The following is a 57,671-nucleotide window of genomic DNA, read 5'->3' on the forward strand; positions in this document are numbered from 1 at the left end:
GTTCAAAAAAATATAGGCAAAATTAAAGGTTTTAAGGCAAAAACAGAAGAACGACAAGTTTTACTCGAAACTCTAGGTTATTGTAGTATTTTGGAAACCCCAAAATATAAAGGATTATTAAAGGAATACATTAATCTAGCAGTTGCTCCAAGAAAAACACATAGTTCTGATTGGAATTATCCAGTAGATTTTTGGTTAGGTAAAGACGGGATCAATAAAGAGGCTTTTAAGTTTTGGTTTGGAAACTATAAACAATTGGAACGCTTTTGGAAATAATTCTACAATATAATCCTGAATTACGAAAGTTCGTTATAGGTAAGGGTATCTTAATTGGTTTTAAGGGTATAGATGTTAAAAGAAAATAAAGTATTAGACTGGCGATATCGTTAAACTAACGGGCAGGGAGTTTTGATCAATACCAAATTGTGAAAACATGACATACAGACGCAATTTAGTAGAATTGTTAAAGGGTGATGAAAAACGGATGCAAAACTCTTGGATTAGATAAAGTACACATTACATACAAGGAAGATACGCGTTCAACCTATGGAGTGGTTGAAAAATTGATTTTGAAGAGCAGTTCAGTTGAAATATTTCTTGATTCCAATACATCGAAGGAGCTTCAAGTTGCAAACCATCTAATTCTGGAGTTTCCCATAAATTCAAAGAATGTCTATGGTATAAAAGTAAGCGTCAAATAGCCCCCACCTTGTCTTTCAGGTGAGGGCTATTTGACGCTTACACATAAACCCAATTTTGAGCATACTCACCTTTTGAAAACCCATACATTATATTTAATTTTTCATTATTACAATTTCTGCAATGTGTATTATTGTCTGATAATTTTGTATAACCATCATACACATCTATCTTTATTCTTTCATGACAGTTAATGTACTGAAGACAAACAGATTCATCATCATTTACAAATGCAAAAAACAATTCTGTTGTACATTTGTCGCATGTATTATAGGTAGTTGAAGATACTTCAATATAATGTGATTTTGAATAATCTTTAAGGAACTTTTCCATAACATTGTGCATCTTAATTCTCCCTGAGTATATAAATTTACTTCGTTTTCTAATTATCTTTCAAAAATTTTAGTTTCAATTAAAATTTCCGCATTCTTGAAGAAATCATTCCAAGGAGCTAAAGGAAAAAGTTCATCATGTTCCATATCAATGGCACACACTTTTTTTTCTTTGGGCATCCAAACAAATCTGACACTACCATAACTTGCAACCTCAACCGAAAGTAATACGATATTTTTCCTTTTCCACTTGGTCACCACTGTATCAGTTAGTGAAAAAAATCTGATATATGCGATTGGACAATCCTCTGAGAAAGTCATTAGTAATGCACTATTTCTTAGAAAATCTAACAATTCGCGAGGACATTCTAGACGACGAAGCTCACTTATTTTGTTTTGTTCATCGTGCCATTCCTGAGGTTCCAAAGACTTAATTCTCGCAGCAACTTCTGTTAATTCGTTTTCCACAGCTATAGTATAGGCACGATCACCATCATCACCAATCATCATTACATTTGCATTCTGATCAAGAAGCCACATAGCTGCTTGTGCATGTTTGTGGCGGATGGCAACCATAAGTGGCGTTATTGGCACTAAAAAAATGGCATCTGGACAGTTATAATTTATATCAACACCCATAGAATATATCTTTGTTAATAGTTCCATATTAATATCTTTGCCCAAAAACAGTTGACGAAAAAAACTCCCACCATACTTTGATACAGTAACACCATTTTCTTCGAGTAAATCAATCATACTGTAGTTTTCACCGTAGTGCATATAGCTGAAAATTTCACCAGGCTGTTTTTTACTTAGATTGCAAAGTCCACCGTTGTCAATAATTTTTTGTGTGAATTCCATATCAGTGAACTGTACAGCAGTAAAAATTGCCGGGTCATATTGATCATTTAATATTGCACCCTTTTCTATTAACCAGTTAACCATTTGCATGTTTTTAATCCTAAGTGCGATTTGTAACAATGTAAAGTTAAAACTGCTAATTGCAATTCTTTTATTAACATTAAACCTGCGCTTTTCTATCCTATATTGAAGGTCATCAAAATCACTGTTTAAAACTGAAATCACTTCGGGTGGCAGTGTTTCAAAACTTCCTAAACCATTTATTTTATACATTTTATCCTCCACATGATAAATTCAAATTATATAATTTCTTCACTATTATACACCAATGGTAATAATGTAAGCTTCAAATAGCCCCCACCTTGTCTTTCAGGTGAGGGCTATCATCATAAGATTGAATTTATGAATTAAATAAGCGGCGTTCTAAATTGCTTCCACACAGCTTTACAGCTAGGTTTTCGATTTCTTCGGTCTTGTTGTCAGAAGCATAAACTTCCATATATTCGATACCGTTGCTGGACGAAAACATTGCTGCAATACTGTCCATATCGCGGATTCGACGACACATTTTTACTGCTCCCGGCGATTGCCCCATATTGGGTGTCTCCGTCAATCCAAAATCATAACAATGTGGCAGTAAAGGCGGAAAATTATATTCATAAGGCAGGATAATCACGATGGAACCTCGTCTGTATCCGGAAGCATTCCACAAATGTTCGTATCCGATTACACATTCCTGATCTAAATTGACCTGATATTTGCCTTTGTCCCAAAAGAGAAATTTGAATTGAGATAAATCCATCGCGGGTGGTGTCATATGGCCGAATGCGCCCTCGAGTGGTTCGGCGGTTCCTTTAAAGACGAACGCTTGCTTTGCAGCAGCCAGCATAGGTTTGATAATTTCATTATGTGCTTTGAATTTATATATATCTATATCTTGAAACATCCTCTCCCGGTCACTTAAAATTGTAAAAACAAGGGGACAATATTTTGTATTCATAAAATTACTTTTCCATCCTTTTTCAACGCTGTGCGCTTTTTCGGCTAAATATGCAAATCAATAATAACACATACGATTACTCAAAGTATGCATCAAATAGTCCCATCTTGTCTTTCAGGTGAGGGCTCATATAAGCTGAGAATTAAGATTTAAACACACTTTTTGGAGTCTTCAGGGCCTGAGCTTATAAGTAAAAGATTAAAAGAAATAATGGAGGTATATACCAAAAGCTCTCAGTTTTTCGAGGTAGAGTTGTATTGTGGAGAGGAAAAAATAGAAGGTTTCTACGCACTTAATTTGTTATATAAGATAAATTGTGTTGATATGCAAAATAGTGAATATAGACTGATGAATTTTGATTCTAATAACCCAGAGTATATGTTTTACTATATGAAATTGAAAGAAGATATTTTTAAGGATATTGATTATGATATTGTTCGCTGTAAAGAAATGCATCAAACCATTGTCATAAGTGAGAGAGTGAAGAAGTTTCTATTTGACGCGAATTTAAAAGGATTGCAATTTAGTGATAGTATTGACATAACACCACAGGATAGATCTGTTTATGGAAAAATTTAGTTAGGTTGGAGTACGTGTAAAATTTCATATCGAATATTGATGCTATTTTAGAACATTCGATATCTGAGATTGCTAACTTAATTGCTAAGCGTTTTTATGGATATTCGCCGACGACTATGGACTAAACTTACGGAGAACGATGCTTGTTTATATCAAAAACGAACATATCTTAGACGCCCCAACCACCCTCAAAATTGCTTAGCGTACGTTCTACGCGTTTTTGCTGTGTTTACCCCTTCAAAAGTCATTGTTTGAGATAGGGCTTCAAAAAAAATGAAATAAGAGGCATTTATGGGGATTTCAATTAAACGAAAACGCAAAATAATTACTTGTGACAACCCAGGATTGTACGACATAAATCAAAACGTACATGAACAAATTGTTACACCACAATTGGTAGAAGACATTCTATTATTTTGTCTATCAGAAAGTAACGGCGACAACTAGGGAGTGCTTACCGCCCACCCTAGTTGTCCTAGTGATCGGGTGGCTACTCTAGACCACAATAAGCATCTATTTCCATCAAGTAATTCGAAAATCAGATGAACAACCCTAATTGAACATATACATAACCTGATTGATTACAATCCGATCATCTACATGATCGATATACATGAAAAGCTAACTACATCAATATACGAGAAAGATGAATGGAATCCATCGTTCTTTGTCTTTTTTCCTCAGGCATACACTCTACTAAAATGTCCTGTTTACCTGAATCCATCCATTTTTTTCGCATGATTTCTATGCGTTTCTTGTTAAAATCAATATATTGAAAATCCAACTGTTTCAGTCTAGGCATGTCTAATAAAAAATCAAACACTTCCGCTTTGATCTTCGTATTTATTTCCTTCAACTCTAAAATTTCCAGATTTGATGCCCCTTTTAAGACATCTATCTCCATCAGCGATTTCATGTAATCTAGTTTTAATTGTTTCAAGTTATGCATAGCAGCAAAATCGCATAGCTTCTCCACTCTGGATAAAGACAAACTCAAAAACTCCAAATGCTCAAATCTACTCAAGAAGGAAACATCCTCTAGTTTTGCAATCGATGATAGCTCTAACATCTTCAAGGTTGGGACGTTGAGTACATCCAGATCACAATTCACGTTACAGTTATCGATAAGGAGATATTGTATGGGGGTTTCTTTGATAAAGTTTAATTGTTCAATCGTGCACTTAAGGATTAAACTACTAAGATTTTTACAGATTCCTATAGGAGATAAATCATCAAATTTTCCAATTAATTCTAAGTGCTGAAGTTTCTGAAAACTACTAATAAAATCGATTGAAAGTGCTTGGTCAGAATCAATTTTCAAAAATTCCACGTTTTTTAGCTTCTGTAGATGATGTAAATCTTGCTTTTGTTCCATACTTAGATGCAAGGCAGTGACGTTTTTCAATCCAGCTAGGATCTCTAGCATTTCATCTGAATAAACGCCTTTATTTCTGTTACTCGATATGTGCAAAATAAGGTCAGGACGGTGGAATAGAACCATTTCATCTAATTTTACTAAATCCTCCAATTTATCTGAATCAAAGGAAAAACTGATCGTAGCTCGTCGCCTTAGTTTTTCAACTGCTGTTTTCATTTTTTTAGGTGTCCAAGGTACACCATGCATAGCATGGATCCACACTTCACTCATAAGATTACCCCTCGCTTCATTTCTCATATTATTTCAATAGATTTGAACTACATAGATCATATGGGTTATTCTATTATATGGGAATCATTCATTTAATTATAGATAGGGGAGAGGAATCTAAGATGGATAAGGAACTAATGGAACAGCTCACGCTTTGGCATAACAAGAGCCAGCATGGGAAAATCATTAACAAAATTATGGAAATACCCGAGACAGACAGGGACTATGACTTAGTTTGCCTTTTGGCAAGAGCATTGAATAATCAAGAAAAATATAATGAAGCTATCCAATATTTTTTATCTGTTCAAGAGCAAGGCGAGCACGACCCACTTTGGCATTTCCGAATAGGATATGCTTATTATTACCTTGATCAGTATAAGGAAGCGATCTTTGCTTTTGAACAAGCAGTAGCACTTGACCCTGAAGATTCACATGCGAAGATGTTTTTAGAAATGAGCCGCAACGCCGGTGCTAGAGCAGGAAATGAAACCATCCCTACCGTGAACGTTGAAAAAGAGATGCGGATCGAGAATGACCCCCGTTTCTTAGAAGTTGAAGAAAAAGTAAACCCATTTGGGCTAGTTGCGCATCATGATGGAAGCATATCAATGACTTTAGAAGTTGGCAACTATAAGCATGAAATTTTTCAAATACGAGCCGAAGAAGGATTTGAAGGCAATGGCTATGATTGGGGTTCATTAGCAGCCGTGTTTCTTGCAGAAAAAATGCCTCACTTAGTTGATATCGTAAAATTCGACCCGGAAGGCAGTATGTTCGCTGCTTATTCAGACAATAAAGATGCCATACTTAGTTTTGCAATTGCCTTTAAGGAAGCATGTGAAGATGACTTATTAATTAGAGACCTATTTTCACGAGCCATATTAGATTGATTGAGGTGAAGTAATGAAGAAATACAAGATCGATCGTTTTACCCGCGTTAATGAACCGATTCTGACTCCCATTACGAAATTCGGCGGACAGCCAGTATGGCTAACAGAACCGCAATGGCCGCTTAGCAGTGGGTGGGACAAGCGTCCTATGATGTTTATCGGTCAGATTGAGCTAGATCAGCAATTATTCCCCACTACTGACGTTCCTATTCCTCAGATGGCCTATCTCTTTGTTACGCATTCGCAAAATATAGAGGAAGGCTTCTTTGATCCTGATATTTTCGATGCCGATGGTGGTGAAAATGCGATCATTATCCAGCCCGGAGGTCATCTCCTGATAGACACAGCCCCATTGGATAACGGACCAACGCTGTGGGATAACAATGGTGAATCTTATGAAGGCGTCCCACAATTGCAGGAAGCCCAAGACCCTGCCTTTGTCGATTCCGAAGCCTACCTTTTTCTCACTGAGGATGAGCAGAAAGCATATAACGCTGAAGTTGACGTTGATAAAATCGGTGGCGTGCCCTATTTTTTCCAAGGCGATGGTTGGCCTGATGACAGCAACTGGGGTTTGTTACTACAATTGCATGCCAATTTCAAGCCTTTTCACTTGCAAGTAGGAGCTTCGCCGACGATTTTTGCGTTTGTTAATGATGATCTTACGACTGGAAAGATAGTCATTCAAGATTGTTAGTTTGGAGCAAGAGCTTGCTGGGAATGGCCAATCTTTTATAACCGATCCAAAGGAGGATGTTAGATGCCGCAATTAATTTTTAGAGGAGTCCCAGCCGAGGCCGTACGTGCAATTAGCATACCGCTTGTAGAGGAGGTGGCCGCAATATGCCAATGCGGAACAGATAATTTCACCTTAGAGTGCCTGCACGTCACCGCTATTTTCGACGGGAAATATACCGATTCGTACGCTTTCATTGAAGTATGGTGGTTTGAACGGGGGGACGAAGTGCGCGACAAGATGGCCGAAGCAATCGATAGGCATGTCCGGTCGCTCGGTATACCCGAACTGGAAATTTCCTTCCAGCTTAGACGCGAGGACAATTATTATATGAACGGTCGCCGTTATGATTCCTAATACAAGGAGGAATTTGTCGTGGGAATTAATGAAAAAGTTATCGAGAATATGGATTATTTTTGTAGAGTAAAATTGATTGAGATTATTAATAACATTTCACAGGAAGATTACGATGATATTCTTGATAATAGAGACCATGATGAGTTTTCAAATAAGTGGATGGAAGTTTATGATCAAGTAAGTTCAATTGTAAAAAATAATTCGATTAATCCGGAGTACGTACAAATCATTAAAAGGTTAAGGGAAAGAACTTTTAAAGCAATATTTGAGCACACACAGTCATCCGACCTTGCAGCATATTTGTCAGATGATATTTCATTATTATTAGAAGCAATCGCATGTAATTATAATCATAGTTGGTTAAATGGATTATGGAAGAAATATAGTGAGGGTGAAATTCCACAAGGAAATATATTATTAGTTGAGGGTAGACTAGACGAGTTCATCTAATTTATTCATGAACCCATTATACGTATGCCTGCTATATTCAATAGTAGGTTCTTCGTTATGACCACCATACCTTAAACAATCCTATGAAGAAATCTCTCAGCAAATGAAAATATGGAAATATACCGATAAGAAATAGAAGCCTTACAGTAACATATAACTTTCCGGAGGTGATGATCGTATGGGAACATGGAGTGCTGAGGTTTTCGGTAATGACACCTCATGTGAGATCAAGGAATACTTCTATGAAAATTACAATCGGGGTTCTGAAATTACTCAAATTGTAAGCGAGTTACAAGAGAGATTTACTTATAGCTTAAATCATACAGATGACAGAAACAATGTATTATTTGCGTTGTCCTACTGCCTTTGGGAAACGAAATCCCTAGAGAGTTCGCTGTTAGAGCAAGTCGCTCAGATCATTGAGAGTGGGAGTGACTTAACTGTCTGTGAACAGCTTGGAGCCAATGAACAGTTTATTACCAAACGAAAAAAGTATTTACATACATTAATCACCAAAATTAGCATACCCAAAAGTATAGCAAAAAAGAGGGTCAAGCCACCTACGCAAGTTGAAAGTGATTATCACAATGGCAGCTGCCTTACTTTTCAATATCCCAGTGGCTTATACGGCGGAATTATCATTATCGACTGTGCCTTTTATCGTAACCGTGGTTCGATGCGAATTGCATTCACTGATATTGAGCAGCAGTCTGAACCCGATTATAACGATTTTCTAGCCTCTTGTCTGACCAACTTCAGCTGGGAGGGAGTATCTGGAGAGGCAAACAAGTATGCCGCTTTTGAAGGTAATACTGCCCGAGTTACTACTTATCCGTTGAGCTATGGTCATGCTAATGAGCGAGGTTCTTATTTTGAGTATAACGATATGTTCTTCACAATTGTGGGCGAGCTCCCTAAATACACCCAATGCCTACTAGCTACAGTTAGTATGGGAGTCGATTACAATCTTGCTTACCCTGAGTTCGCCATCTCTATGGAAAAGACATTGCTTCATTGCAAGCAAAATGAAGGTCTATACAGTGAAAAAGTTTCTGAGGAAACGATTACTAAGTTAAATAACTTACTAGCCCGCAATAAGTAGCCAATGATATGGATTGCGCAAATGAGTGGATATACGGACCAACTCCGCGATTTTTGAAACGTACAAAGCGTGCTACACGTATTGGAGAAAGAATGTGACGGACTAAAAAAGGTGGATTTCATAAAGCGATGAAAGCATTCTGGGAAAGAAACGCGTCTAAACGAGCACAAAACAAAATCAGAAAACTAGCCGATGGTTTAAGCTTGGATTTTAAAGCATTGAATATTCTTTTTAATTCGATTTGGGATTATGATGATGAATTATTTGGCTGGGTTGCTTCCAGTGGCGGTGACAAAAAAATTCCAGAAGCCGAATTCGAATATGGTAGAGCAAAAGGATTATTAAGGCAGAATGAGGAAATATCCGCGCAAAAACTTTTCGAAAGGATCGAGGCCCTCATAAACGGACTGGATAAGGAACAAGTGAGTAACGCTTTTATAAAAGGGATCGCAACGCAGAATCCTGTCTATATCTCAGTCATGGGGAGCTATTCCTATTATTTATCCATCGATGACAATTCTGTCGATACTTATTTGGGCTATGAAGAAAAGAACAAACATTCGAACCCGAGCCAAGTAGTCATTAACTATAATGAAAGAGTTTTCGACAGGTTGTTCCGTTCAGGCATTATGTCTCATCAAAACCCGGTGTACGCTTATGTTGACTTACTAGACTTCTCCAATATGGATAGGATATCTATTTCTGAAACCGAAACCGCCATTCTAGCGAATACGCTGAAAGTGATTCAAAATGCACCTGCCGAAACGCAACCTTCGGAATTGGAAAAAGTAACAAAGTCGTTTTTAATGGGAACTAAGGCGTATAGACAAATTGTATTGCGCATTCTAGGCATCAGTGACATTTTGAATCCAAGCGTTAACAAACGAATTCGTGAAACCTATGAATTGGATCAAGAGCTGCCAAGTCACTTTTATAAGAAAGAAATGGGTTATCCGTTGGCTTGGTGGGAAGGTAAATATGGCTTGGATGATGAAGCCGTAACATTCTGGTTTAGCGATCTTGATCTTAGATAGACTGCCTCTCGGTGGTTGATATGTGATAATAGGAGGTGGAAAAATGACGCTCACTGGTTGGGTTATTAATACGCAGTCATTTATAGATGATGATTATGGGTATGTAAATATAGCGACAACATGGAAAGGTAAGGATATGCCATCCAAACCTAAACAAAATGAACCCATTGAAGTTATGTGGTCCAACGAAAGCTTATATGGTGTCATTGGTTCAAAAGTTGGAGATTTCATAGAAACGCATGGAGTAAACGCATCTCTACAAGAAGGAATATTCACGCATCGTTCCATTGCGGAGCAACTGGTCAAAACTTTTTCAGGTCTTAAAATAAATGAGATACGATGGAGAGAGAATCCGTTAGAACATACATTAAATAACGGTAAACCCCGTATGAAGAGAGCAAAATGGTTGCCAGAAAAAGAAGTTGACATTGTTTATATGTATTCTGACACGTATGTTGATGTTTGTAACCCTCAACTTGTTCATACCGATTTCTTTACAGCAATAAGAGCGAATGAAGACTATGAACACAACTGGTTGATGTGTACAAAGCAAACAAAGGAAAAACTTGAAGCTATGAAATTCAAAAACATTCGTATAGTTGAAAGTACAATTCATGGATAATGTTCCACGATCTGAAATACTAAATAAACATCCCGTATGAGGAGGAGCGCAGTAATGACAGATTATAATCAGACTGTTGTCGATGCATTGCCGCCCAAAGGGAATAGCAGAGAGAAAGCTATTTCGGAGCTCGGAGTTAACGAGGCACCTGAGCTGTTGCATCTAGCTAGTACAGAGCGTGGGAAGAGTAAGCTGGCCGCCCAGAGGACACTGGCTAAGATTGATTATGAACCGGCAACAGCTTACTGGAAAAAGTTATTAAATTCGCCTCAAAGAAGCGAAAAGATATTAAACCAAACATGCTCAAATACAGTTTCGGATCTGGTTGCTGATCGATTGCTAGCTTTTTTGCAAAAGTTTCTGAAGAAGGAGCCTGGCAGTACGATCAGCTGGGATGAGCATGAAACACTGATTGCCTTACTCGGGATGATGCCTGGAAAAGCGAGTGAGAAGATGTGCGAGGTTTATGAACTTGCAGCAGACCAAATCCAGAAAGTTTCATCATATAAGCGCGACATAAAGTTAGCCTATAGAGATACTTCTACCTTTCATATAAGTGAAACGTTAAGAGATATGACCTTAGAGCAAGCCTTCCCTATGATTTTGGTAGGCTCTGTTTTGATGGATGGAGATATTAGGCTGCAAGCGCTGGCTTCTAAGCTATATGAACAATATGGAGGAGACTGGCTGTCTCCTGTTTTCGCTTCTTCACTTCTAACCAAACCTGCTGGCGATGTTTTCGAGGAGTTTTCAAAGTATTACAAAGATCCGGTGACGCGACGTTTTATTTTGAACGTGCTAGGTACGGTGAAGTTTGACACTAGGCAAAAGAGGCATACGTTTATGTTTGGCTGGGGTTATATTCTTAGGAATGATACATATTTTTCACTTACCCCACTGTTGTTTGAGGATTTGGATATGCGCTGGATAGATCTTTTGGCGACTGATCCGGAGGAAAAAAAGCTAAGTGGACTTATTAAAACGAGCTTATATGTTGGACGAGTAACTGGAGAATTTGATGATGTACTCGGTGATCTGCTTCCACTAAATAATGAAATTTGCTGCCAAAAGGTTCAATCTTATTTTCTGAAAAGAGCGATTCTCGATGATGGAATTGGCGCGACATATGTTGGGATTTTGTATCGGATAGGTTATGAGGACGTTGAATCGATTCTTATGAAAAAATGGTCTCAAAAGGAAAATGGAACAACTATTTGGAATGTGTCCAGTGATTTGCTGTCATTTACCCGTTGGCCAGCCCAGAAGAGAGTTGCACTTTTTGAGCAGATTGGACAATTGGTTCAAGAGAAGAAATTAGAAATAGGCAGTTGGAAGCCGGACACGGCCGAGGAGCTGAAGAACAAGCTACTCATTTAGCAGAAAAGTTATCATTGCCGTAAGTACACAAGAGTAGAGGTGAGTATGATGAAAATGAAAATGTCGAATCAGTGCGAAAAATGCGGAGAATCTATTGGTTTTAAAGGAATCTGTTATCGCTGTCGAATTAAGAACCAGCGAGAAGCCTACCAAGCTATGAATAGCGAAGAAGTAGAGAAAATGATCGAATCGATCATCTCGAATATTGAAACGATCGGGGAGTGGGATCAAGTCTATCAAGACTTCAACGGCTTGCTTGGCTATCACGACATCAACACTGCACGAATTGCACAAGCAGCGTTCGACAAGGGGATCTTCTTTCCCGCTAAGCTCTATCGGGACGCTTCACCCGAGGTACGGGATCAGCTGCTCGCCCGACTTTTTGACCCTGCTTGTGAAGTAGCAGGTCATTTGCTGCTCTGCCTCGCCCTGCAAGACGATGAAGTCATTAAGGAGGCATTCCTGAGGCTGGAGAAAAACCCACTACCTTGGCGCAACAAGCTGTATGTGAACCCGTCTGTATATGCCCATCATGGCGGTTGGCATTTCGACGAGCAGGGGAATTGCAACTCATTGTACTTCAATCGATGCTACACAATGCTACCAGGAGATGGCGTCGATCAGGCAGCAAAGGCTGGTCAATTATTGGAGCAGCACTGTTCGCATTGCGGTTGCCAGTTGATCGATGTCCTGCGTCTGGACGGTCTTGATGAGCGATTTTCTTTTCTGGCAGTTGACGGCGTGCTCGCCATTCCCATCTGTCCGAATTGCATCATATACACGGAAGAGACGTTCGTGCGCTATGGCGAAAATGGCCGTAGTGTGATCATTCCTTATGAGTCGTCCTTCGAAACGAAAAATTATTGTTCTGAGGCGGATCTTCTGGAGATGAGCAGGAATCAGCTCACTCTTAGTGACGAGCCTGTACCGAAGTATTACGCTAGTGGTGGTGATGAGGTCATCACGATCGGTGGCTGGCCAGATTGGGTGCAGGACGCGCAATTCGCGACATGCCCAGACTGCAGTCAAACCATGAAATTTCTAGCAGCACTTCCATGGAACGTATTGCTGGATGGCTCTGAAGGTACGTTGTATATCGAGATTTGTACGGATTGCCGCACACTATGCCTGTTCCATCAACAGACATAAGGAGATTTTGGGATGATCTTTTTGAGAATTCGATAGGGCAAAATGCTAGACGATAACATCGCCGAGGTGAGCATGATGAAGCAAGCAGATCAGCAAGATTGGGAATTTCTATTGCACGGAAGTGTTGAGGATGTTGACGCATTTATGCAAAGGCATCCAGGTATGTTCAGTGGAAATGACCGGTTGGACTTCTTGCAGGCAGCAAGGGAAGAGGAAGTGTCTTCGGTACGTGCTAATCTATTCTCCTGGGTGTACGGGGTGACTGTGGATTGGCGAGAAGAAGATAGTGAAATCGTCCGATTATTTGGTGAATGTTTACCTGGAGAAGTGATCGTGGAAGAGATTGATGAAGGACTGGCCCTGTCATATGCAGGTGAGAACTATTCGATTCCACTGATGTTTTCACCTAACGATCGTTACATTACGATTCGAGGTATTGCGGATATCATTCAAAACCAGTTTGAGATTCGATTGTTTCGAGATTCCTATTTCTCGGATACTCATGTATTTGTGCTCTTGTCGTGTGTTCAATGGCAGGAACTTGAGAGCAGCCATACTGTTGAGGTAGAGAAGATCTTTCAAAAGATTACACCGGATCTCAATTTTCCTTGAAAGAAAAAACACAAGGAGTGTACCAATATGAGAGAAAGATGGAGAAAGCAAGCTATTATAGAATTACTTAGTAAATATCATGGCGAGGAAGATGAGCAAGTAGCGGCGTTGCTGCATCAGCATGCAGAAGTGGCGATGAAGCTGGAGTTGGCCGGTGAAGAAGATTACAGTCAGACAGGCAACAGCCGGGTAGCAGGTCGTCCGGATCTCCCGCCGTCTATCGCTTGGCCTTGTACGGAGGATGGAGAATGGTATACGTTCCTGGCTCAAATCAATCTGGGAGAGTTGCCCTTTACATCTGTAGATGATTTGCCTAGCACAGGCATTCTGTATTTTTTTCTAGGAGCAGACGAGCCAGCCTACAATGTGGATCATCGCGTCATATACTATGAGGGTGACCTGCAACAGTTGACATTGGCCGATCCTCCAGTAGATAAGGAAGAGGTATATGGGGATGAGCGGGAGTTTGTTGCTCATCGGGCCACGTTTGCCCCGCATCTGTCCCTTGCAGATTTGGGGGAAGAGACAGAGGAGTTAATGGGTAAATATGAGGAGCTGTATTCGGAGGTATGTGATCAGAGCGATGCGCTTTGGGGAGGTTTGCAGTCCTGGTCTGGCAATACATCTCTGCATGCCTATCTATGCAGGAATGGGATGGATGCTTTGCTCCATAATACCCATAGAACCGAGGAGGAACTGCGCGAGAAGGCAAGAGAAGCGTTGGCTGGCGGACAGAATGAATTTGCCGAACATATTGAAAACGTGCGAATTCCACTCTTGCAAGTGTTTAAGGCACGAGAATCGGAGCATCGTGAAGCGGCTCGGAACTGGCGATTGTTGTTCTCACTCTCCTCACTTGATGCTGTGGGTATGTGTTGGTGGGATGCTGGCTTTCTTGAATTTCTAATCGACCGCAACGATTTGCGCTTGAGAAGGTTTGACAATACCTATGTGAATTTGGCAACTAGTTGATTAAAGAAAAAAGATTAAAACAATCGAACACAGAAAAGCGGAAACGAAATGAAATTGGATGCCAATTTTAACTAGCTTGAATGGAGGTGTAGGGGTGAAAGATAAAGACCTTGATTTTAAGCAATTATGGAATGAGAGGAAAGAAGATTTTAAAGGACCGATTTTTGCAGAAGAAGAGAAGTTGCAATATGAGAAGAATCTTCAGTATAAATTACCACAATCCTATATATCGCTGTTACAGAACACACAAAATGGAGGTCTTTTGAAAAGGAACTGTTTTCCTATTTATGATGAGCATCAAAATGTTAAACATCTTTTCATTTGCTCCTATATCAGTTCCATTTGTGAATTGGAAAGTGAAAAAGAACGAAAAGCTTATCCTGGACTTGTCAATTTACCGGATATCGGAATTTATTTTGGTGAAAATCTAGATGCAGCACGTACAGAACGATTTGTATTTGATTACTCACAATGTACTGCAAAAGATGAGCCACGGGTCACTTTTGTAAAACACATCTATCCAGTCGGGTATGAAAAAATAGTGTTAGCTAATAGTTTCAAGGAATTTTTGGATAAGTTAATCCGAACACCAACATCTAATCCTTTTGATTATGATGAAATCAAAAAACAAATAAAATCCGCTACTCGAACAACCTTTACTAGTATGGTTAAGCTTTATGAACAAGAAGAAATTATTGCTTTTGGGCTGTATTTGGATTCTAACGCAACTATGGTATGTCCTGCAATGAACACAAAAGATTTTTTGAAACAGGTTGTTGAGAAAGATCCCAAGGAACATGAATTTTACAAGTATGAAACAACAGAATGGAAATATGAAGGAGAACATCCAGAGCAGTTTAATGTTGTGTGCGAGACGATGGTGAAGCATGTAACTCTTCTTAGCAGCATCAGTAAAGTTAGTCAGTTTAGAAACAAGATGGTTGAGATTTGCATTCAAGTGTTGGAAGAGCTAAATACTGAACTTTTCTTTTCACAAATTTGCGAACGAGATATTCTCCTTATGATAAATATATCAAATGGAGAGCTGTCTGGACAAAAAAAGAAACAGATTATTAGTCGACTACGATAAGGCTATCGGCTTGCTATTATTCGTGTAGGATTAGGGGAATGGAGGAGTTATGAAAGATACCAATAAATCAGTGTTTCAAATTCGCAGCATACAAGAAATTTTGGAGCCCTTTGCCAATGTGCACGTACCGCTGGATATTATCCGACTTGTGGATGTGTTGCAAATGCTGGCAGGTCAAGAGATTGCGGCTGAAATGGTGTTTGAGGATGATAAAGGTGACAATCTGTATTGTGAAGATGAGCATTTGAAAAACAACTATGTACAGATTGCAGCTAACGGCCAAGGTGATGCGTGGCTGATGAACAGAATGGATGGGAATCTTTCTTTTTTTGACCATAACCTGACTCAGCCGAAAGTGACAGCGTTATTCATCGATTTTTGGCAGTTTTTACAGTTAGCTGACTTGATTCATCAATACGAAGAGTGGATCGATCAGATAAAAGATTTTGAAGAAAGCGACTTGTCCGAACAGTTGAGATCATGTCTCAGGATGTTGCATCCGGATTTGCCTGAGAATTATCCTTTTGCTTTTGTTTGAAAACGATCAGTGTTTGGGAGCAAGGTTTATGAATATAGATCGTGAACGCCGATATTGGGCGCTTACAAGGAGAAGTGGGGCCAATGACCGATTTTGCAGCGATCCGGAACTTGTTTCACATCACGGAATCTTGTGGTTTCGACGTGAAGGAATTACAACCTTGGATCAGTCGATATGGACGTATACCCGAAGTCTTAAAGGATTATTATGTGGAATTGGGCGCACATCCGCAATTGAATGGTTCCCAGGATTTTTTGATTAAGCCGAAAGATTTACATCAATATAAGAATGACGATTACTTGATCTTCTATTTAGAAAATCAAGGTGCTTGTGTTTGGGGCATACGCTGGGATGATGTGGCAGCGTCCAATCCCCCTGTTTATGAAAACTACGGGAACGAGGAGTGGTATCAGACAAGCGAGTCTCTTACAGAGTTCTTACATGCCATGGCCTATTTTCAAGCAGTGATTTCGATGGAGTTCAGCAATGAGGAATACTGGAAAATCGATGAACACGTTGTGGAAAGGATTAAGCTGTTGTTACCATCCAAACAAGCGGATTCGGGCTTGTATACGGGCGTGCAGTTTTTCGGTCAAGCGGGTGAGGTGATCGCGGTCATGAACAACCATGACGGATATTTACTGATGTTCTCAGCGGAAGATGAACAGCGATTTGACGAGTTGCATGCTACCTTGCAGCGGTTAGTGGATGGTGAAGGAATAGGGAATCAGAATGAATTTGACTGAATGTAGAGATCCAAATTTATCATAATCTATCAAAACATATTGTTTAGGGGGAGTTTAAATGAAACAAGCATTCACCTTTCATGACGATAAATCCAGTAAATTTTGGTGGATTGATTATAGTGACTGTGACTTTGTTGTGAATTATGGAAAGACAGGCGCTGCCGGAAAATATGAAATCAAACAATTTGACTCTGAAGAAGAATGTACCAAACAAGCTGAAAAACTAATGAAGCAAAAATTAAAGAAAGGTTATCAGGCTGATAGTCATTTTGATTTTATCAACCATTTATACTTTGATGATGAGGAAATAGGGCTTCATATCCTGACATCCCACCCTAATTTTGTTAAACATTTTACAGACGATTTTTATTATGACTGCGGCGAAGAAGAAGCACCTTTCGGTAGTGATGAAGGCTCGGATACATTAGCGGAATTAACGGAAAATCTGCGAAATAAAGGTCAATTGAATTTTGCTGAGTTTCCTAAATTTATTATTGAAAAGGTATGGGAAATGAAATATATTCCCGTAAACAGCTTGTTGGAAGATGAAGTGAAAAGATTAGTAGAGACTGACGAGATGAACATGCTCCAAAGTGATATGGTCACTTATGCTGTCGCTTTTGGTCAGATAAAAATAACTGGGGTTATTGATCCGGGGCTAAAGCAGAGTGCTATTGATTCCTTGAAAAGAATACAGCAAACGGCAAAAATTTTGAACTGGGGAACGGATTCAGAAATAGGCAATAAAATGATTGAAGATTTAAGTTCATTTGGACAACAATTTTATACTAGAGTTGGAGGTTTTATAATTATGGGAAATAAAAGTGTGTATCATAATATCGTTTCAAACGCTGAACTAATAGGTATTCTTTTACAATACTATGATTTTGAAATTGTTGAAGCTCATTCAAATACAAGTGATTATTTTTTTGTAGTCGATGACAAAGCAACGATCATAGCACAAAATGCTTCTGGTGGTGTGTTCGCTTTGTGCGGTGATGGTGATGAAGAAGATTTACCAGTTATCTTTATTAGTTCCGAAGGACAGGCAGGGAAAGTTGGGAGAAACATCGAGGAATTTCTTGGTATCATGATTTCTTGTCCTTATTGGGTAGACTTATTGAATTTTTCAGGAAATGGACAATTATCTGAGATGCTAAAAGCTCAACCATTTTTAGAAGATGACATTTTAGAGGATTTCCCTGAAATGGAGTCTGTAAAAAATAAAGTTTTTTCAATGTTATCCATGCTAGGAATTTCAAACCCAGTGGAATCATTATATGAATCAATGAATTCCAAGCCATATGTACATGTTTCGTATCCCGAAGGTGAGAAATTTGATTCATTATTTAATACGTTTGTCGTATCTGATAATCCTTTATGGAAAAACAAAAAACTACATATATAACATAGGTCGGAGGATTGAGAATGGTACATCAATGCCAAGAATGCGGAATATCTATTGGTTTTAATGGAATCTGTTATCGCTGTCGAAATAAGAATCAGCGGGAAGCCTATCAGGCTATGAATAGTGAAGAAGTAGAGAAAATGGTCGAATCGATCATCTCGAATATTGAAACGACCGGGAGTTGGGATCAAGTTTCTCTAGATTTTAATGGGTTGCTCGGTTATCACGATATCAACACTGCACGTATTGCACAAGCAGCGTTCGACAAGGGTATCTTCTATCCAGCTGCAATCTATCGAGACGCTTCACCCGAGGTACGGGATCAGCTGCTCGCGCTTCTTTTGGATCCTGTTTGTGAAGAAGCCAATCATTTGCAGCTCTGCCTTGCATTGCAAGGCGATGGAGTCGTTCTGGAACAATTTCTGAGGCTGGAGAAAAACCCGTTGCCATGGCGTAGCGAGCTGTATGTGAACCCATCTGTCTATGCTCATCATAGCGGATGGAGTTTCGATGATCAGGGGAATCGCAGCTCACTATACTTCGAACAATGCTATACGATGCTACCGGGAGATGGCGTTGATCAGGCAGTAAAGGCTGGTCAATTATTGGAGCAGCACTGTCCGCATTGCGGTTGCCGGTTGATCGATATCCTGCGTCTCGACGGGCTTGATGAGCGATTTTCTTTTCTGGCAGTCGACGGCGTGCTCGCCATTCCCATCTGTCCGAATTGCATCACATTCACGGAAGAGACGTTTTTACGCTATGGGGAAGATGGTCGGAGTGAAATCTTGTTAGGTGAGCCACCTTTCGAAACGGAAAATTATTGTACGGAGGCGGATCTTCTGGAGATGAGCCAGAATCAGCTCACACTTAGTACCGAGGCTGTACCGAAGTATTACGCTAGCGGTGGTGATGAGGTTATCACAATCGGAGGCTGGCCGGATTGGGTGCAGGATGTTCAATTTGGAACATGCCCGGACTGCAGTCAAACCATGAAATTTCTCGCAGCACTTCCATGGGACGTCTTAATGGATGGCTCTGAAGGTACGTTGTATATCGAGATTTGTACAGATTGTCGGACGCTGTACCTGTTCCATCAACAGACTTAAGGAGGCTTTGGGATGAGTCAGAATCGTATATGTGTGAAATCGGAAGGTGTGAAATGGTGGACAATAAATTACTAGACAATCTGGAGCTGTTGACAGCTGCCTATGCGCGGACAGACCGAACACCGGAGTCAGAAGAGGACATTCTTGCTTTTGAGGAAAAATACTATTGTCGGCTACCTTCAAGCTATCGTTGGCTCCTCCTCCATTTTGGCTCCTGCCATTTTCTCGATCCATGGATCGATTCGATCCGTGAATTGGATTGGTCTTATCCCACTTTTGTGGAAGATTACAAGGAGTATGAGCGAGAGTATAAACTTGCGCCCCGCAGCCTTTTTCCCATTGGTGGTGTAGGTGACGGCAGTACTGTTGTTGAGGATTTAGAGACAGGTCAAGTGTTTATATTGCTCCATGACTGTATGGAGGATGATCCTTTTGAGAAAGTGGCAGATCGATTCGACGAGATGATCTTGGAACAAATCCACATCGTGAATACTTTTGATAAGTGAAGTTATTTTTTTATATACGAAAAGGAGATAATTTTGGGCTACTATATTTTTAGAAATAAAAAAATGCCGTGGGGGGATTATGGCAACACCCTACTTGTCGGCTACGCGTTCCCTAGTGAAGACAATGCAAACGAAATCCTTATTGAACGAGCAGGACCTTTTGTTCCCCCCGTTTATACGTGGGCTAGTCTATTATTGGTTTCTGATTCTTTTAAGAAAAAGCTTGAAAAATCCGACTTAAGTGGCTTTCGCTTTCAAGAGACGATTTTCAAGAAAATTGTCCATATCGATTGGATGAAGTGGGATCAGGAAGCCGCAGAACCAAAGATTTATCCGAGCGGTGGAGAACCTGAAAATTATATAGCAAAAAGAAAGCACAATACAGAAGTTGCGGAGAAAATGGAAGCTATTTGGTGTCTGCAACTCGATAATGAAACCTTAATTGGCAGAAAACAACGAAACGTTTCAAGTCGAGATGAGCTGTTTATTATCGAAAACACTTGGACAGGCAGTGATATTTTTACGAGCAGAGGAAAAGGTCACATTTATTTTACTGAAAAAGCGAAACAATGGTTTAATGAACAGGCAGATGGGTTTGTCAATTTTGAATCCTTTAACTCAAAAATAGCGACACAAGCAGAAATAGATGCGGCGAACGATTATCTGAAACCTGTACAAACAAAGATCGATCCTTATGCACACTTTACTGAGAAGGATTGGAAGGTATATCAGAAGTACATTGAGCACGCAAAAAAATGGATGGCCAAATCCAAGACGGACAAGACAGAGAAATCGATCAAAACCAGTCTAACAAAGGCTATCGAAAATTTTAAAAATGCCGAAAAAATTAGACCTCTTGGTAAAAAGGAACAGCAGTTATTTAACCAAATAACTAAGTGACAATGCATAAAAGAAAGGGGAGAAGAACATGTACATAAGCAAATGGTGGGGAGATTTAATTGGCGGTTCCGATGATTCGCTGGCATTAATAGACTATTTGGAACAATTGGATTTAACGAATGTGACGCTCGATCAGATATTAAAAGATTTGGGTTTCGATGCCCTGCTTTCCGAGGGAGACTTGAAAAACGGTGGAAATTTAGGATTTGATAGGAGAAGTTCTAACGGCATGTTTCGGGTAGAAATTGATATGGCCTGCAGTGCCCTAATCGATCTTTCAGCCATTGTGTTGGAGTGTCTTAAATCAGGCTATGTCGATTTGCATGATTTGGATGCGAATAGGCAGCCATGCAAACTTTATATGGATGCCTCTGAAGAAAAAAGAAACCTACTTCGGGATGAATTGAACAAGTTTTCCCTAAATCCGCTATCCTACGATTTAGCTAAGTTCGTTCCGACAGATGATATGATGGAGCTTGCGGAAAAGGCAAAAATGATTGCAGAGGAGCTCTTAGTTGTATGAAGTAGGTTTCAGTATACAGTCTACCAATAAGTGAGGGGTTAAAATGACTCTAGAAAAAAGAATAACCGGAATGTGGTCAGTTGATGATTTATATGCGCCAGGTGCCATGGAAGACATGTTAGTTGTTTTCCTGCCAAGTGGAGAGGGCTGGTTATACTTTGCCCACCCATGTGAAAATATTGTTGAAAAATTTATTTGGAATATTGATCCATTTGATTTGCTGCATATCAGAGGAACTACTTCAACCCTTTATTATGATGTAGATGAGGATCACGAGTTAGCAAAAGATAGTTATTTCGACAAAAATTCTGATTTGATAATTCTTGATGTTAAAGTGGAAGTTTCCGTTGAGTTTACCCCTCGAGGCGAGAATGAGGTTATTTCATTTTCTAAACCGTTGTGGGATTCAGACGATAAATTTGCACTAGTACATAGAGACTTTGATCGAATTATTCCGCCTATATTTGACCGGTAAGTATATATTTAAAATGATCATTGAACGAACAGAGAACTATAGTTCAATAAAACAGCGATAGTCTGAGATTTTATTTTCTCGAACATGACTGTCGCTGGTTCTCATTATAGACGCAGTCTGCATGGTATGGACCTATGTCTGTACTTGTCGTAATGACTAGATATGGTTTAGAAGAAAGGATGATAGAAATGCCAGATGATAATCAAGCTCGTCCTCTTACTGGTTCTCTCAGAGAAGCTGGTCGATATCACATCGACATGACAGGTCCACGCAGTCACACTCTTGTCATAGAGCCCGGTGTGGGCAGTCTCACCATTGGACCACCGCAATTGGGGAAGAAGGCAGACCTTCACGTTGCGTCTGATGCGATCATAGATTGGACCGTATTCGATGCCTTTGCCACTCCAGCGGGCTCGCCCTGGCCGCGAAATTTGCGCTATACAGGCAGTGATGCAGGCTTTTTTGACTGGGCGCAGGAACGTCCCATTGAAGAGATGACATGGACTCCGATCTTGTTTGCGGACACGGTGGCAGACGCTAGACAGTCCAATTTACAAGTCTTGCATATCAAGTTGGACCAGTCAGGGGGGCATTTGAGCCTGAAGCTTCCTAAGCCGCAATTTCACTTGAGCGTGTCCGGCGATCTATCACGCTTCTCGGCCACTGGTGATATACCATCTTCTCTGACACTAGCGCCGCGGACTAGCCAACGCAAGAATAATCCTTCTTTCTTGCTGCCCGAACTAGGTGAATTGCAACAAGTGACGAGCCTGACACTACGGAACGCACCGCTAGGACAGCCCATCTCGATTGAGTGTCTGAATCGGTATCCAAACCTTAACTCACTGAGTCTGTGGGGGAACTTCTGCGACTTGGACTTGCTGGCAAGTCAAGCCCGGTTAACGAATCTGGAGCTGCGCTTCATGCCTGATCTGGGGGATTTGCCGAACTTGAACGCATGGCCGTTGCTTGACAGATTTATCGCCTACAATGTGGAAGAGATCGTGGGCAAGCGCCTAAAGCAGCAAATAAAAACACTTGCTAAAACACGCACGTTGACCGGAAACGTATGGGAAATGAACCATGCTTCAGTGAGCCAATTACGAAAGCCTGAATGGTGGGTGACCGAATTTGGCCGACCGTTCTCGTCCTGGCCTAAACGTCTGGCCAAGCTGGCTAACGAAGCTTACAATATTGCACAGGCAACCTTGGCCCAGGCCCGTAGCTTTGCCGATGCTGAAGCAGCCATAACTGCTTTCACCGTGCGCTTCAATACCCTCAAAGGTATCGAAACCACCGAACGAGAAGACCTTGGTGAAGCGGTATGGCAACTCAGCCAGTCTGATCACCTGATTGGGCAGCCTATAACAGAGGAGATGGCTTTAAACTGGTTCGATGCAGTTCGCGATTACTGAATGGAATGAAGAAATGAGCGAGCACTAGGAAATCGGCAAATTCTGAGTAATTTCCGAGCAATTTTACGAGAACATTTGGATAATGGGTTTATTTTTCAGCACAAAGGTGTCCAACCAGTAGGAGGAAGTATGAATAATAAATGTAGTGAATTCATTAGTTGGACTAAAGAACATGGATGGGAACTAACAGATAAATCTCAATATGAATTAAATTTAAATGAACGTATAGCAGCAAGGTATAAAGAAATTCCCGAGGGTTATCTAGAATTTTTAAAAAGGGTTAAAACATGCGTAACGCCTAGTGAGAAAACATGGTTTGTATGTGAGGATGAGTATAATGATAACTCGGATACTGCATTCAAATGGAATGAATTTGAATTGTTAAGCTTAGAAGCAGCAGAGAGCGATGAGAAATGGAAATCAGAAATCACTTCATGGTGGGATAACTATCTACCCATAGTGATGTCAGTTGATGATGGATATTCTTTCTATGCCATTGATTTAACGAATGATAGAGGTGCTATTGTACAAGGATATGAACCTGAATTCGAAGAGGTAGAAAAAATAGCAAATAGTCTTGAAGATTTTTTTCAATTAATCATGTCTAACACAATAGAGATGCCTTGATACGTAAGGGTTTATCTAAAAAGATGGCATATCCATATTTCAAATATTTTGTTTATTAAGAATAGGGGGGGAAGTATGTTGACAATAAAGATGTTGAATCATTGCCAAGAATGAGGAAAATCTATTGGTTTTAAAGGAATCTGTTATCGTTGTCGAATCAATTACCTGCGAGAAGCCTACCAAGCTATGAGTAGTGAAGAAGTGGAGGATATGGTCGAATCGATCATATCGAATATTGAAACGATCGGAGAGTGGGATCAAGTCTATCAAGACTTCAATGGGTTGCTCGGCTATCACGATATCAACACTGCTCGAATCGCACAAGCGGCGTTCGACAAGGGTATCTTCTATCCAGCCACACTCTATCGAGATGCTTCACCCGAGGTGAGGGATCAGCTGCTCGCTCGTCTTTTTGACCCTGCTTGTGAAGAAGCAGGTCATTTGTTGCTCTGCCTCGCCCAGCAAGGCGATGAAGTTATTCAAGAGGCATTCCTGAGGCTGGAGAGAAACCCACTGTCTTGGCGAAGCAAGCTGTATGTGAACCCGTCCGTATATGCCCATCATGGCGGTGGGCATTTCGACGAGCAGGGGAATTGTAGCTCATTGTACTTCAAGCGATGCTTCACGATGCTTCCGGGAGTTGGCGTCGATCAGGCTGCGAAGGCTGGTCAATTATTGGAGCAGCACTGTCCGCATTGCGGTTGCCAGTTGATTGATGTTCTGCGTCTGGACGGGCTTGATGATCGATTTTCTTTTCTGGCTGTCGAAGGCGTGCTCGCCATTCCCATCTGTCCGAATTGCATCACATTCACTGAAGAGACTTTTATACGCTATGGGGTAGATGGTCGGAGTGAAATCGTGTTTGGTGAGCCGCCTTTCGATACGGAAAACTATTGTACTGAGACTGATCTTCTGGAGATGAGCCAGAATCAGCTCACACTTAGTACCGAGGCTGTACCGAAGTATTACGCTAGCGGTGGTGATGAGGTCATCACGATCGGTGGCTGGCCAGAATGGGTGCAGGACGCGCATTTCGCGACATGCCCGGACTGCAGTCAAACCATGAAATTTCTCGCAGCGATTCCATGGAACGTATTGATGGATGGCTCTGAAGGTACGTTGTACATCGAGATTTGTACGGATTGCCGCACGCTATGCCTGTTCCATCAACAGACATAAGAAGACTTCGGGATGAACCTTTTGAGGATTTGATAGGGCAAAATGCTAGACGAGAAAATCGACGAGGTGAGTGTAATGAAACAAGCTGAACAGCAAGATTGGGAATTTCTATTGCACGGAAGTGTTGAGGATGTTGACGCATTTTTGCAAAGGCATCCGGGTGTGTTCAGTGGCAATGACCGGATGGACTTCTTGCAGGCAGCAAGGGAAGAGGGAGTGTCGTCTGTACGTGCTAATCTATTTTCCTGGGTGTACGGGGTGACTGTGGATTGGCGAGAAGAAGATAGTGAAATCGTCCGATTATTTGGTGAATTTTTACCTGGAGAAGTGATCGTGGAAGAAGTAGATGAAGGACTGACCCTGTCATATGCAGGTGAGAAATATTCGATTCCACTGACGTTTTCACCTAACGATCGTTACATTACGATTCGAGGTATTGCGGATATCATTCAAAAGAAGTTTGAGATTCGGTTGTTTCGAGAATCCTATTGGTCGGATACCCACGTGTTTGTGCTGTTGTCGTGTGTTCAATGGCAGGAACTTGAGAGCAGCCATACTGTCGAGGTAGAGAAGATTTTTCAAAAGATTACACCGGAACTCGATTTCCCTTGAGTGGGAGATTCAACAAATTTGCCAATCTAGCTTGAATGGAGGTGTAGGAGTGAAAGATATAGACCTTGATTTTAAGAGATTATGGAATGAAAGGAAAGAAGATTTTAGAAGTCCGATTTTTACGGAAGAAGAAAAGTTGCAATATGAGAAGAAACTTCAGTATAAACTACCACAATCCTATATATCGCTGTTACAGAATACACAAAATGGAGGTCTCTTGAAAAGGAACTGTTTTCCTATTTATGATGAGAATCAAAATGTTAAACATCTTTTCATTTGCTCCTATATCAGTTCCATTTGTGAATTGGAGAGTGAAAAAGAACGAAAAGAGTATCCTGGACTTGTCAATTTGCCGGATATCGGAATCTATTTTGGTGAAAATCTAGATGCAGTACGTTCAGAACGTTTTGTATTTGATTACTCACAATGTACTGCAAAAGATGAGCCACGGGTCACTTTTGTAAAACACATATATCAAGTCGGGTATGAAAAAACAGTGTTAGCTAATAGTTTTAAGGAATTCTTGGATAAGTTAATCCGAACACCAACATCTAAGCCTTTTGATTATGATGAAATAAAAAAACAAATAAAATCCGCTACTCGAACAACTTTTTCTAGTATGGTTAATCTTTATAAACAAGAAGAAATTATTGCTTTTGGGCTGTATTTGGATTCTAACGCAACTTTGGTATGTCCTGCAATGAACACAAAAGATTTTTTGAAACAGGCTGTTGAGAAAGATCCCAAGGAACAGGAATTTTACAAGTATGAAACAACAGAATGGAAATTTGAAGGTGCACATTCAGAGCATTTTAATGTTGTGTGCGAGACGATGTCGAAGCATGTAACCCTTCTAAGCAGCAACAGTAAAGTTAGTCAGTTTAGAAACAAGATGGTTGAGATTTGCATTCAAGTGTTGGAAGAGCTAAAATCTGATCTTTTCTTTACACGAATTTGCGAGCGAGATATTCTCCTAATGATAAATATATCAAATGGAGAGCTGTCCGAACAAAAAAAGAAACAGATTATTAAACGACTACGATGAGGCTACCGGCCAAGTTGATGCGTGACTGATGAAAAGAATGGATGGGAACCTTTATTTTTTTGACTATAACCTGACTCAGCCGAAAGTGACTTGCCCGGACAGTTGAAATCATGTCTCAGGATGTTGCATCCGGATTTGCCTGAGCATTATCCTTTTGCTTTTGTTTGATAACGATCAGCGTCTGGGAGAAAGGTTTTTGTGTATAGATCAAGAACGCCGATATCGGGCGCTTACAAGGAGAAGTGGAGCTTCAGTAATGCAAAAAAATTTTTTCAGGTGGTGAAAGAATTGTCTTTAGGATCATTACATTACAATTATCTTTTTATTGGCAAGAAATTTTGTGATCTGACTGTGCTGAATGATAATGTGTTACCTCTAATTGTGGATGCAGTAAGTCCGTTACTGGCTTATACTAATATAAAAAAATGCCGGATATCCACTTACCAGAATGTTAATCAAAAGGAAATCAAACTTGGTAGACCACGTTGGGACAATGAATCCCTTTTACCAATCTGCCAAAATTACAAGCAATATCCTGAAAATGAAAGTTTCCATTTTCATTGTTTATCTGCTGAGTTCCCAAGTATTAAATCGGCTTATAAACTGAATGAAACTGTCGATATATATCTTTATTTTGAAAATGATCTTTTTTGGGGAAAGGTTAAATCAGATGGTGACTGTGGTTTGTTCATTTCATTGCGAGAAGATATATTTGAAGCTGCAAGCGAAACTCTTGTCATACAAGTGTTAAAAATACTTTATGAAATATTTGATAATGCAAAAGTGCTTTTTTACAAGCGCAGGTGGTGGAGTAATTCCAAAAATGAAGAAAGTGCGTTACAAGATGTAGCAGCATGGCGTGCTATAGGGTTGTTAACCGCAGAAAATTACAACAAGTGGACAGAGATAGACCTGGAAAATATCTAGTTTCACTATCTGGGGTCCAACCAACATTTTAACGGTTTTATACGTTTAGCAAAATCGTTTAATTTAAATGTCCGCTAATAGAGTATGAGATGAGGGTATGATCACGGGACTGGAGGAGGTATGTGGATACCGATAAGCCAGTGTTTCATATTCGCAGCGTACAAGAAATTCTGGCACCCTTTGCCAATATGCAAGTATCGTTGTCTCGCCATATGCGAAATAAACTGTCCACAGTGCCGCTGGATATTATCCGGCTTGTGGATGTACTGCAGATGCTGGCAGGTCAAGAGCTTGCTGCTGAAAGAGTGTTTGAGGATGATAAAGGCGACAATCTGTATCGCGAAGATGAGCATTTGAAAAACAACTATGTACAGATTGCCGCTAACGGACAAGGTGATGCGTTGCTGATGAACAGGATGGATGGGATCTTTTCTTTTTTTGACCATAACCTGACTCAGCCGAAAGTGACAGCGCTATTCATCGATTTTTGGCAGTTTTTGCAGTTAGCTGACTTGATTCATCAATACGAAGAGTGGGTCGATCAGATAAAGATTTTTGAAGAAATCGACTTGCCCAGACAGTTGGAATCATGTCTCAGGATGTTGCATCCGGATTTGCCTGAGCATTATCCTTTTGCTTTTGTTTGATAACGATCAGCGTCTGGGAGAAAGGTTTTTGTGTATAGATCATGAACGCCAATATGGGGTGCTTACAAGGAGAAGTGGAGACAATGACCGATTTTACAGCGATCCGCAACTTGTTTCACATCACGGAATCCTGTGGTTTCGACGTGAAGGAATTGCAACCGTGGATCAGTCGAAATGGGAGTATACCCGAAGTTTTGAAGGATTATTATCTGGAATTGGGTGCACATCCGCAATTGAATGGTTCCCAGGATTTCTTGATTAAGCCGAAAGATTTTCATCAATATGAGAATGACGACTACTTGACCTTCTATTTGGAAAATCAAGGTGCTTGCGTTTGGGGCATACGCCGGGAGGATGTGGCAGTGTCCAATCCCCCTGTGTATGAGAACTACGGGAGGGAGGAGTGGTATCAGACAAGCGAGTCTCTTACGGAGTTCTTACATGCCATGGCCTATTTTCAAGCAGTGATTTCGATGGAGTTCAGCAATGAGGAATACTGGCAAATCGATGAACAGGTTGTGGAAGGGATTAAGATGATGTTTTCATCCAAGCAAGCGGATTCGGGCTTGTATACGGGCGTGCAGTTTTATGGTCAAGCGGGCGAGGTGATTGTGGTCATGAACAACCGTGACGAATATCTGCTGATTTTCTCAGCGGAAGATGAACAGCGATTTGACGCGTTGCATGCGACCTTGCTGCGGTTGGTGGATGGTAGAGGAAGAGGGGAATCAAGATGAAAGAACTGCACCATGCCATGGAGAGTTTTTTGTTGAAGCAGGAGCAATATCAGGAGAAATTTGGAAGAGTTTTATCAAAGTTATGAACTTTTTGATAATTAAACGTTAAAGATGTTTCTTCCTTATCTTGCGCATCGTGAGAATCTACATTTTGAATCTTGAGTAGCGAATAACGGATACCTGGACGGAATTGCGTAAGAAATGACAATAGGGAGTTCTGGGTATGATGGTTTCATTCCGTAGGTAGGGCGATTGGAACTCAGACTTTACGACCCCTTTTATAATCAAGAACAATAAATCTGAGAGCAGGTGGATAGCATGCTGGATTTGGCCAGTCATGTATGGGGCCAACTGGATGGTCCTTACGGCTCTGCCGAGAATGTACCGCAGTTGATCAAGCAGTTGCAGAAGCAGTATGAAGAAGCTGTAAAAGATGAATTGTATTATGAGCAGTTGTTTCATCAAAACACCATTTATTCAAGCACATTGGCCGCAGTCCCTTACCTGGCTGAGATCGCTCGTCGATCGCAGAGTCTGGAGGTCAAGCTGGATATTTACGTAACTTGTGGTCTGTTCGAAGCCAATCGGAGTGAAAGTAGCGGAGCCGGCTTTGAGCTGCCGGGTGAGTTACAACCTCTAATGGATCGAGTTGGTATGGTTGCGTGTATGGATATCTACAACAGCTATATGACCGCTATCGAAGAACTGGCCGGTTATAGCTCAGATGTGATACGTTTTGCGGCTGAAGTCGGCAAAGACAACGGAGAGAAAAGGTACGTCATCGCGGCAGATGCAGCGTACCGAGGCTGGAGGGGAGCGGCTGAAGTGCTAACCACATTCAATGAAGGCGACGAATATGTGGCCTCGTGTCTGTCATGTGGCGAAGATATCTATATTTGGCCTTCCCCTGAAGACGACAGGCTACTGGCTTATCGGAGCGATCCTGTATTTCATGCTGAACAGGAATCTAGCACCATAACGCCTTCCCTGGAGATCAAAGACAACGAATTGGCCGTATTGCAGCAGCTTTGCTCCGACATAGGAGAAAGCAGACTCATGCGTCACATCCCGTATTTGGCCGGACAAGTCAGCTGCCCTTCATGTGCTGCTTCATGTCTGATCTGGCCCGGATTGACGAACATGTACAAACCTTAGCATTTTCCCGTATGTCAATAGATTGATTCAGAGCTTTCTTTATCGATTGGAAATCATTACTTCAGCAGGCTATTTCATTGCAGTTCCTAAGCTTTATTGACTGAATGTAGAGGTCTAAAATGTGCTGCGATCAAAAAAAAGGATTTTTTTCAGATTTTCTAATTATATTCCAAAAGCCCCCCTTTTTTCAATGATTTGAAAAGGGGGGTTCTTTTAGGTGGCCAACCTACAGTTAATGCGAATGATATAGTTCTAAAAATTGTAGGAGCATTTCTTTTTCCTCTAGATTCATGCTATCGATTCTCTTTTGTATCATCACATTCGTAACATCTAGTGTTTCTGAGTTAGGAGAAATCATCTTGAAAAATTCTACTAAATTCAGATTCAAAACAGAAACAATTTTATCCAAGTTTTCAACGGAGGGACTTATTTCCCCGCGTTCGATTTTGCCAATATGAGTAGAGTGAAGTCCACTCAAGTATGCCAGTTCTTCAATAGTATGACTACGGCGCTTCCTTACAGTTCTAATGACATTTCCAACAGATTTTTTCGATATCTCCATGAGCTACACCTCGAAACAAACATAGCGTAATAGAGATGTACCACCAAGAGATTAAGTGGTATGCAAATATACCAAATTTGGTTTATTTCTGATATGATATAGTCTATATCAGAGAAGAGGGAAATGTATTATATGGAAATATGTAGATGAATCTCATGTGACCAATATTACAATTCCAGCTGACCATATGAATGCATTGAATTATGACGCCTCAGATGCGTGTTTATGGGTTTATGGATAATTTACATAAGAAACCAGCTTCATGCATTGAAATTTTTTTACTGCGGACCCTGTTGAGTTCGAAAAAATCATAATGAGGTAGGAGAAAGCGCATGAAAGCAACCCACTTTGAAACTAAAAAGCTGGATTTCTTTTGCATTTACAATGAAGCTTTTGACAGCGATCGAGTATTTCAAGTAGGTAAGCATGAGCGTGTGGAAGTGAAAATCCATAGTGTGCGGTTCGATGAGCTCGACAGGCACATATTAATGACAATCTTGAATGAAGGTGAGAAGGAACTCGGATACGACGAAGTTAGTTGCCGAATACCAGCCCGGGTTTTAATGAATCTTGTAGGGCTTCATGAAACAGAGCTTTATGAACGGATGCGAAAGTATCTAAGCCTTTGGTTAGAGACCTATACGGATCTAGCAGATTCTGAATGCAGTCTTTGCAGCATTCGATCTTTATCAGAGAATAGTAAGCGAGTCGCATTTGGATTAACGTTTCAACACTACAATGTGCTCATTAAATATTTTAATGAGGTTTTTATCGAATTATTGATGAGAGGTATAGCAACTGGACCGCGGTACTCCAAGAGTGCACTGAATAGAGAATGAAGGTGTTGAGTTGTACTTTTAAAGTTGTATTGTGGCTTCACCCTACGGAACAATAGAATCGCAGCCTTAGAAAAATGGACTATCGAATTTACAGGGTCTCAAGCAGTAACAGACTTTATGTTTCAGGAGTCTTTAATATGAGAGGAATTGATGAATAGGATGCTACCAAAGGTCAATAAACTAAATTTTCTGGACATTTTCGACTCGGAATTTGTGAGAAAAAATATCTCAATAGGGGTAAACGAAGAGGTTATTATTACAATTGAAAGCTCAATGGTAACTTTATTGGACAAAGAAGTGCTCTTAGGAATATTTGAATATGGAGAAAAAACCGAGCTTGATGATAACATTATAAGTACAATCAGCGAAGAGTTGTTATTCAGCCAAGTTCCGATTGAACTTGATGTTTTAGAAGAAGCATTGGGACGATTGTCTCGTTTGGAAATTGAGGTTAACTACTCCTTTAAAGCAGAACACCGTAAAATCATTCATAATTTATTAGATGTGCAAGGTTTAATAGATGATGTTGGGAAACTCGTGTTTGTTACAATGGGCGTAAGATCTGTAAGTATCATGAAATGGCTGTTTACAAACGATTTTATGAAACTATCAGATGTCAAATGTGGCTAAATATATTCATAGGAGTGATTCGGTGACTGGACAGGAAATGCTCGAATTGAACAAACTTCAGGCAATGCTGCTTATGTAATATTACCGTGAATTGCTTGAAGAGCATCTAGAGCGTTCGGAGAATTATAAGCAATTCAGAGAGAAATACAATTAAGCTAATTTATGTTTACTCAAAAAACTCAATTGATCGGTTCGCTAGTCCATTCCGATAACTCCTTGATGTCATCAAACGCTCCTATCCGACGTAGATACTCGCGGCCTCCATCTACGCCGATGGCACCACAGCTACAAAATTTACATTCATAAACGAACGTCGATTCAACGATATCCAGACAGCGTTTGCAGCGGATTTTATTTCTTTTTATTTGTATTTTTACCATAGTATCGACCTCGTTCGTATAGATGAAAAGTCCTGAATCAGGAGATTCAGGACTTTTCTATCCATTACGGATATTTAAGATGCATATTCCAAGAGAGGCTCATTACGAGCTTGAATAATCTCATTGTATAGCTTTATTTTATGTGCAGTCAAGCTATTGAAGAGAAAATTATGATTACCGTGTAAAAAATTAACGGGTGGATAATGTTAAGTTACTGGAGGGTATTATAATACCTTCGCGAAACACGAAATTTATTGAAAATGGAAATCTTTTAAGTTGAGCTTTTCTAGAGGTGAAAACTATTGTATAAATCGGTTATTAATCAAGGCAAATTTCTAGTTGTTATAACTGATGGAGTTTTTGATACGCCTATAATTGAGCTACCTACAGAAGAGCTTGCTGATAGAGTGGCTTATGAACTGCAAACCGCTCGTGATGAAGGTGAATCGTGGGGAGTAGTTCAAATACTCAATGAACTTGATGGTGAGAAGGTTAAAAATGAAACTAGAGAAGCGCTACAAAAGTTGAGGTCTATGAATAAAGAGGAAAAAGAAGTTTATCTTGAAAAAATACGTCGTCGCCACGAAAAAATTCAAAAAGTTCAACGAGCACGAAGGTGGAAAAGCGTATTAAGTTGGAAGTAAAAGCATATTTACAATCACATGAAAGTAATTGACTTTTCTTTGATAAAAGACCGATTAATTAATGGCATGTATTGGGTAGAAAACATACACAATCCAAAAATGACTGACCAGGATGATACAAATGGTTCCTGTTTTATTTGGCATCCAAAAGGTTACCTCATTAAATCCGCGCTAGATTACTTAAAGTATCTTCATGGAAATTTATTGAGAGAAACAACAATCGGAAATATGCATCTTCCATATGTTAAAAACATAACTTTTAAGGTTACACGCATAGAAGGTGCCACAGAATTGACCGGACAGGTACTAATTGGTTTTATTAAATAACTTTGTGTAGCTCCTAAGAACCTAAAAAACGAGATATATATAAATACCCACCCTAAGGATAGTGGGTACTATTAATGTTCTTAGTTGAAATCACTGCTTTTACCAGCTACAATTGATATACAAAAACAACGTGATAATTGAATAGTAATTTACTCTATGGCAGAACGTATTCATACGCTGTAGGTATCCGTACAGTGACGTCCATCGACGGCATGACAGCTGACTGGGTGCGTATACCGTGGGTGGTGCTTGAGAAAATCTCGGTTCGTATCGTAAACGAAGTTGAGAACGTGAATTGTATCGTGTACGACATCACTTCGAAACCGCCGGCGTCGATCGAGTGGGAATAATTTGTTCGAATAAAAAAGTAATTTGATTTTTGCTCGGTTAGTGAAAATTCAAAACTAATTACCTTACTGAATTAATATTTACTTACCAATCCGCAGATGATATAATAATGGCAAATAAGAAAGTATCGCTTAAAAGGTCCAGAGGGAGTAGCTCGGGCCTTTTTTGTTTGCAGTTTTCATTCTTAACTTTGAGTAGATATATTAATTAAGGAGCGATAATCTGTTGAAGACATTAATTATTGCGGAAAAACCGGATATGGGACGGAATATAGCTGCCGCAATAGATCCTAAAGCAAAAAATAACCGTTCTTATCTAGAAGGCGAACAGTATATTATTACTTGGGCAATTGGGCATTTAATTGGTTTAGCTGAACCAGATGCTTATGATGATAAGTACAAGAAGTGGAACATAAACGATTTACCAATTATTCCTGATAATTTTAAGTTAGTTCCCAATAAAAATACAGTTGATCAACTTAAAATTATTGCTGATTTAGCTAAAAGATGCGATTTGGTAGTCAATTCTTGCGATGCCGGAAGAGAAGGCCAGTATATCTTTTCGCTAGTCCAGAGATATCTAATGTTAAGTCAACCAGTTAAACGATTATGGATTTCTGATTTAACTCCAGAAACAATCAGAAAAGGTTTTTCTGAGCTTAAAGATAGTTCTGAATATGAAAACTTAACAAAAGCTGCAACTGCCCGAAGTGAAGCAGATTGGCTGATTGGTATGAATGGTTCGAGAGCTTTTACGACTAAGCATAATGTTTTGCTCTCTGTTGGCCGCGTACAAACACCCGTGCTTGCTCTTATTTATGACCGTCAGAAACAAATTGAGGCATTTTCATCGCTCAAATTTTATGAACTTGAGGGTTATTTCATTCAAGGTGATATTTCGTATAGAGGCATTTGGCAAGGAGAACGATTTACTGACGGAGAAAAAGCAAATTCGATTGCGACCAAGGTCAAAGGAAAGCCAGTAATAATTAATTCCTATGAAGTTAAGGAAACGAAAGAATTTCCATTTAAGTTGTATGATTTGACTTTGTTGCAACGAGAAGCAAATGCGAAATATGCCTTTTCAGCTAAGAAGACATTGGACCTTGCGCAAGCGTTGTATGAAAAGCATAAAGTGATATCTTACCCAAGAACCAATTCCAACTATGTAACCGAGCAAAATATCCCGGACATGCATAAATCTTTAAATGCCTTACAGGGCACAGCATACCATGAGCTTGTTCAAGGTGCTAATCGTAATCTTGTTAATATAAATAATAAATTTATTTGTAATCCATCAAAGGTCGAAGATCACCATGCGATTTTACCAACCAATAAAAAGGCAACATCACTTAATCCAGATGAACAGAAACTATATGATTTAATTGTGAGGCGTTTTTTGTCGCAATTCTATCCACCTGCATTCTATAAGGTACATACAGTACTGACAGAAGTTGAGAACGAGATCTTTAAGACAACTGTTAAAGAGCTGCTCTCGCTTGGGTGGAAAGTTATTTATGCTGATCAAAAAAAGGAAAAGGCAAAGATTCAAAAAGGGAAAGAAAAAGATGAAGAAGAGGATGAAGAAGTAGAAGTTAGTGAACCATTTTCAATTAATGCGCAAGGGGAAGTCCAATGTTTGGATGCAATAGTGAAGGAGAAAGACACACAACCGCCTAAGCACTTTAATGAGGGAACATTGCTGAAGGCGATGGAAAGTGCTGGTAAACAAATTGAAGATGATGAGCTTCGCGACGCAATGAAAGACTCTGGTCTTGGAACGCCAGCAACTCGTGCAGCTACAATCGAGAGGCTGAAAAATGTTGGATATGTAGAGATGCAGGGAAAAAAAATTCAAATTACTCAGAAGGGCCGAACCGCAATTGAATTGATTAGGGGCGCAGGAATTGAACTTTTAACCTCACCTGAAATGACAGGACAATGGGAACGTAGACTGAATGAGATATCTCGTGGAACTGCATCAAATGATCAATTCATGGAGAATGTGAAAAAATTTGCCACTAGAATTGTCGAAAAAGTTCGAGTGCAATCTCGCGCATCTAAGACCTCCTTTGAGAGTGAGACCCCAACTAGGGTAGCTACCACTAAAGAACGGCGTAAAATCAGTAACCAAAGTTCAGACAATGCAAATTCGGAAAAAAGCCCTAATGATAAAAGCGTTTCAAACGTGACAAGTCGTCGATCGACTGCCAAAAAGACTAAATTGCTAGAAGAAAATAGTTCCGAGTCTACTAATACATCGCCAAGTGTAATTGCCAGGTGCCCAAGAAAGGGCTGCAATGGTCTAATTTTCATGGGTCGTAAGGGTTATGGATGTTCCAAATATAAGGAAGGCTGTAAATTTGTTATCTGGAAGGAAAACTTCGGACGAAATTTGACAGATGCTCAGGTTAAATCTTTAATTGAAAAAGGTAAAACTGGCAAACTAAAGCTTTTACGAGAGGATGGATCATCAGTTGATGCACGCTTAATAATTATGAATGCTGAGGCTGGTGAGCCAATCCTCAAAATTGAATAAGGTTTTTTGATTATCCAGTTAGCTCAGGGACGTCTTTTAATGCGAACTAATGTTTGGTATAATGAAATCAAACATGCGTTCGTGAGTGATTTCTATGGCAAAGCAATAATCGATGAATCTTATTCAATTTCAAAAGAAGTTTCAAACTGAGGAATCTTGCCATCAGCATTTGTTCAAGATGAAGTGGCCTGAGAGATATCGCTGCCCAAAATGCCAGCACCAGAAGGCTTACGAAATCAAGACTCGTAATTCACCTCTTTACGAGTGTACGAATTGCCAACACCAAACAACCGTGATCGCCGGAACGATTTTCGAAAAGACAAGAACGGATTTGGTCAAATGGTTTTGGGCTATTTACTTGATCGCTCAAGACAAACGTGGCGTTTCGGCTACTTACCTGTCCGACGAACTCGACATTGCCTATCAAACTGCCTGGACGATTCAGCACAAAGTTCGTAAGGCGATGGGAGAACGTGACGCTGCCTATGCCCTTGCTGGTATCGTCGAACTCGACGAAGCTTTTTTCGGAGCGCCCACGGAAGGCGGTAAACGCGGGCGCGGCATCGAACAAACTACCGTGCTTGTAGCATTATCAATCGACAAGAAGGGTTGCCCGAAATACCTGAAAATGCAGGTCATTCCTGACGTCAAAGGAACGACGCTCACTGATTTTGCAACCACGCACATTGAAGCTGGGTCAACTATTGCCAGCGATAGATATCGTTCTTACCAAGCTTTGACCAAAAATGGCTTCCACCCTGAAGCCAAAAAGTACGACCTGAAAGAAAATCCAGATCATCTAAAGTGGCTCCACACGATCATCTCTAATGCGAAAGCTATTATTGGTGGTACCTAACACGGCTTAGATCCTAAGCACCTACAAGCATATCTCGATGGATTTTGATATCGATTCAACCGCCGAGAGGTCAAGAACGAGTTATTCAATAGGCTAGTTCATTGTTGCCTATGGTCTACGACGATTACCTATCCTGAGCTAGTTGGATAATCAAATAAGGTTTTATTAACTATTTGTTAATTTAAGTGACATAAATCAAGATGATCCAACAGATGACAAAGGAACTGATTTTAGTTGTACGGTTTGACTCCATGTGATTTTACTTTTCACAAAAAAGTGCTAGGGAAGTCAATATCAGAAACGCAGATAAGGAACTTTTTGGAAAGGAGAAAAACAACCCTTGTTAAGGGGGTTACAAAAGGCGAGAAAACGTTCGAAGCAGCACTTAATTGGAATATGTTATAAGATAAGGTTTCCTTCGAACTTAAACCAAAGTAAAACAAATGAAGCATGGTATTGACAAGATAGAACAGTATTTTATAAATTAGACATATACGACGGTTATTACTTTATGCGAGATGTTTCAATAGTGATATAGTGACATCGAGCTCTAGCCAAGCGGCCAAAGAGCACTTGTAAGATTTCGTTTTAGGATTCTATTGAATCTTAGGCGATTTCTTTTGAGTTGCTCTTTTTTAGTTTTTATAAATGAATGAATTTCATAATTCAAAAGCCTTACCACACCTGAGTTTTTAAGACGCAAAAAAGGGAGTACCACCCCAAATCTCGAAGTGTTTAGTACCGCTACCACACACCTGAGAGAGGGCTGAACTCCCGATGTATAGTATTCGCCAAGAAGAGCTATTCTCCCTGCACGAATTATTAGAAATGTCACCCAAAGATACGTACACCCTTGTCTTTGAAACACTCGACATTTCGCCATTCTTGAAATTAGTATCTAAAAAGAGCTTAAATGGAAAACCGACACAGCTAAATTATGCTGCCATGTTAGTTTCTTTGTTCGTCCGTGTTATGGAGCGAATTCCGACGATGAAAGACCTCATCAAAAGATTGGCCAGAAGCGTGGAATTCAGCACGCAATGTGGTTTTACCGGTTCAGACCGAATCCCAAGCAAGCATCCTTTAGCAGAATGATTCGTAAACTGCAAAATTCCGCTGTCTTTCAGGAGACACATAACAAGCTCATCCATCAGGCTTTTCAAGAAGGGTTTATTGACGCAACGATTATTGCCATGGATGCTACTCATATCGAGGCCAGAGATCGCCATCCTGAAAAGGAATCACAATCCACGGATAACACAGATGAATTGCTGACTGAACTTCCAAAGAAAAAGCGCGGACGCAAGTCCAAGGCCGAGCGGGATCAGTGGCTGAAAGAGCAAGCAGAGTTAGAAGCCAATCGGCCTTTGTTTGAGAAAAAGGTCGAAGAACAGCTTCAACACTCGTTTTCTGAGTTAAATAAGCAGATTCCACTTTCGCCTGAATGGGGCATTAAAAAGAACTCGGAAGGCAAGAATGTGTTTTGGTATGGATTTAAAGGGCATCTGCTCGTTGACTCTAAAAGTCAATATATCCTTACGGCGCTCCTATCTTCAGGAAACATCAACGATGGTAAAATGGGCGATTCCCTTGCTTAAATCGCTGTCGGAGTTTTATCCATATCTTAAAGTGGATTACGTGCTTGCAGATGCGGGCTACGATCTCGTACCCATTTTCCAGCAAGCGCAAGTTCTAGGAGCTTATGCACTCATCGATTACAACAAACGAAATGAACAACCCGTCGAAGGAAAAGATAAGTATTTTCGCCCTACCTGCAAAGAAGGAAAGAGCTATAGGTACGATAGTTTCGATCCCAAGTATGAAACGCTCAAGTACACGTCACCAAAGGAATGTGAGAGTTGTCCATTTAACGATGGGGAATGCCAGAGAGTGCATAAAGTAAAAGTGGAATCTGATATTCGTAAATATACCGTTCCAGCTCGAGGTAGTGACCGTTACTACGAGTTATATAAAAAACGAACAGCAGTTGAGCGTGTCAACGCTTATCTGAAGGAGTATTTTCAGCTCAACAACATTTGTCATCGAGGAAAGCTGGCTAGTGTTGACTTTCAGTTATCCTGTTTGATTTATACAGCATGCAAATTAACAGTTGATCGTGTTAGAAAGAAACAATCCCACAAGACTGCAGCATAATTTTTTTCAAAATTAGACCTCCAAATTTGGATTAGCACAATCTTTATTCAAAAACATTATGAAATTGATTCAAATATAAAAATTAAGTTGAAAATAGAAGCAGCATTCATGAAAAATATCGATGAATAAATATACGTTATTCTGTATGCAACTATTTCAGGGTGGATCTCAATTAAGTTATAAAAGCTAAAAATCCCTATGCAAGAGGTGGATCTATGAAATTATCAGATGCCGATGGATGTAATAGGACGGGATTTATAAAGGGTTTTTCTCATAAATGCATATGCGAACTTTCCATTAGTGAGGATATATTTTCGCTTATTCAGCGGCATTTACAACTAAGTCAGCCTGTCAAAAGACTATGGATTTCGGATTTGACCCCTGAAACGATACGAAAAGGTTTTGCTGAGTTAAAAGAAGGTTCTGAGTATGAGAACTTAACGAAAGCTGCAAGGGCACGTAGTGAAGCGGATTGGTTAATTGGTATGAATGGATCGCGTGCTTTCACAACTAAACATAATGTGCTGCTATCTGTAGGGAGGGTACAGACGCCTGTACTTGCACTAATCTATGATCGACAGAAGCAGATTGAAGCCTTCGACTCCTTAAAGTTCTTTGAACTTGAAGGATATTTCACGCAGAACGACTACACATACAAGGCCATGTGGCAGGGTGACCGGATGACGGATCAAGCCAAAGTTGAAGCGCTAGCCGCCAAGGTGAAGGGCAAGCAGGGGCGAATTGCAACATACGATGTAAAGGACACCAAAGAGTATCCGAACAAATTGTACGATTTGACGCTGCTGCAACGTGAAGCGAATGCGAAGTACTCTTTTTCTGCGAAGAAAACATTGGATACGGCACAGGCACTTTATGAGAAACACAAGGTGATATCCTATCCACGTACGAATTCTAACTATGTGACGGAGCAAAACATTCCGGAAATGCACAAAACCTTATCAGTTCTGCAAAGTACATCCTACGGAGACCTAGTGGCGGGTGCAGATCGGAGCATCGTTCATAAAGGGAATAAATCCATTTGTAATCCAACGAAAGTAGAAGATCACCATGCTATTCTTCCAACTCACCGTAAAGCTGCAAATCTTAGCCCGGACGAGCAGAAGCTCTATGATTTGATCGTGCGGAGATTTCTATCACAATTCTACCCACCGGCTGAATATAAAGTACATACCGTCATGACCGAGGTGGAAGGTGAGACATTCAAAACAACCGTGAAAGAATTGCTTAGTCTAGGGTGGAAGGTCGTAACTGCCGATCAGAAGAAGGACCCAGTTAAGAAGTCTAAAGGCAAAGATAAGGACGACGATGACGAAGAAGAGACGGAAGTCAACGAACCTTTCATGATACAACCTAAAGATGATGTAACTTGTACGGATGCGATTGTCAAAGAAAAGGATACTCAACCTCCTAAGCACTATACCGAAGGGACGCTACTTAAAGCGATGGAAAGTGCGGGCAAACAGATCGAGAATGAAGAGTTACGTGATGCAATGAAGGATTCCGGACTGGGTACACCTGCAACGCGTGCAGCAACCATTGAACGATTGAAAAGTGTCGGTTATGTAGATATGCAGGGGAAGAGAATTCAAATTACGCAAAAAGGGCGTACCGTTATCGAGTTAATTCGAGGTGCTGGGATTGAACTGCTTACTTCACCTGAAATGACAGGGCAATGGGAACGAAGATTGAATGAGATCTCACGGGGTACGGCATCCGATGAACAATTCATGGGGAACGTTAAGAAGTTCGCAACGATGATTGTCGATAAGGTTCGTGTACAATCTAGAGCCTCGAAGACAATGTTTGAGAGCGAGGATTCCGCACAGAAACCTGCTGCGAAGAAGCGCACGACTGCTCAATCTACTGGAACTACAAAGCCTGCGACGAAAAGTAGACAAGCGAGTACTTCAAGTAGTGCCAAGTCAGCGGAATCAATGAAACCTGCTGAGCAGAAAAATTCGGCACCGACAATCATATCGAAGTGTCCCCGACCTGGTTGTGGGGGAATGATCTTCATGGGACGTAAAGGATATGGCTGTTCTCACTACAAAGAAGGCTGCAAATTTGTCATTTGGAAAGAGAATTTCGGACGTGTATTAACAGATGCACAAGTGAAGGCGTTAATTGAAAAGGGTAAGACGAGTAAAGTGAAACTTTCACTCGAAGATGGAACACCAAGTGATGCCCGTCTAGTCATTAAAAGTTTAGAGACGGGTGAACTCACGATTGAACCATAATACGATTAACAGTTGAGGTCATATTCACATTCATTACGCTTAAATTAAAAACAACGGATCCCTTTAATTGAGGGTCCGTTGTTTATTTTCTTGCTCTATTTTGTGGTCAATCATTTCTGGGACTTCCTCAATGGATGAAACGGTGTATAGAATATGGTCTGGAGAACTTTCAAGCTCAACAATGTTATATTCCCATTCATTCGAAATCTGGATATGAATACTTGCAATCCCAGCAGTTAGTGCGGGAATGACGTCTGTTCGAAGGGAATTTCCAATCATCCAAGTAGAGGAACGATCAAAAAGACCACTTTGTAAAATTTGTTCTAAGGCTTGTGTATTTTTATGCTCACGAATATAAATTCGCTCATCGAAATACATATTTAATTTCATTTGATCAATCTTCCGTTGTTGAATGGCAGTCTCGCCACCTGTATAGAGGTAAAGTTGATGCCCATCACTTTTTAAGGATTCAAGAGTCTCAATCATTCGAGGATAGGGTTCCACTTCCAGATCATAAACACTAAGTCCTAATTTCATCAACTGATCTTCCTCTTGAGGATTAATCAGACGAGGACACTTTTGACTGAAATACCGATACGTATTGATGAGAGATGCAGGGAAGTTACCACTTTTAAATCCAACGTTGTGGACAGAGGCAATATCGATCTCAATTTGCTTTTGACGAATCTCCGTGGTTGTTAATTCATATTCTGAGAACCATTGTTGGATTAATGCATTAAATTCGTCTAAAATCAGTCCGAAATATTTATTGCAATGAATGAGTGTATCATCCAGATCAAATAGAATTTGTTGACGTGTATTCACGTATGAATCACTCCTAAAGATGTATATACGTTTCTAAGAATATCTGAAGTTCTGCAACGCCATCTGGACGAATACTGTATTTCTCAGTGTCGTGATTACCGAGATGGATGCGTAGAAATCCAGCTACTCGAAGGATTCTAAGGTGATGCCTTAGTGTCTCTACAGGTTGCGATAAATCACGTTGCATATCGAAAAGTGACTTGGGTTGATCTCCGATATAACGAAGTAAACGAAGTCTACTCAGATCAGAGAGAGCATGTGTCATGCGAGTGAGGCACATAGGTGGTTCATCATTCTCAAGATCTTCTGGTACATCAACCGGATATTGAATGAGAAGCATATTAGTATAGAAACAAAACAGATTAATTGGACGATTGTGAACGGTGGGGAAAAGAATCACCGTATCGGTATCTGTCATATCATCCATAACGATACCAGCAGTGGCATATTCAATTAAATTTTCAGGATCCATTTTGGTTAAAAGTGTTCTTTTTTCCAAAGCATCTTCTTCAATCAGTGGTAATATATCGCCTTCAACTTCTTTGAAATAGTGGATATACCATAGTTTTAATAAGGGTACATAGTCATTTCGAATTCGTCTAGCATCATCTAACGACATGTTGGGAAGGTAAGGAGAGGATAGCTCAAACAAAGAATCGTCACTACATAACGTTAAATGTTCAAGAAAAGGCTCAACTTCATCTCCAGTCTGTCTAAGGATTGCCCATGCATATAACACATCAAAATCATCGAATGGCCAAGATGATGCGGGTGCTAATGCGTCGCGGACACTCACGGAGAGCTGATTATTAACCGTGTGAAGCCATTGGGGTCCCATATCCATGTTGTCTGTCCATTTTTTTGAAGTGTATACCATAAAACTCGCCATAAGTTCGTAGATCGATGAAACATCGACTTTTACGTTATAGTTCATGTACCCCATACCTTTCCGTCATTTCATAAAGCTTCTTATATTATGGCTTGTTCTGATAGGGCTTGTCCACTATAATGTGGAATAGTTTAAGGGGGAGAACAGGGTGTCATTAAATACTAACATGACTAATCATATGCATCAAAAAGTAACACGTACACATTATCTCATACTCATCGCTGTAATCGTAGTGGCAGGAACAACGCAAGGCTTGTTGCTTCCTGTATTAGCCATTTTTTTAGACCAGATGGGTGTATCAGAAATGATGAATGGCTTGAATGCAGCCGCACTATATATCGGATCTTTTGCGATGACACTGGTAGCTGAAAGAATATTAGGAGCTTTAGGATTTAAAAAGCTAATTGTCGGTGGGCTAGTGCTCGTACTCCTCACCTTGTTAATATTTCCATGGATACCGGATATCCGGCTATGGTTCGTACTTCGTCTGATTATTGGTATTGGAGACAGTGCACTGCATTATGCATCCCAATTGTGGGTGATTATGTCTTCCCCGGCCCAGAATAGAGGAAGAAATCTTTCGATATATGGGATGTCTTACGGCATAGGATTTAGCTTGGGGCCACTTGGGATTCAACTTCTTTCATTCGGCAAAGCGGTTCCTTTTATCGTCTTAAGTATATGTATCCTCATTGTATTGATTGTCATTTTAGTGAAACTTCCTAATGAACGTCCTGAGAAGGTCGCAGGAACTGCGAATGAGAAGCATCGATTTCGTCGTAGTTATCGAATCGCTTGGTATGCTCTTATCCCGGCATTGCTATACGGCTATATGGAAGCCAGTATGAACAGTAGTTTTCCTCTATATGGACTAAATATAGGTTTTAGTGAAGGTCAAATATCGGCATTACTTCCTGCAATCGGCATCGGTGGACTATTGCTTCAGCTACCGTTAGGAATCATGAGTGATCGATACGGAAGAAAAAGATGTTTGATGTGGTGCGGTATTGCTGGTGGGATCACCTTTGCATCCGTACCTCTGGCTGGTGATCACTTCTTGATAAATATTGTATTAATGATGTTGGCGGGAGGATTAGTTGGTTCCTTCTTCTCCTTGGGTCTTGCTTATGCGGCAGATGTATTGCCACGGGACCTACTTCCAGCAGCAAATGTAGTAGCCTTGTTTCAATTTAATATAGGTAGTATTGTTGGTCCTAGCTTGAGTGGTATATTCATGTTCTATCATTGGGAAGAAGGCATGTTTATTATGCTTGGACTCTCGTACTTGTTATTTGGATTAGCAGGTTTTTGGTTCTCGCCATCTAGACAAAGAGATTAGAACGTTTGTTCGCATAGAATTCTGTCGTCTTTTCCAATACACTATAGGAAAGGACTTAGAGGAGCGTAATCATCATGATCAAAGTAGAACATCTAACTAAATTTATAGGAATCGATAAACAAGCCATTCTTCATGATGTGAATATTCAATTCCATAAGGGCGAAATGATTACTATCGTTGGTGGTAGTGGCAGTGGAAAGAGTACATTACTCCGCTGTTTAGCTCTTCGCACGAAATGGGATGAGGGAACATTTAACGTTGATGGGGATGATATATTTAAAAACGGATTTAGTGGTAAAATAAAAATTAGACGAGAATGGGCATACTTGGAGCAAAACCCTGAGTTTAATCTCAAACGGACAGCGCTTAAAAATGTACTCATCGGTCAATCTAGTCAGACGCCATGGTGGCGTATGCTTACGGGGATGGTTCGTTCAGATGATTACATGGGAGCTATGGATGTCATTGAGAGTCTAGGGTTACTTGAGAAAGCGCATTTCAAGACAGGTCAATTAAGTGGAGGAGAACGTCAACGTATCGCGATTGCTCGTGCCTTGGTCCATGGAGCGCAGGTTATTCTAGCAGATGAACCTGTCGTGGGTCTGGATCCCAAATCCATTGAAAGTGTACTCGAACTATTAAGGGATTTATGTAAGGAAGAACGAGTGACCGTGTTGACAGTGCTTCCATTAGAACTTGCTGAAAGATATGGAACACGAATTATAGGACTTTCTAACGGTAAAATTGTGTTTGATGTTAAAGGACGCCGTCTTACACATGCTGAGAAGAATATGATCTAAATGGAATATGGTTAAATTATAGTGAATGTTCAAAAAGGTAGAAAAGAGTGATATAGGTGTATAAATCAAGCCTCATCCGGGCATGTACTGCTTGTTTGGCCTTATTTATCCTTGGTGGTTGCAGCTTTATTAGTGATCCGGTATCGCTTATGAAGAACCCTGAGATTTCAGCGGAGAATGAGACACTTCGCACATTTATTACATTACAGATTCCTAAAGGAGCACCGCTGATCCGTGCTCGAGATAACGATAACACCAGCCTAATTCGTTTCGTTGATCTTAATAATGATGGCAAGAAGGAAGTTGTTGTATTCTATGAGACCCCCGATCAAGCTGTCCAACTACATGGTTCGATCTTTGAAAATGAGGATGGGAAATGGGTACAGAAGGTAACTTTCGATGGCGAAGGTAAGGTACTGGAATCTTTGAGATTTATAGACATCACGAATGATGGTAGTATCGATATCGTTGCAGGTTTCTCAAGAGGTGATGAGGAACTTCAGAGCGGATTAGTCGTATATACTTATCATGACGGGCAACTTGAAAAAGAGTTAGAGGCACCCTACAGCCATTTTGTAATGGATGACTTAAATGAGGACGGTCTAAATGACCTCACGGTCGTGTCGTTAAAGCGCAATGAATTGGCTAGGATGACGACTTACCAGTATGAAGATGGCGGATTCATTGAACTTGATAAACTTGAATTGGATAAGAGCGTAAATAATTATTATAACGTTGTCGCAGGAAATGTAGCGAAAGACAAGAAAGGTATTATTTTAGATGCTGCAAGTGGATCAAGCTCTGGTTATTGGTATTCGGAGATGATTGTGATGATAGATAACAAGTTAACGCCTGTCCTGAATGATGATCAAACGTACAAGGATATTCAGATTTATAGTGAAGATGTCAATTCGGATGGTATATATGAAATCGGAATATTGGAGACGCCAAAAGGCTGGGAACACTTCAGTTTTGATGAGATCCCATGGTTCAATTCTTACTATCAATGGGATGGTAAAGAAGGAATGACCTTTGTAAGGCAACAATATCATGATTACAAAAATAGGTTTTTCCTGAACTTCTTCCCTCCGGAATGGCATAATAACGTAACCATTGATACCAAATCGAACAAGGATGAGTATTTGCGCTTTGTGATGGTAGACACCAACAAAACAGTTGCAGAGATCAAATTCTTCTCACAACAAGAGTGGGATAAGAATCATGGCGGTTGGGATCTACTTGTTCGTGCGAGTGATAAAATAATTGCCTATAAGAGTTACGATGTTAATCTTGAGCTGAATAAAAATAAAAAAGTGGAGTCGGATGTCGCTCCAATTGAGAGGAAAGGAAATTAAGGATGAGTAAAGTATTGATATTGGAAGATGAGGAGTCTATTCGTAGCTTTATCGTCATTAATTTAAAACGTAATGGGTTTGAAGTTGTAGAAGCCGCCGATGGGTATGAAGCCATTGAAAAATTAACAACGATACCTGATATTGATATTGCCCTCTTAGATGTCATGGTGCCGGGTATTGATGGATTTGAAGTGTGCCGACGGATTAGAGAAAGTAATGAACGGATCGGGATTATTTTCTTAACAGCTAAAGTGCAAGAACAAGATAAGGTTTATGCATTGTCTGTAGGGGCTGACGATCATGTCAGTAAACCTTTTAGCCCAACAGAATTGATCGCGCGAATTCAATCTTTGTTGAGACGTGTGAATGTTCATCGGGAAAGTTCGACGAAAGTAAGTTTTCACTCTGGACCATTCTCGCTCGATCTGATTACGAAACAATTCAAAAAGAATGCCATTTCCATTGAACTAACACCTACGGAGTTCTCACTCATTCAATTTTTCCTAGAAAAAGAGACGACGCCTTTGAGTCGTGATGTCCTCCTGGATCACGTATGGGGTAGAGAGTATATGGGAGATCCTAAGATCGTAGATGTGAATATTCGTCGTTTACGTCAAAAAATTGAAGAGAATCCTTCAGAACCAGAATTCTTGCAAACCGTATGGGGACATGGGTATAAGTGGAAGGGCACTGTGCAATGATTAAGAAGGGTATAAGCAGACAGATCGTTCTTCACTACTTTATTGTAGTGTTTACAGCGCTTCTTCTGGTGGAAGTCATTTTCTTATTAACGTTAAGAACGTATTATTACGACAGTGTATTTAATCACATATCTAAAAGTGCAGGTAACGCTAGCGATTATTACCAGAAATTCCGTCTATACGAGGAAGAAAATGTTAATTTATTGTCAGATATACTGGCGAACTTTAAATTGACGGGGACAGAACTTCAGGTTCTTGATACGAAGGGTAAAGTGTTAATTAATACGACGGAATTCCTTTCAGAGGCGTCCATTACGACAAGTGATGTCCCCCAAGCTATCTCTGGGAATATTGGTAGATGGGTAGGAAGACAACCTTCTACGAATGAGGATGTCATGGCGGTATCTAAATTAATACAATTTGGCGGGGGAGATACATACATTCTGCGCTATACTACTTCTTTAAAAACGATAAATGACAAACTTTTCAATGTGACACTACTTTCTATTTCCATTGGTGCTGGCGTATTAGCCGTTGTTCTTGCGTTTAGTATTGGGCTCGCGAATTCAATTGTTAAACCGCTGAATAATATCACAGCCGTATCTGCGCAAATGGCACAAGGGAAATATAAAGCAAGAGTGAAGGGTGATTATAAATATGAATTAGGTGAGCTAGCAAGCACGCTTAATCATATGGCTCAGGAAATTGTCAGGAGCAATCAGATTAAAGATGACTTCATCTCATCGATTTCTCATGAACTTCGAACACCGCTCACTAGTATTAAGGGTTGGAGTGAGACGATTCACTCAGGCGGATTCGATCCTGATGAGACGAAGATCGGAATGCAGATTATTTCCAAAGAGACAGAACGCCTTATTGGTTTAGTAGAAGAAATTCTGGATTTCTCCAAACTTCAACAAAATGAGATGAAACTGGTCATGGGTAATGTACCTCTCAAAGAGCTCCTTAAGGAAATCATGTTGAATATGTGGACGAAAGCAGAGAAGAAGAATATTAAGCTAATATTAGAATCAGATGAGAATCCAATTGTGTTTGGGGATGCAAATCGCCTTAAGCAAGTATTCTTAAACCTCGTTGATAATGCAATAAAATTCTCAGAAGAGCACAGTATCATCCAAATCGTGTTGAATTGTTATCCTGAACAAGTTGAAGTTGAAGTTCAAGATGTTGGATTAGGCATCAGTGAGGAGCATTTGAATAGAGTTAGAGACCGTTTCTTTCAAGTGAATCCGCTGAATGGCGGAACGGGTCTTGGTCTTGCGATATCGCAGCAACTGGTCGAACAACATCAAGGGACAATGGTCATTGAGAGTGAACTCGGTAAAGGAACCATTGTAACCGTTATGTTACCCCTTTCTAATGAGAATGATAACATCATTTACCAGAGTGTACTTTAATTACAAATTAAGTTAAAATGAACAATAAAAACAACAATAGCGAATCCCACTAGGAATTCGCTATTGTTGTTTATTTCTTTATAATCCTTGTGCACTAAGACGTGCGGATTTCTCAAGTACATCTTGTAGGAGTCGCGTAGGTTGTGTTCGTACAGTTGGTTTAGGGAATATAATCTCACGTGGACCCACTACAAGCACATGATTAGCAGATCCTTTTATTACCGAACCATCTTTTATGACAGCACCTTCACCAATGATAGCATGTTCTATAATCACGTTTCGTCCAATTTTGACATTGGGCATAATGACACTATGTTTAATTTCAGAACCATTACCAATCTCGACGCCACAAAAGATGACTGACTTCTCAGCATTACCATCTAATGTGGATGACTCAGACATCATACAATTAGAAAGGGTACCAACTTTGTCCTTGTGTTGACTGTGTTTCGTTATCCACGGACGGCTGTACATAGGCCAGTTGCTCTTATGTAACTCCCATTCAACCTTGTCATCCAATAAGTCCATATGTGCATCCCACAGGCTTTCTACCGTACCTACATCTCTCCAATAGCCATTAAAGCGGTAAGCGAACAGTGGATCTTGATTGTTTACCATCGATGGAATGATATCTTTCCCAAAGTCGTGCGTGGATTTGAGGTTAGATGCATCATCCAATAATAATTTTTTTAAATAAGACCATTTAAAAATATATATCCCCATGGAAGCTAAGTTACTTTCAGGTTGTGCTGGTTTTTCTTTGAAATCAGAGATCTGTAAATCAGCATTCGTACTTAAAATTCCAAATCGACTAGCATCTTCCCAGGGTACTTCCATGACAGAAATGGTTGCTGTAGCATCTTTACTTTTATGTTGTTGTAGCATATCACTATAATCCATATGGTAAATGTGATCACCGGAAAGAATAAGAACATGTTCTGGATTGTTGCGATCGATATATTCAATGTTCTTGTATATGGCATCTGCTGTACCTAAATACTCATGCCCCGTACGATAGGAGGGTAATAAGGAAACACCGTTGTCCCCAACCGTCTGAAGACCCCAAGGTTCGCCGTTACCAATATGTTCATGTAATGAACTAGCTTCATATTGCGTAAGGACACCTACGGTTCCGATTCCGGAGTTCACGCAGTTACTTAATGGAAAATCAATAATACGATAATGACCACCAAACGGCACTGCCGGTTTGGCCATTTCTGAAGTTAAGGGTGCTAATCTTCGGCCTTCTCCACCTGCAAGCAGCATGGCAATACATTCTTTTTTAATCAAGTTACGTCACTCCCTAATTATTATCAATGATGATCTATGTGTAAACATCTTTTAACCCACATGAAACGAGTATATTGAAATAATCATGAATTATTACAAAATTTGATGTTAAATATCATATATATTTTCAAGATGATTGGAATAGGTTAATAATAGGATGTACAAACCATAATGGAGAAGGTGATTAGTATGTTGATTCAACATAACAATTCAGTCGATGAGATTTCATCGGAAGACATATATTTATTTCATGAAGGAACTTCACATCATAGTTATCGTTTTCTTGGAGCACATCCGGCTTTAGAAGATGGACAAGTTGGTGTTCGGTTTACAGTATGGGCTCCTCATGCATCCCATGTGGGATTAGCAATCGATCAGAATGCTTGGAATGGATGTAATCATTCATTATATAAGATACCCAAATCTGGTTTTTGGACTCGCTTTTTTGCTAACATAACCCTGGGAACTATTTACAAGTACCATATCACTGGACCAGATGGTGAATCTTTTCTTAAGGCTGATCCGTACGCCTTTCAAGCTGAATTGCGACCAGCAACGGCATCCGTAGTAACGGAGATAGAAGGGTATCAATGGAATGACACGGCTTGGCGCCGAAAATTAAAGCAGCCTTTCAACAAACCACTTAACATTTATGAGGTTCATTTAGGTACTTGGAGGCAAAAAGAGGATGGTTCTTTACATTCTTACAGGGAATTGGTGGACATACTCATTCCTTATGTTAAGGACATGGGATATACACATATAGAGTTTATGCCGCTAAGTGAACATCCATACGATCTTTCGTGGGGATATCAAGGAACTGGTTTTTTTGCAGTAACGAGTCGGTTTGGTTCGCCTCATGATTTCATGTTTCTGGTGGACGAGTGTCATCAAGCAGGACTTGGTGTCATCATGGATTGGGTTCCGGCGCATTTCGCTAAAGATGCTCATGGTTTACGAATGTTTGATGGTGCACCATTATTTGAGTATAGTGATCCCTATAAGGCAGAGAAACCGGGATGGGGAACCCTTTCTTTTGATTATGGGAAACCAGAAGTTGTCTCATACCTGATTTCAAATGCACTATTTTGGCTAGATATGTTTCATATTGATGGGCTTCGAGTAGATGCTGTAACTAGCATGATTCGTCTTGATTTCGAGAAAAGGGAAGATCAATACCAGAGGAATGAAGCGGGCGGACTTGAGAATTTGGAGGCTATTTCTTTTCTACAACAACTGAATACTGCGATATTCCACTATCATCCACATACATTAATGATGGCTGAGGAATCGAGTGCTTGGCCTGGTGTTACACTTCCCGTTGAAGATCATGGATTAGGCTTTAATTACAAATGGAATATGGGATGGATGAACGATACGTTAGATTATATCGAAAGGTCCTTCTCGGAGCGTCCATCTAAACATCATTTACTAACGTTTCCGATCTGCTATGCGTTTTCCGAGAACTTTGCTCTTCCGTTGTCACACGATGAAGTGGTTCATGGGAAGAAGTCACTGTTGAACAAAATGCCGGGTAGTTATGAGGAGAAATTCGCCGGACTTCGCATTTTACTCGGTTATCAAATGACACATCCAGGCAAAAAGCTGCTATTCATGGGCGGAGAATTCGGACAATTTATTGAATGGAAAGATCAAGAGCAATTGGACTGGCTGTTGCTCGAATATGATAAACATAAGCAGACGAAAGAGTACACCTCAGATTTGAATCATTTCTATATGAATGAGAAAGCATTATGGGAATTTGATCATGGGTTTGAAGGGTATCAATGGTTAAATGCGGATGATCACTCACAGAGTGTAATTTCATATGTACGTAAAGGGAAAAAGCAAACGGATGATCTTATCATTGTTATTAATTTTCAACCTATTACACAAGAGAACTATCGTATTGGAATCATGAGAGCAGGTCAGTATCAATGTGTATTCAATAGTGATAACCTGAAATATGGGGGAGAAGGATTAATGGTGGATACTTCCGTTAAGACTGAAAAGATACCTTATCATAGTCAGAAACAGAGCGTTGTACTGACCCTTCCTCCGCTGAGTATGTTGGTCTACAAAAAGGAACCAAGAATGACGAAATGAATTTATTGTGAAGGAGAATAACTAAATGAAAGTATTATTTGCAGCTGCAGAATCCACACCTTTTATTAAAACAGGTGGACTGGCTGACGTGATAGGCGCACTTCCAAAAGAACTTCTCAATAGCGGCGTGGACGTGCGCGTGATTCTTCCTAAGTATCGTGGCATAGCTCAACAATATTGTGATGCGATGGAACATGTTGGCGAAGTGTATATACAATTAGGATGGCGACGCCAATATTGCGGCATTGAAAGAATCATTCATGAAGGAATTCCTATTTACTTTATCGATAATGAATATTACTTTGGACGTGACAACGTTTATGGATATATGGATGATGGAGAGCGGTTTTCTTTTTTCAATAAGGCAATATTACAAGTTGTTCGCGAATTGGATTTCCAACCCGACATATTGCATTGCCATGACTGGCATACAGCAATGATCCCCTTATTGTTAGAAGCAGATTATCGAAATGATCCTTTTTATGCTGAAATGCATACGGTATTTACAATTCATAATTTGTTATACCAAGGCATATTTCCGTATGACATGTTGAATGATCTTATGGGGCTAGGGAATCGTTATTACTTAGGGGTAGAATACTACGGCAATGCTAGCTTTATGAAAGCAGGAATTAGTTACTCCAATCATGTTACGACGGTAAGTCCTACGTATGCTAGAGAAATTCAAACATCGCATTATGGTTACGGATTAGAGGGCCTGTTAACATCCTTAGGGGACAAATTGAGCGGGATCATCAATGGCATTGATGCTGAAAGTTATAATCCTGCGAATGACCCGTACATACATTCTAATTATCAGACTAACTTAGACGAGAAGCGAGAGAATAAAATAGCGTTGCAAAAAGAACTTCATCTTCCCATCGCACCCAAAATTCCACTGATTGCTATGGTTACTCGGTTGGTGGACTCTAAGGGTCTGGATCTGCTCATTAGAACCTTAGATGAATTGCTACATTATGATGAAGTTCAAGTGGTTATCCTCGGTACAGGGGACGCGTACTACGAACAGTGGTTCAGAGAAGCGGCAAAGCGTTATCCCAACAAGCTATCATCACAAATTACCTTTAATGAAGGATTGTCGCGCAAATGTTATGCGGCAAGTGACATCTTCCTAATGCCATCGAAATTTGAACCATGTGGGATCAGTCAGTTGTTGGCTCTGCGTTACGGGAGCATTCCGGTGGTTCGTGAGACAGGTGGTTTGAATGATACGGTACATGCTTACAACGAGTTCACGGGTGAAGGAAATGGATTCACTTTCAGTGACTTTAATGCACATGATATGATGCATACGATTCGTCGTGCGGTATCTTTCTATCATCAGCCGGAACATTGGCGTAAAGTCACGAACAATGCCTTTAGTGGTGACTATAGCTGGGGTGTATCCGCGCTTGAGTATATCGATATTTATGAACAAGTGACAGGGCAATAGGGAAGCTTCTTGTTGGTACATGCAGTAGCAGATTCACCATCTGTTTACGTCCTTCAAAAAAAGGGTGTCTCAAAAGTCATTTCATCAATGACTTTTGAGACACCTTCATTTTTCTATGCACAAGCTATTATGCAGTTGAACAATCTGCTTAACTTATTACTTGTGTTGTTCGAACTCTGCTTGAATACTCGCAAGAAGCTCAGGCTTGGTTATCACGTCATAAGCCGTGTTCGCCAAAGCTTTGGCTGCTAGAATCATGCCATCTAAGGCTAGGTCTTCCATAGCAAGATCACGGAATTGTGGCGTGTGTAGCATATGTCTTTCGTCAATGACCTTAATATAAGGGTGGATAGCTGGACAGCATAAGGATACATTACCTAGATCCATGGAACCATGATCATTGCCTGTGTTAATTTCTTCTGGGCTGATTCCTAATTCAACAAGGTTTGCAGTAAACGTATCTGACAAATGCTCGTTCGTTATCATTTCATCATAGGATGTTTCATAATTTGAAATGTCTAATGTACAACCTGTTTGTAGCGCAGCACCTTGTGCGATTTGTTTCACACGTTCGGTTAGAATGTTCAATTCCTTACGTGTTGCAGCGCGAACATAGAATTGAGCGGAAGCATAATCAGGAATAATGTTTGCAGCTTCACCACCGTGGTTAATAACACCATGGATGCGTACGGAGCTCTTCACTTGCTGACGGAAAGCATTTATACCATTAAAGGTTTGAATGACGGCATCAAGCGCATTGATTCCTTCATGAGGACTTGCAGCAGCGTGTGATGATTTACCATGGAATTCGAACTGGATCGCATCAATAGCAAGAGATCGTCCTGATTTCTCGTATGCATAAAAGGGATGCGTCATGAGTGCGATATCACAATCATCAAAAAGACCGGCAGCAGCCATAGGAACCTTTGCACCGCGTGTTTCTTCAGCTGGAGTACCGAATACACGGATGGTACCTCCAATCTCATCAATCACGGATTTCAGACCGACAGCTGCTCCTAGACTCATCATACAAATGAGATGATGACCACAGGCATGTCCAAGACCTTGAAGTGCGTCGTATTCACATAACAGCGCTATCGTAGGTCCAGACTTCTTGGAAGTATAGGTGCCGATAAAAGCCGTTTCAATGCCCAGTACAGGAGCTTCTACGCTGAAACCGTGATATGTAAGTTCTTCTTTCAAGCGAGCGGAGGCAAGGAATTCTTCATTACCAAGTTCCGGATTAGCTCCGATATATAGTGATATTTCTTTAAATCGTGATGCGTTATGATCGATTGTGTTGGAAATTGTACTTTTGCTACTCATATAGGCAACTCCTCTGTTTGAATGATTAACAATGCTTAATAGTATACCATGAATGAATTTTAGTAGTCTATGCAATCGTTTTGTATAATTTTGTATGTGTATGTGGCTCTATTTATGAATTCCTAGTGAATACCATTGCATAATCATACATTTTGACTTATGATTGTTCTTGTTCTAAAAATACAATTATCAGTCACAAAGTAAGGGAGAAGAGAAAGTTGAAGAAAATATCTCGTATTATCGCGTTTCTACTTAGTGCCGTCATCTTACTAACTACGGGTGTATTAACCGCTAGTGCTGAAGATGCTACAACGGCTGTGAATAAAAAACTGATTCTTGGCACAAGTGCTGAGTTCGCGCCGTATGAATTTCACAAAAGAATCGATGGGAAAGATCAAATTGTTGGGTTCGATATATCTATAGCGAGGGAAATTGCGAAAGATATGGGAGCCGAATTAGTCATTGAGGATATGGGATTCGATAGCCTTCTGTCTGCTTTACAAAGCGGTAGGGTGGACATGGTTATCTCAGGCATGACACCGACAGAAGAACGTCGTCAAAGCATTGATTTCTCTGATAACTATTATATGGCTCGTCAGGCTATGATCGTTAGGGCAGAAGATAAAGACAAGTTCACAACCATGAAAGATTTCAAGAACGAGAAGATTGGTGTTCAAAAAGGATCTATCCAAGAAGAAATTGGGATGACGATTTCAGGTGCACAATTAACTTCGATAGATAAAATTCCTGACATTATTTTGCAACTAAAAACAAAACGTGTTAATGCCATTATTGTAGAAGACACTGTAGGTACAGGATACATAGACTCAGAAATCGTGTTTGCAGATGCTATGCCAACGAATTCTGAATCCTATGCTGCTATTGGTGTTCAAAAGGGTAATACAGAGATTGTGAATGCTATAAACGGTACGCTTGCTCGTCTAAAGAGTGAAGGTGCTATTGAACAAATGGTTAAAGAAGCCAGTATTCTTGCAGCAAAAGAGGAGTCTGGAAACATCTTTAATACGGCATGGGAATTTCGCGATTATTATATCAAAGGGATTGGATATACTCTTCTTTTGTCTGCATTAGGTGTATTATTTGGTTTCATTATTGGTCTATTTATAGCTTTGTCACGCATGACGAACATTCGTATCGTGAGGTGGTTAGGAACAGCGTATGTCGAGGTGTTACGCGGTACGCCAATGCTCGTACAGCTTATGATTATTCACTACGGTCTTGCCTTAACGTTCGGAGTTAATTTCTCACCACTACAGTCGGGTATTATTACCTTATCTATTAATAGTTCAGCTTATTTAGCTGAAATTTTTAGAGCGGGGATTCAAGGTGTGGATCGAGGGCAAATGGAGGCGGCTCGTTCGCTTGGTATGACACGCATAACAGCGATGCGTCATATTGTCCTACCTCAAGCTTTCAAAGCTGTTCTTCCAGCGATCGGGAACGAATTTATTACGATTATTAAAGAATCATCGATAATCTCGGTTATTGGGATGGTAGATATTATGTATCAAGCAGGCGTTGTTAAGAACATTACGTACCAAGGTCTTAACCCATTTATTATTGCTGCGGTAATCTATTTTGTATTAACGTTTACGTTGTCTAAGTTATTGAATGCTTTGGAAAGGAAGTTGAGTGCCAGTGATAACCGTTAAAGATCTTCATAAATCATATGGGAATATAGAAATCCTTAAAGGAATTGATTTGGACATTTCCAAAGGAGAAGTTGTCGTAGTTATAGGTCCATCGGGATCAGGTAAAAGTACATTTCTTCGTTGTCTAAATTTGCTTGAGCAACCGACTTCTGGAGAAATATTATTCGAAGGGGAGTCGATTACGGCCCCTAAGCATGACATCAACTCAACTCGTGAGAAAATGGGTATGGTGTTTCAGAACTTCAATCTATTTCCGCATAAGACCGTTGGACAGAATATTATGATCGCACCACGTACGGTGAAGAAGCAGTCTGCATCAGAAGTGGAAGTCATTGCAAATAAGTTGCTTCAAACCGTTGGATTGTCTGATAAAAAAGATGTCTTCCCGAATCAACTGTCAGGGGGACAGAAACAACGTATTGCGATTGCACGTGCTCTAGCTATGCAGCCACATGTGATGTTGTTTGATGAACCAACTTCAGCACTTGACCCTGAAATGGTAGGAGAGGTTCTTGAAGTCATGAAGAAACTAGCTCATGAAGGTATGACGATGGTAATCGTTACCCATGAGATGGGATTTGCTCGTGAAGTTGGAGATCGGATTCTATTCATGGACGAAGGCCGTATTATGGAGCAAGGTTCTCCGGAAGAAGTATTCAATAATCCGAAGAATATTCGTACAAAAGAGTTCTTAAGTAAAGTATTGTAGTATCGTATCAACATACAAAAACAGACGTAAAAATGACGAATATGTCATCAATACGTCTGTTTTTTTGTGCGGAAAAAATGCGAATCTGCGCTGTTAAAGGCTTGTTGTCAATCTTTACATGTTTACTGGTTACAAAATTGTGATATATTTGTTGAGCCAAAACTTTCAGAGAGAAAGTGCGGGGGATGTAAT

57 protein-coding genes, 3 pseudogenes and 1 riboswitch (2 of these 61 cut by a window edge) are annotated in these 57,671 nt (G+C 40.2%); of the genes and pseudogenes, 50 read left to right on the top strand and 10 right to left on the bottom strand.

Annotation, left to right across the window (positions count from 1 at the left end; all coding sequences use genetic code 11):
- Window positions 1-276 carry the end of a hypothetical protein gene (locus BW961_RS09615; protein WP_139331587.1) on the top strand. It extends 474 nt beyond the left edge of the window, so only the last 276 of its 750 coding nucleotides appear in the window; its start codon lies off the left edge, out of view; it ends in the stop codon at window positions 274-276.
- 197 nt (window positions 277-473) lie between these two features.
- Window positions 474-701, top strand: coding sequence for an Imm10 family immunity protein (locus tag BW961_RS31885; RefSeq protein WP_068585423.1), 228 nt, complete (start codon window positions 474-476; stop codon window positions 699-701).
- A gap of 37 nt (window positions 702-738) precedes the next feature.
- Here the strand turns inward: BW961_RS31885 and BW961_RS09625 are convergent, their stop codons facing one another.
- From BW961_RS09625 to BW961_RS09635, 3 genes are all read right to left on the bottom strand, one after another.
- A complete protein-coding gene (locus BW961_RS09625) occupies window positions 739-1,044 on the bottom strand; it encodes a hypothetical protein (protein ID WP_068585420.1) in 306 nt (101 codons plus the stop codon).
- 41 nt (window positions 1,045-1,085) lie between these two features.
- A complete protein-coding gene (locus BW961_RS09630) occupies window positions 1,086-2,165 on the bottom strand; it encodes an ankyrin repeat domain-containing protein (RefSeq protein ID WP_068585418.1) in 1,080 nt (359 codons plus the stop codon).
- A gap of 127 nt (window positions 2,166-2,292) precedes the next feature.
- On the bottom strand, window positions 2,293-2,892 hold the full coding sequence (locus BW961_RS09635; RefSeq protein WP_139331589.1) for a hypothetical protein: 600 nt from the start codon (window positions 2,890-2,892) through the stop codon (window positions 2,293-2,295).
- Window positions 2,893-3,054: 162 nt separating this feature from the next.
- Here BW961_RS09635 and BW961_RS09640 point away from each other — a divergent pair, with 162 nt between their 5' ends.
- Window positions 3,055-3,471: an imm11 family protein gene (locus BW961_RS09640; protein ID WP_212568134.1), complete on the top strand. Its 417-nt coding sequence runs from the start codon at window positions 3,055-3,057 to the stop codon at window positions 3,469-3,471.
- 625 nt (window positions 3,472-4,096) lie between these two features.
- Here the strand turns inward: BW961_RS09640 and BW961_RS09645 are convergent.
- Window positions 4,097-5,119 carry a leucine-rich repeat domain-containing protein gene (locus BW961_RS09645; RefSeq protein WP_068585412.1) on the bottom strand — a complete coding sequence of 341 codons (1,023 nt, stop codon included), beginning with the start codon at window positions 5,117-5,119 and terminating at the stop codon, window positions 4,097-4,099.
- Window positions 5,120-5,241: 122 nt separating this feature from the next.
- On the opposite strand from BW961_RS09645, the gene BW961_RS09650 reads away from it, so the two are divergent.
- The 29 genes from BW961_RS09650 (at window position 5,242) to BW961_RS09790 (ending at window position 30,059) form a co-directional block, all read left to right on the top strand.
- A complete protein-coding gene (locus BW961_RS09650; RefSeq protein WP_068585409.1) occupies window positions 5,242-6,009 on the top strand; it encodes an Imm51 family immunity protein in 768 nt (255 codons plus the stop codon).
- A 13-nt stretch (window positions 6,010-6,022) separates the two neighbouring features.
- Window positions 6,023-6,706 carry a DUF1963 domain-containing protein gene (locus BW961_RS09655; protein WP_068585405.1) on the top strand — a complete coding sequence of 228 codons (684 nt, stop codon included), beginning with the start codon at window positions 6,023-6,025 and terminating at the stop codon, window positions 6,704-6,706.
- A 63-nt stretch (window positions 6,707-6,769) separates the two neighbouring features.
- Complete coding sequence (locus BW961_RS09660; RefSeq protein ID WP_068585401.1) at window positions 6,770-7,102, top strand: DUF1904 family protein; 333 nt, start codon at window positions 6,770-6,772, stop codon at window positions 7,100-7,102.
- Window positions 7,103-7,120: 18 nt separating this feature from the next.
- Window positions 7,121-7,552: a hypothetical protein gene (locus tag BW961_RS09665; RefSeq protein ID WP_068585397.1), complete on the top strand. Its 432-nt coding sequence runs from the start codon at window positions 7,121-7,123 to the stop codon at window positions 7,550-7,552.
- Window positions 7,553-7,730: 178 nt separating this feature from the next.
- On the top strand, window positions 7,731-8,654 hold the full coding sequence (locus tag BW961_RS09670) for a hypothetical protein (RefSeq protein ID WP_068585394.1): 924 nt from the start codon (window positions 7,731-7,733) through the stop codon (window positions 8,652-8,654).
- Between the two features lie 128 nt (window positions 8,655-8,782).
- Window positions 8,783-9,688 (top strand): hypothetical protein, encoded by a 906-nt coding sequence (locus tag BW961_RS09675; protein WP_068585391.1) that lies wholly within the window; start codon window positions 8,783-8,785, stop codon window positions 9,686-9,688.
- 22 nt (window positions 9,689-9,710) lie between these two features.
- A complete protein-coding gene (locus tag BW961_RS09680; RefSeq protein ID WP_244555915.1) occupies window positions 9,711-10,310 on the top strand; it encodes a hypothetical protein in 600 nt (199 codons plus the stop codon).
- 54 nt (window positions 10,311-10,364) lie between these two features.
- Window positions 10,365-11,687, top strand: coding sequence for a hypothetical protein (locus tag BW961_RS09685; protein ID WP_068585385.1), 1,323 nt, complete (start codon window positions 10,365-10,367; stop codon window positions 11,685-11,687).
- Between the two features lie 45 nt (window positions 11,688-11,732).
- The gene (locus BW961_RS09690; RefSeq protein ID WP_211269764.1) at window positions 11,733-12,836 is read left to right on the top strand and encodes a hypothetical protein; all 1,104 of its coding nucleotides are present in this window, start codon (window positions 11,733-11,735) and stop codon (window positions 12,834-12,836) included.
- Between the two features lie 72 nt (window positions 12,837-12,908).
- Entirely contained in the window at window positions 12,909-13,448 is a 540-nt protein-coding gene (locus BW961_RS09695; RefSeq protein ID WP_156510128.1) for a hypothetical protein, read from the top strand.
- Between the two features lie 27 nt (window positions 13,449-13,475).
- Complete coding sequence (locus BW961_RS09700; protein WP_068585378.1) at window positions 13,476-14,420, top strand: DUF1963 domain-containing protein; 945 nt, start codon at window positions 13,476-13,478, stop codon at window positions 14,418-14,420.
- A gap of 94 nt (window positions 14,421-14,514) precedes the next feature.
- Window positions 14,515-15,510, top strand: a complete 996-nt coding sequence (locus tag BW961_RS09705; RefSeq protein ID WP_068585375.1) for a DUF4303 domain-containing protein — start codon at window positions 14,515-14,517, stop codon at window positions 15,508-15,510.
- A 49-nt stretch (window positions 15,511-15,559) separates the two neighbouring features.
- Entirely contained in the window at window positions 15,560-16,048 is a 489-nt protein-coding gene (locus BW961_RS09710; RefSeq protein ID WP_068585372.1) for a hypothetical protein, read from the top strand.
- A gap of 83 nt (window positions 16,049-16,131) precedes the next feature.
- Complete coding sequence (locus tag BW961_RS09715; protein WP_068585369.1) at window positions 16,132-16,794, top strand: hypothetical protein; 663 nt, start codon at window positions 16,132-16,134, stop codon at window positions 16,792-16,794.
- A gap of 58 nt (window positions 16,795-16,852) precedes the next feature.
- Complete coding sequence (locus BW961_RS09720) at window positions 16,853-18,202, top strand: WGR domain-containing protein (protein WP_068585366.1); 1,350 nt, start codon at window positions 16,853-16,855, stop codon at window positions 18,200-18,202.
- Window positions 18,203-18,222: 20 nt separating this feature from the next.
- Entirely contained in the window at window positions 18,223-19,311 is a 1,089-nt protein-coding gene (locus BW961_RS09725) for a hypothetical protein (protein ID WP_068585362.1), read from the top strand.
- A gap of 53 nt (window positions 19,312-19,364) precedes the next feature.
- Window positions 19,365-19,817, top strand: a complete 453-nt coding sequence (locus BW961_RS09730) for an SMI1/KNR4 family protein (protein WP_068585358.1) — start codon at window positions 19,365-19,367, stop codon at window positions 19,815-19,817.
- A 33-nt stretch (window positions 19,818-19,850) separates the two neighbouring features.
- A complete protein-coding gene (locus tag BW961_RS09735) occupies window positions 19,851-20,717 on the top strand; it encodes a hypothetical protein (RefSeq protein WP_068585356.1) in 867 nt (288 codons plus the stop codon).
- Between the two features lie 28 nt (window positions 20,718-20,745).
- Entirely contained in the window at window positions 20,746-21,240 is a 495-nt protein-coding gene (locus BW961_RS09740) for an imm68 putative immunity domain-containing protein (RefSeq protein ID WP_068585353.1), read from the top strand.
- Window positions 21,241-21,283: 43 nt separating this feature from the next.
- On the top strand, window positions 21,284-21,715 hold the full coding sequence (locus BW961_RS09745; protein WP_068585350.1) for a hypothetical protein: 432 nt from the start codon (window positions 21,284-21,286) through the stop codon (window positions 21,713-21,715).
- A gap of 188 nt (window positions 21,716-21,903) precedes the next feature.
- Complete coding sequence (locus BW961_RS09750; RefSeq protein ID WP_068585347.1) at window positions 21,904-23,130, top strand: hypothetical protein; 1,227 nt, start codon at window positions 21,904-21,906, stop codon at window positions 23,128-23,130.
- A 129-nt stretch (window positions 23,131-23,259) separates the two neighbouring features.
- A complete protein-coding gene (locus tag BW961_RS09755) occupies window positions 23,260-23,757 on the top strand; it encodes an SMI1/KNR4 family protein (RefSeq protein WP_068585343.1) in 498 nt (165 codons plus the stop codon).
- Between the two features lie 186 nt (window positions 23,758-23,943).
- Window positions 23,944-24,936 (top strand): hypothetical protein, encoded by a 993-nt coding sequence (locus BW961_RS09760; protein WP_082867471.1) that lies wholly within the window; start codon window positions 23,944-23,946, stop codon window positions 24,934-24,936.
- Window positions 24,937-25,011: 75 nt separating this feature from the next.
- Entirely contained in the window at window positions 25,012-25,548 is a 537-nt protein-coding gene (locus BW961_RS09765) for a hypothetical protein (protein ID WP_068585339.1), read from the top strand.
- Between the two features lie 49 nt (window positions 25,549-25,597).
- On the top strand, window positions 25,598-26,593 hold the full coding sequence (locus BW961_RS09770; RefSeq protein ID WP_068585337.1) for a DUF4303 domain-containing protein: 996 nt from the start codon (window positions 25,598-25,600) through the stop codon (window positions 26,591-26,593).
- Window positions 26,594-26,791: 198 nt separating this feature from the next.
- A complete protein-coding gene (locus tag BW961_RS09775; protein ID WP_068585334.1) occupies window positions 26,792-27,520 on the top strand; it encodes a hypothetical protein in 729 nt (242 codons plus the stop codon).
- Between the two features lie 122 nt (window positions 27,521-27,642).
- The gene (locus BW961_RS09780) at window positions 27,643-28,167 is read left to right on the top strand and encodes a hypothetical protein (protein WP_068585331.1); all 525 of its coding nucleotides are present in this window, start codon (window positions 27,643-27,645) and stop codon (window positions 28,165-28,167) included.
- A gap of 53 nt (window positions 28,168-28,220) precedes the next feature.
- Window positions 28,221-28,904, top strand: coding sequence for a hypothetical protein (locus BW961_RS09785; protein ID WP_139331592.1), 684 nt, complete (start codon window positions 28,221-28,223; stop codon window positions 28,902-28,904).
- A 318-nt stretch (window positions 28,905-29,222) separates the two neighbouring features.
- Window positions 29,223-30,059 carry a hypothetical protein gene (locus BW961_RS09790; RefSeq protein ID WP_068585325.1) on the top strand — a complete coding sequence of 279 codons (837 nt, stop codon included), beginning with the start codon at window positions 29,223-29,225 and terminating at the stop codon, window positions 30,057-30,059.
- Between the two features lie 232 nt (window positions 30,060-30,291).
- On the opposite strand, the gene BW961_RS09795 is transcribed toward BW961_RS09790, so the two are convergent.
- Window positions 30,292-30,621 (bottom strand): helix-turn-helix domain-containing protein, encoded by a 330-nt coding sequence (locus BW961_RS09795; protein ID WP_068585322.1) that lies wholly within the window; start codon window positions 30,619-30,621, stop codon window positions 30,292-30,294.
- Window positions 30,622-30,953: 332 nt separating this feature from the next.
- On the opposite strand from BW961_RS09795, the gene BW961_RS09800 reads away from it, so the two are divergent.
- Both BW961_RS09800 and BW961_RS09805 read left to right on the top strand, forming a co-directional pair.
- Window positions 30,954-31,460, top strand: coding sequence for an AsnC family protein (locus tag BW961_RS09800; protein ID WP_068585318.1), 507 nt, complete (start codon window positions 30,954-30,956; stop codon window positions 31,458-31,460).
- Between the two features lie 150 nt (window positions 31,461-31,610).
- On the top strand, window positions 31,611-32,090 hold the full coding sequence (locus BW961_RS09805) for a hypothetical protein (RefSeq protein WP_068585314.1): 480 nt from the start codon (window positions 31,611-31,613) through the stop codon (window positions 32,088-32,090).
- Between the two features lie 179 nt (window positions 32,091-32,269).
- Here the strand turns inward: BW961_RS09805 and BW961_RS31890 are convergent, their stop codons facing one another.
- A complete protein-coding gene (locus BW961_RS31890) occupies window positions 32,270-32,470 on the bottom strand; it encodes a DUF7695 domain-containing protein (RefSeq protein ID WP_068585311.1) in 201 nt (66 codons plus the stop codon).
- A 302-nt stretch (window positions 32,471-32,772) separates the two neighbouring features.
- Here BW961_RS31890 and BW961_RS09815 point away from each other — a divergent pair, with 302 nt between their 5' ends.
- The 7 genes and pseudogenes from BW961_RS09815 (at window position 32,773) to BW961_RS09850 (ending at window position 41,595) form a co-directional block, all read left to right on the top strand.
- A complete protein-coding gene (locus BW961_RS09815) occupies window positions 32,773-33,114 on the top strand; it encodes a hypothetical protein (RefSeq protein WP_068585307.1) in 342 nt (113 codons plus the stop codon).
- Between the two features lie 488 nt (window positions 33,115-33,602).
- A pseudogene (locus tag BW961_RS09825) lies at window positions 33,603-33,791 on the top strand (GMP synthase (glutamine-hydrolyzing)); the annotation flags it as partial.
- Window positions 33,792-34,014: 223 nt separating this feature from the next.
- Window positions 34,015-36,327, top strand: coding sequence for a type IA DNA topoisomerase (locus BW961_RS09830; protein ID WP_068585302.1), 2,313 nt, complete (start codon window positions 34,015-34,017; stop codon window positions 36,325-36,327).
- Window positions 36,328-36,439: 112 nt separating this feature from the next.
- Window positions 36,440-37,333 (top strand): annotated as a pseudogene (locus tag BW961_RS09835) (IS1595 family transposase).
- A 93-nt stretch (window positions 37,334-37,426) separates the two neighbouring features.
- On the top strand, window positions 37,427-37,588 hold the full coding sequence (locus tag BW961_RS29855; RefSeq protein ID WP_280175194.1) for a topoisomerase C-terminal repeat-containing protein: 162 nt from the start codon (window positions 37,427-37,429) through the stop codon (window positions 37,586-37,588).
- A gap of 372 nt (window positions 37,589-37,960) precedes the next feature.
- Window positions 37,961-39,337 (top strand): annotated as a pseudogene (locus BW961_RS09845) (transposase).
- Between the two features lie 215 nt (window positions 39,338-39,552).
- A complete protein-coding gene (locus tag BW961_RS09850; protein ID WP_082867468.1) occupies window positions 39,553-41,595 on the top strand; it encodes a type IA DNA topoisomerase in 2,043 nt (680 codons plus the stop codon).
- 63 nt (window positions 41,596-41,658) lie between these two features.
- Here the strand turns inward: BW961_RS09850 and BW961_RS09855 are convergent, their stop codons facing one another.
- Window positions 41,659-42,420 (bottom strand): HAD family hydrolase, encoded by a 762-nt coding sequence (locus BW961_RS09855; protein WP_139331595.1) that lies wholly within the window; start codon window positions 42,418-42,420, stop codon window positions 41,659-41,661.
- Between the two features lie 13 nt (window positions 42,421-42,433).
- Window positions 42,434-43,354 (bottom strand): helix-turn-helix domain-containing protein, encoded by a 921-nt coding sequence (locus tag BW961_RS09860; protein ID WP_068585294.1) that lies wholly within the window; start codon window positions 43,352-43,354, stop codon window positions 42,434-42,436.
- A 121-nt stretch (window positions 43,355-43,475) separates the two neighbouring features.
- Here BW961_RS09860 and BW961_RS09865 point away from each other — a divergent pair, with 121 nt between their 5' ends.
- The 5 genes from BW961_RS09865 (at window position 43,476) to BW961_RS09885 (ending at window position 48,922) form a co-directional block, all read left to right on the top strand.
- Complete coding sequence (locus tag BW961_RS09865) at window positions 43,476-44,648, top strand: MFS transporter (protein ID WP_068586058.1); 1,173 nt, start codon at window positions 43,476-43,478, stop codon at window positions 44,646-44,648.
- A gap of 74 nt (window positions 44,649-44,722) precedes the next feature.
- Complete coding sequence (locus BW961_RS09870; RefSeq protein WP_068585290.1) at window positions 44,723-45,448, top strand: phosphonate ABC transporter ATP-binding protein; 726 nt, start codon at window positions 44,723-44,725, stop codon at window positions 45,446-45,448.
- Window positions 45,449-45,504: 56 nt separating this feature from the next.
- Window positions 45,505-46,803, top strand: coding sequence for an FG-GAP-like repeat-containing protein (locus tag BW961_RS09875; RefSeq protein WP_244555916.1), 1,299 nt, complete (start codon window positions 45,505-45,507; stop codon window positions 46,801-46,803).
- Between the two features lie 2 nt (window positions 46,804-46,805).
- Window positions 46,806-47,504, top strand: a complete 699-nt coding sequence (locus BW961_RS09880; protein ID WP_068585287.1) for a response regulator transcription factor — start codon at window positions 46,806-46,808, stop codon at window positions 47,502-47,504.
- The gene (locus BW961_RS09885) at window positions 47,501-48,922 is read left to right on the top strand and encodes a sensor histidine kinase (RefSeq protein WP_068585282.1); all 1,422 of its coding nucleotides are present in this window, start codon (window positions 47,501-47,503) and stop codon (window positions 48,920-48,922) included. Before BW961_RS09880 ends, BW961_RS09885 begins: the two co-directional genes overlap by 4 nt.
- Before the next feature lie 78 nt (window positions 48,923-49,000).
- Here BW961_RS09885 and BW961_RS09890 read toward each other — a convergent pair whose 3' ends face one another.
- Window positions 49,001-50,212 (bottom strand): glucose-1-phosphate adenylyltransferase, encoded by a 1,212-nt coding sequence (locus BW961_RS09890; protein WP_068585279.1) that lies wholly within the window; start codon window positions 50,210-50,212, stop codon window positions 49,001-49,003.
- A gap of 171 nt (window positions 50,213-50,383) precedes the next feature.
- Here BW961_RS09890 and glgB point away from each other — a divergent pair, with 171 nt between their 5' ends.
- Window positions 50,384-52,318: a 1,4-alpha-glucan branching protein GlgB gene (gene glgB / locus BW961_RS09895; RefSeq protein WP_244555917.1), complete on the top strand. Its 1,935-nt coding sequence runs from the start codon at window positions 50,384-50,386 to the stop codon at window positions 52,316-52,318.
- Window positions 52,319-52,343: 25 nt separating this feature from the next.
- On the top strand, window positions 52,344-53,771 hold the full coding sequence (glgA, locus tag BW961_RS09900; RefSeq protein ID WP_068585277.1) for a glycogen synthase GlgA: 1,428 nt from the start codon (window positions 52,344-52,346) through the stop codon (window positions 53,769-53,771).
- 156 nt (window positions 53,772-53,927) lie between these two features.
- On the opposite strand, the gene BW961_RS09905 is transcribed toward glgA, so the two are convergent.
- Window positions 53,928-55,097, bottom strand: a complete 1,170-nt coding sequence (locus tag BW961_RS09905; protein WP_068585273.1) for a M20 family metallopeptidase — start codon at window positions 55,095-55,097, stop codon at window positions 53,928-53,930.
- 218 nt (window positions 55,098-55,315) lie between these two features.
- Between BW961_RS09905 and BW961_RS09910 the strand changes: the two genes are divergently transcribed.
- Together BW961_RS09910 and BW961_RS09915 are read left to right on the top strand one after the other, a co-directional pair.
- Complete coding sequence (locus tag BW961_RS09910; protein ID WP_068585271.1) at window positions 55,316-56,770, top strand: ABC transporter substrate-binding protein/permease; 1,455 nt, start codon at window positions 55,316-55,318, stop codon at window positions 56,768-56,770.
- Complete coding sequence (locus BW961_RS09915; protein WP_068585267.1) at window positions 56,757-57,479, top strand: amino acid ABC transporter ATP-binding protein; 723 nt, start codon at window positions 56,757-56,759, stop codon at window positions 57,477-57,479. Before BW961_RS09910 ends, BW961_RS09915 begins: the two co-directional genes overlap by 14 nt.
- A 144-nt stretch (window positions 57,480-57,623) precedes the next feature.
- A riboswitch (cyclic di-AMP (ydaO/yuaA leader) is annotated at window positions 57,624-57,671 on the top strand; it runs 129 nt beyond the window's last position.

This window comes from Paenibacillus macquariensis, assembly GCF_900156375.1.
Lineage (GTDB): Bacteria > Bacillota > Bacilli > Paenibacillales > Paenibacillaceae > Paenibacillus_AQ > Paenibacillus_AQ macquariensis.

What these genes read in the sequence shown, in the direction of transcription:
- BW961_RS09730 (WP_068585358.1), top strand. Translation starts at nt 19,365, where the DNA reads ATGGTGGACAATAAATTACTAGACAATCTGGAGCTGTTGACAGCTGCC.
- BW961_RS09740 (WP_068585353.1), top strand. Translation starts at nt 20,746, where the DNA reads ATGTACATAAGCAAATGGTGGGGAGATTTAATTGGCGGTTCCGATGAT.
- BW961_RS09710 (WP_068585372.1), top strand. Translation starts at nt 15,560, where the DNA reads ATGAAAGATACCAATAAATCAGTGTTTCAAATTCGCAGCATACAAGAA.
- BW961_RS09800 (WP_068585318.1), top strand. Translation starts at nt 30,954, where the DNA reads ATGAAAGCAACCCACTTTGAAACTAAAAAGCTGGATTTCTTTTGCATT.
- BW961_RS09685 (WP_068585385.1), top strand. Translation starts at nt 10,365, where the DNA reads ATGACAGATTATAATCAGACTGTTGTCGATGCATTGCCGCCCAAAGGG.
- BW961_RS09805 (WP_068585314.1), top strand. Translation starts at nt 31,611, where the DNA reads ATGAATAGGATGCTACCAAAGGTCAATAAACTAAATTTTCTGGACATT.
- BW961_RS09675 (WP_068585391.1), top strand. Translation starts at nt 8,783, where the DNA reads ATGAAAGCATTCTGGGAAAGAAACGCGTCTAAACGAGCACAAAACAAA.
- BW961_RS09670 (WP_068585394.1), top strand. Translation starts at nt 7,731, where the DNA reads ATGGGAACATGGAGTGCTGAGGTTTTCGGTAATGACACCTCATGTGAG.
- glgB (WP_244555917.1), top strand. Translation starts at nt 50,384, where the DNA reads ATGGAGAAGGTGATTAGTATGTTGATTCAACATAACAATTCAGTCGAT.
- BW961_RS09850 (WP_082867468.1), top strand. Translation starts at nt 39,553, where the DNA reads ATGAAATTATCAGATGCCGATGGATGTAATAGGACGGGATTTATAAAG.
- BW961_RS09870 (WP_068585290.1), top strand. Translation starts at nt 44,723, where the DNA reads ATGATCAAAGTAGAACATCTAACTAAATTTATAGGAATCGATAAACAA.
- BW961_RS31890 (WP_068585311.1), bottom strand. Translation starts at nt 32,470, where the DNA reads ATGGTAAAAATACAAATAAAAAGAAATAAAATCCGCTGCAAACGCTGT.
- BW961_RS09785 (WP_139331592.1), top strand. Translation starts at nt 28,221, where the DNA reads ATGGGGTGCTTACAAGGAGAAGTGGAGACAATGACCGATTTTACAGCG.
- BW961_RS09745 (WP_068585350.1), top strand. Translation starts at nt 21,284, where the DNA reads ATGACTCTAGAAAAAAGAATAACCGGAATGTGGTCAGTTGATGATTTA.
- BW961_RS09650 (WP_068585409.1), top strand. Translation starts at nt 5,242, where the DNA reads ATGGATAAGGAACTAATGGAACAGCTCACGCTTTGGCATAACAAGAGC.
- BW961_RS09655 (WP_068585405.1), top strand. Translation starts at nt 6,023, where the DNA reads ATGAAGAAATACAAGATCGATCGTTTTACCCGCGTTAATGAACCGATT.
- BW961_RS09635 (WP_139331589.1), bottom strand. Translation starts at nt 2,892, where the DNA reads ATGAATACAAAATATTGTCCCCTTGTTTTTACAATTTTAAGTGACCGG.
- BW961_RS09725 (WP_068585362.1), top strand. Translation starts at nt 18,223, where the DNA reads ATGGTACATCAATGCCAAGAATGCGGAATATCTATTGGTTTTAATGGA.
- BW961_RS09905 (WP_068585273.1), bottom strand. Translation starts at nt 55,097, where the DNA reads ATGAGTAGCAAAAGTACAATTTCCAACACAATCGATCATAACGCATCA.
- BW961_RS09720 (WP_068585366.1), top strand. Translation starts at nt 16,853, where the DNA reads ATGAAACAAGCATTCACCTTTCATGACGATAAATCCAGTAAATTTTGG.
- BW961_RS09755 (WP_068585343.1), top strand. Translation starts at nt 23,260, where the DNA reads ATGAATAATAAATGTAGTGAATTCATTAGTTGGACTAAAGAACATGGA.
- BW961_RS09645 (WP_068585412.1), bottom strand. Translation starts at nt 5,119, where the DNA reads ATGAGTGAAGTGTGGATCCATGCTATGCATGGTGTACCTTGGACACCT.
- BW961_RS09860 (WP_068585294.1), bottom strand. Translation starts at nt 43,354, where the DNA reads ATGAACTATAACGTAAAAGTCGATGTTTCATCGATCTACGAACTTATG.
- BW961_RS09765 (WP_068585339.1), top strand. Translation starts at nt 25,012, where the DNA reads ATGAAACAAGCTGAACAGCAAGATTGGGAATTTCTATTGCACGGAAGT.
- BW961_RS09695 (WP_156510128.1), top strand. Translation starts at nt 12,909, where the DNA reads ATGATGAAGCAAGCAGATCAGCAAGATTGGGAATTTCTATTGCACGGA.
- BW961_RS09865 (WP_068586058.1), top strand. Translation starts at nt 43,476, where the DNA reads ATGACTAATCATATGCATCAAAAAGTAACACGTACACATTATCTCATA.
- BW961_RS09630 (WP_068585418.1), bottom strand. Translation starts at nt 2,165, where the DNA reads ATGTATAAAATAAATGGTTTAGGAAGTTTTGAAACACTGCCACCCGAA.
- BW961_RS09760 (WP_082867471.1), top strand. Translation starts at nt 23,944, where the DNA reads ATGAGTAGTGAAGAAGTGGAGGATATGGTCGAATCGATCATATCGAAT.
- BW961_RS09660 (WP_068585401.1), top strand. Translation starts at nt 6,770, where the DNA reads ATGCCGCAATTAATTTTTAGAGGAGTCCCAGCCGAGGCCGTACGTGCA.
- BW961_RS31885 (WP_068585423.1), top strand. Translation starts at nt 474, where the DNA reads ATGAAAAACGGATGCAAAACTCTTGGATTAGATAAAGTACACATTACA.
- BW961_RS09625 (WP_068585420.1), bottom strand. Translation starts at nt 1,044, where the DNA reads ATGCACAATGTTATGGAAAAGTTCCTTAAAGATTATTCAAAATCACAT.
- BW961_RS09690 (WP_211269764.1), top strand. Translation starts at nt 11,733, where the DNA reads ATGATGAAAATGAAAATGTCGAATCAGTGCGAAAAATGCGGAGAATCT.
- BW961_RS09880 (WP_068585287.1), top strand. Translation starts at nt 46,806, where the DNA reads ATGAGTAAAGTATTGATATTGGAAGATGAGGAGTCTATTCGTAGCTTT.
- BW961_RS09885 (WP_068585282.1), top strand. Translation starts at nt 47,501, where the DNA reads ATGATTAAGAAGGGTATAAGCAGACAGATCGTTCTTCACTACTTTATT.
- BW961_RS09790 (WP_068585325.1), top strand. Translation starts at nt 29,223, where the DNA reads ATGCTGGATTTGGCCAGTCATGTATGGGGCCAACTGGATGGTCCTTAC.
- BW961_RS09715 (WP_068585369.1), top strand. Translation starts at nt 16,132, where the DNA reads ATGACCGATTTTGCAGCGATCCGGAACTTGTTTCACATCACGGAATCT.
- glgA (WP_068585277.1), top strand. Translation starts at nt 52,344, where the DNA reads ATGAAAGTATTATTTGCAGCTGCAGAATCCACACCTTTTATTAAAACA.
- BW961_RS09795 (WP_068585322.1), bottom strand. Translation starts at nt 30,621, where the DNA reads ATGGAGATATCGAAAAAATCTGTTGGAAATGTCATTAGAACTGTAAGG.
- BW961_RS09700 (WP_068585378.1), top strand. Translation starts at nt 13,476, where the DNA reads ATGAGAGAAAGATGGAGAAAGCAAGCTATTATAGAATTACTTAGTAAA.
- BW961_RS09750 (WP_068585347.1), top strand. Translation starts at nt 21,904, where the DNA reads ATGCCAGATGATAATCAAGCTCGTCCTCTTACTGGTTCTCTCAGAGAA.